Consider the following 42,462-nt stretch of genomic DNA (forward strand, 5'->3'; position numbering starts at 1 on the left):
ATGGCGCCAGCGTCAGCTTGGCGGGCCGTTGCCCGGCTCATCATCGCGCCACGCCGTGAGGCTACCCACATAGTGGCGATCACAATTGCTTGCAACACAGAGCCATGCCCTTGGATATCCACAAATTGCGCGTTATCTCGGAGGTGACGGTACAAAGGTCCATTTGCCGGACCTATTCGTCAAACGCTTTTAGACGACAAAAATTTTCGAAAGGAATGTTTTTCAATGTTCGATCCCCGTGAAAAGATCGCTCTTTTCATCGACGGCGCCAATCTCTATGCCACGTCCCGCGCGCTGGGCTTCGACATCGACTACCGCAAGCTCCTGTCGAGCTTCCAGAAGCGCGGCTATCTGCTGCGCGCCTATTATTACACCGCGCTGGTCGAGGATCAGGAATATTCGTCGATCCGGCCGCTGATCGACTGGCTCGACTATAACGGCTTCAAGGTGGTGACGAAGCCCGCCAAGGAATTCACCGACTCGACCGGCCGCCGCAAGATCAAGGGCAACATGGACATCGAGTTGACCGTCGATGCGTTGGAGCTCGCCGATGTCGTCGACCATTATGTCATCTTCTCCGGCGACGGCGACTTCCGCACGCTGGTCGAAGCGCTGCAGCGGCGCGGGCGCAAGGTGTCGATCATTTCGACCATGGCCTCGCAGCCGCCGATGATCTCCGACGATCTGCGCCGCCAGGCCGACCATTTCATCGACCTGATGACGCTGAAGAGCGAGGTCGGCCGCGATCCGTCCGAGCGGCCGGCGCGCCGGCCGGAACCCGCCGAAGTCGACGAGGACGATTATTGACGGGCCGCGGCCTTGACCGCCGCGCCCTCCCCCGAACCCAGCCGTGACTGCCCGCTCTGCCCGCGGCTGCATGATTTCATCGCCGCCTGGCGCGAGCGCGAGCCGAGCTGGTTCAACGCGCCAGTGCCGACCTTCCTGCCGCCGGAGGGTGAAGATTCAGTCCGCTTCTTGATCGTCGGGCTGGCGCCCGGCCTGCGCGGCGCCAACCGCACGGGGCGCCCCTTCACCGGCGACTATGCCGGCGACTTGCTCTATGGCACGCTGATTGCGCACGGTTTTGCGCGCGGCGAATTCAAGGCCAGGCCCGATGACGGCTTGCAACTCGTCGGCACGGCCATCACCAATGCGGTGCGCTGCGTGCCGCCGGAGAACAAGCCGGTGGGTGTCGAGATCGCCACTTGCAGGACTTTTCTCAAGCCGACTATCGCGCGCTTTCCCAAACTGCGCGCCATCCTGACGCTGGGTTCGATCGCGCATCAGTCGACTGTGCGGGCGCTGGGTGAGCGCGTCGCGGCCTTTCCGTTCCGCCATGGCGGGAGGCAGCAAGCCGGCGGCATCGCCTTGTTTTCCAGCTACCATTGCTCACGCTACAACACCAATACGGGCGTGCTGACCGAAGAGATGTTTGTCAGCGTGTTCAAGGAGATTGCGGCGTTCCTGAAGAGCTAGATTCAGGCGGCTTCTTGTCGGTCTGACACCCGCTCATACCGGCAGCGGCGCATCCGGCTTCACGTCGCCGATGGAGGTATAAGTGTGCGTTTCCTTCACTCCCGGCAGCGCGAGAATGACCCGCGTCAGAAAATCCTGATAGGCGGACATTTCCGCGATGCGCGCCTTGACCAGATAGTCGAAGCCGCCGACCACCATGTGGCACTCGAGAACCTCAGGCGCCTTGTTCACCGCATCGGCGAAGCGCTCGAAAATATGCGGCGCCGTGTGATCGAGACGCACCTCGATGAAGACGAGCGTGCCGCGTCCGATCTTTGCCGGATTGAGCACGGTCCTGACCGCGGTGATGTAGCCTTCCCGAAACAGCCGCTTCACCCGTAGGCTGGTGCCGGTCGGCGAGAGGCCGACACGCGCCGCCAGATCAAGTGTGGTGCGACGCCCATCTTCCTGCAGCAATCGCAGGAGATTGCGGTCGACGCCGTCGAGGTCGCTTGCTTCAGCATTCACGCCAAACCTGCCTCTAATCTGCGAGTTTCACTCGAATTTCGGGAAAAGAGCGTATTTTGTCACGGGCTTTTCGGCAATAGCCTGCGCTTCCATCGCTTTCTGCGGAGATGATCTTCGGTGGCGATGTCACGACGGCGGCGGAACATGGCGGACGCGCGAGACTCAGGAAACTCCAGGCTGGCGATCGTCGCGGGCCTGACCATGATCGGCATCTACGCAATCCAATTCGTCGCCGCCCGCTTCAGCCTCCGGGAGCACCTGACGGCAACGGATCTGGCCGCCTTGCGCTTTGGCGGCGCGGGGGCGATCTTTCTGCCGATCGTCTGGCGCGGCGGCCTCGCAGGCATGAGGGCGCTTGGCTGGCGACGGGCCCTGGCATTGGCGGCGCTGGCCGGATTGCCTTATCCGCTGATCATCAATTGGGGCCTGACCTATGCCCCTGCCGCCCATGCGGCAGCGCTTTGTCCAGCGTCGATTGTCTTTTTTTCGTTCCTGCTGTCACGCATCATCTTCAATGACGGCGCTTTGCGGCAACGGACCATCGGTGTCCTCGCGATTGTCGCCGGCCTGTCGCTGTTCATCGCGCCGGCGCGCGACGGCAGCGGCGCCGTTCTCTTCGGCGATATGCTTTTCATCGGATCGGGTCTGATGTTTTCGGCCTATGCCGTTCTTGTCAGGCGCTGGCGTGCCGATCCCGTCACGGCGACGGCCGCGGTGGTGCTCCTGTCGTGCCTGCCGCTGCCGGCCCTCTATCTCGTCGCGCCGAGCCATATCCATGCCGCGGCCGCCGCGGAGATCATCAGTCAGATCGTGATCCAGGGGATTCTGGCCGGCGCGGCAGCCATGTTCCTCTATACCTATGTCGTCGGGCAGTTGGGGCCGCAGACGGCATCGCTGTTCCTGCCCGGCATACCCATCGCCACCGTGGCTGTCGGCATGGCGGTACTCGGCGAAACGCCGATGACGATCCAGTTCGCAGCCATTGCCATCATGGCCGCCGGGATGGGCTTGTCAGCGATCGGAGGGCGGATTGCCAGTAGACGTCTTAATTCACCGGCGCCAGGAGGATCGTGAGCCTTCAGCAGTACGGCAAGCGATTCAAGCGCCGGCAATTCAAGGCGTCGGCGCAAACAACTTCGCCAGCGTCTCGCGGCTGCCCTTCAGGACGTTGAGATCGACATCGCCTTCGATGCCGTCGATGCGGCCCATATTGTGATACTGCCAGTAGATCCAGTCGTTCTCGCGCGGCCTGATCGCCAGCGAACGCAACCAGCGCCGGCGGTTAAGGATGCTGCCGGAATAGGCGTCTGCCGCCTCGTCGGTCAGATAGAAAATCGCCTGCTTGCCGAATGCCGTCTCGACCGGGCCGAGGAAAGCGGCAAGCTCGGTGTTCAGTTGCTGCGGCGACGGGCGCTGCGGGCAATTGCCGCCGAACTCGATGTCGACCACCGGCGGCAAAAGCGGCTCGCCGCGCGGCACCGCCGAGATGAAGTTCCTCGCCTGATCGGCGCCTGGCCGGCAGAAGGTGAAGAAGTGATAGGCGCCGACCGCCAGGCCGGCCGCCCGCGCCTCGCGCAGATTGGTCGCGAACAGGGTATCGACATGGGTGCCGCCTTCGGTCGCCTTTATGATGGCGAAGGCGACATCGTCGGCGGCGACGCGGGGCCAGTCGATCTTTCCCTGATGATGCGAGACATCGATGCCGCGGATCGGAAACTCGCCGCGGCCCGGCGAAAAGCCGCGGAACCAGAAGAAGGCGCCCACCACGACGGCACTAGCGACAACCACGACGGCAAGGCCCCAGAAAACAATCCGCTTGCCCAAGACATCCCCCGTCAGAAGGCAATACGCGCCGGACCGGAGAACCGGCCGACGGCTTTTTTCAGGCGACCGGGTGCGGCCGGCCCGGGAACTTAGCCGCGCTCCTTCAGCAGCCGGCCCTTCTCGCGCGACCAGTCGCGCTGCTTCTCGGTCTCGCGCTTGTCGTGCAGCTTCTTGCCTCGCGCAACGGCGAGCAGCAGCTTGGCGCGGCCGCGATCGTTGAAATAGATTTTCAGCGGCACCAGCGTCATGCCTTCACGCTCGACGCTTTGCGAGAGTTTCGCCATCTCGCGCTTCGAGACCAGCAATTTGCGGCGGCGGCGCGGCTCGTGATTGAAGCGGTTGGCCTGCAGATATTCCGGCAGATAGGAATTGATCAGCCAGATCTCGCCGCCCTCGGTCGAGGCGTAGCTTTCCTGGATGTTGGCCTGGCCCTGGCGCAGCGACTTAACCTCGGTGCCGGTCAGCACCAAGCCGGTCTCGATCGTGTCGAGCACCTCATAGGAAAAGCGCGCCTTGCGGTTTTCCGCAACGGTCTTGTTGTTGGGATCGGCTTTCTTGACTTGATTCATAATGCGGAGAGGTGGCGCCTCATCCCTAATTTATCAAGCCGGCGTGCTTCAGCGCCGCGTCCAGCTTCTCGGCGGTCGAAGCCTCGACGGTCACCAGCGGCGAACGCACCACGTTCTCGACCTTGCCCAGCTTCGACAGCGCGTATTTGGCGCCGGATACGCCGGGCTCAATGAAGATCGCCTTGTGCAGCGGCAGGAGCCGGTCCTGCAGCTCGAGCGCCTTGGCGCTGTCGCCGGAGAGCGTCGCTTCCTGGAATTCGGCGCAGAGCCGCGGCGCGACGTTGGACGTCACCGAGATGCAGCCGACACCGCCATGGGCGTTGAAGCCGAGCGCGGAGGCATCCTCACCGGAAAGCTGGATGAAATCCTTGCCGCAGGTCATGCGCTGCTCGGAGACGCGCTCGACCTTGCCGGTCGCGTCCTTGACGCCGGCAATGTTCTTGAAATCGTGACGCAGCCTGCCCATCGTCTCCGGCGTCATGTCGATCACCGAGCGCGGCGGGATGTTGTAGATGATGATCGGCAGCTTGGTCGCCCTGGCGACGGCCGCGAAATGCTCATAGAGGCCGCGCTGCGTCGGCTTGTTGTAGTAAGGCGTGACCACAAGGGCGGCATCGGCGCCGGCCTGTTCGGCATACTTCACCAGGCCGACAGCTTCCTCGGTGTTGTTGGAGCCTGCGCCGGCCACGACCGGCACCCTGCCCTTGGCCACCTCGATGGCGACCTTGACGACATGGCGGTGCTCCTCATGCGACAGCGTCGGCGACTCGCCGGTGGTGCCGACGGGAACGAGGCCCTTGGTGCCCTCGGCGATCTGCCATTCGACGAATGAGCGAAAGGCTTTCTCGTCGAAGCGCCCGCTCTTTTCGAACGGTGTCACGAGCGCAGTCAGCGAGCCTCTCAGCATGTCGTCCAAACTCCTTGGAACTTTGTCGGTTTATGCATGTCGTCGTCCCAAAACCGGTTTCCGCTTCTGGGCGACATGCATCGGCGTTTCATCAGATCGGTCAGTTGCGCGCCTTCTACCCGAAAGCGAAGCCGCGCACCATAGTCTCGACATTGTTCAGCGGCAAGCATCGGCGTAGTGCCAGCAAGCGCAATTCGAACGGCCTCGATAACCTTTTGTTTACGAGCCCTTCACGACCTAAGTCTAGGCTTCGCATCGGGTTCTCAATGCCCGCGCCTGCTGACGATGTGCTAGGATCGTAAAATGCCGACGAGGCGGCCCCATCTTTTCGCGCTTTTGGGCGCGATCGTCGCGCTGACGCCTACCATGGCGATCGGTGGCAGCGTCGATGCGCGCGCGACGGCCTCGATTCCGGCGCCAGATGCGCCGCAGGCGCCTAGCCAGACGCCGATTGCCCCCGACATAGCGCAACTGAAGAGCGGGCTCGATGCGCTTGCCGCCAACAACATCGTCGGTGCGCGCAATGCGCGCGACACGCTGCCCGCCACCTCGCTCGACAGGCATATCCTCGCCTGGGCGATCGCGCTTTACGGCGGCGACCAGGTGCCGAGCGGCGAGATTGCCGACGCGGCCAAGATGCTGCCCGGATGGCCGGGCACGATCGCGCTGCGCAAGAACAGCGAGCGTGCGCTCTATCGCGAGAATCCGCCGCCGCAGGTGGTCGTGCAGGCCTTCGGCCGCAGCCAGCCGCTGACGCCGGAGGGCGTCATCATCCTCGCCCGCTCGCAAGTGGCGCTTGGCAATCAGGCCGCGGCGCGGTCGGTGCTAGTACCCTTTTGGCGCACGGAGAAACTGGAAGCGAAGGATGAGGCGACCGTCATCAAGGAGTTCGGCACGCTGATCCCGGCGGCCGACCATCGCTACCGCATGGAGCGCATGTTCTATGCCGACCGGCCGTCGTCGGCGCTGCGGGTCGCCGGCCTCGCCGGCGCACAGCCGCTGGCGGATGCCTGGGCGGCGGCCGACAAGGGCGACAAGGACGCGGCCAAGCTGTTGAAAGCAGTGCCCGCGGCGCAGCGCTCCGCCGGCTATTTCTTCGCCGAGGCGGAATATCTGCGCAAACAGCAGAAATTCGCCGAAGCCGCTGCTGCTGTGATGAAAGCGCCGACGAACCGCGATTCGCTGATCGACCCCGATGCGTGGTGGGTCGAACGCCGCGTGCTCTCGCGCGAGCTGGTCGACCGGGGCGACATGGAGACCGCCTACAAAATCGTCTCCATGCATGCTGCCGAGAGCCCGCCGAACGCCGCCGAGGCCGAGTTCCATGCCGGCTGGTACGCGTTGCGCGGCCTCAACGACCCGGCGACCGCCGCAAGGCATTTCACGCGCATCACCGAGCTCGCCCAGGGACCGGTGTCGCTGTCGCGCGCCTATTACTGGCTCGGCCGGGCGGCGGAAGTCGGCGGCCCGGGCAGCGCCAAGGATTATTTCACGCGCGCGGCCAGCTACGGCACGACCTTCTACGGCCAGCTCGCCGGCGAGCGCGTGGGCTTGAGGACCCTCAACCTCGCCTATCCGAAGCCGAGCGCGGCCGACCGCCAGAGCTTTGACGGCCGCGAGGCGGTGAGCGCGATCAAACGGCTGCAGGAGGCGGGCTATGACCGCTACGCCGAGACGCTCTACCGCGACCTTGCCGGGCAGCTGACCAGCCCGGGCGAGCTGGCACTGCTAGCGGTGCTGGCCGAAAAGCAGGGCAACCATTTCATGGCGCTGAAAGTCGGCAAGATCGCCGCCCAGCGCGGCATCGATGTCGGCGCGCTGTCGCATCCGCTGGGCGTCATTCCCGACTCGGCCAACATTTCCGGATCCGGCAAGGCGCTCGCCTATGCCATCGCCCGCCAGGAAAGCGAGTTCAATATCGGCGCCGTTTCCAACGCCGGCGCGCGCGGCCTGCTGCAGTTGATGCCGGGCACCGCCAAGCAGTTGGCGAAAAAGGCCGGCATGAATTTCTCGCAGGCGCGGCTGACGACGGATGCCGGCTACAACGCGACGCTGGGCTCGGCCTTTCTCGGCGAGCAGCTCGACCGTTTCGGCGGCTCCTATGTGCTGACCTTCGCCGGCTACAATGCCGGCCCGAACCGCGCCGCCCAGTGGGTTGCGAAATACGGCGACCCGCGCGGCAAGGACGTGGACGCCGTCGTCGATTGGATCGAGCGGATTCCCTACACGGAAACAAGAAGTTACGTGCAGCGTGTGATGGAGAATTACGAGGTCTACAAGATGCGTATTTCAGGCAAATACGACATCGTGGGGGATCTCGTGAACGGACGAAGCTGAGGGCGCAAGGATATCGAAGCGCATCGCGTCAAAACAAATTCAAGCGGTGCGTTTTAAATCCGTGTTTGGCATCTGGTTCTCTCAAAACTGCGGCGCACTCGCGAACGACGTGTTAGTCCCGGCAGAAGGGTCGCGTCGCTACAATCGAATCTCTGGACCGCTGGTTGAACTGCCCATGGGCAGCGCCCCGGCACTGCTTGACAAGGACGTGCTTCTGTCGTTCCTTTAGTGAATACGAATATCCCGGGTGGGCGGATGTTGTTCGCGAGTGAGCTGGTCGTTCCTGCGCAGCGGCAGTACGACTATACTGTGCATAGCCTGTCCTCGGGGAAATACAGCCCGCCTCTACCAATATCGGAAGACGTCACTTCTCCGTTGGGAATGCCAGGGAGCTTGCCAGGTCGACATCTTATTGTCGAACTCCACGATGCCGTAAACCTCGACGACGCTTCTTTTATAGACCAGATCCTGCGGCACGCAGCCGAGGCCGCCAAAGCGAAAGTGCTCGCGCTCCACCATCACGTTTTCACGCCCGATGGCGGCGTTACTGCATTTGCGATGTTGGCTGAGAGCCATATTTCCATCCATACCTGGCCAGTGGAATGTTACGCTGCGGTGAATATATTCATGTGCGGTACTTGCAATCCCCTCGCTTGCCTGCTCGCCTTTGCAACGGCGTTTCGACCAAAACGCATGAGTGTACTGAATCTCAGCCGTGGTTCGCACGCGCTGGACTAAAGCGGCCACAAGGCGGCGCCTACGCGTATCTTCTCGGAAGAACGACACGCGTGAAGACAAAAAGGGCTTGAAGCGCGTTACTCAAATTTGTTTCGACGCGACGCGCTTTAAGTCCCTGGATCGAGGATAGAATGCCAGTCCGCGACGATATAGATCGTACGCCAAGCGACCTTGAGACGCCACAGCGGACGTATCCCCTGCCGCCTTTGCCGCCAGGTTATTTCTACGTAGAGATTGAGAAGCCGCAAGGATCCGTTGGCGCGTTCGTGCGGGAGGATGCCGATCCCTTCGATGAGTACAACTACCGCATCAAGAGCATCGTATATTCCGGACGGACGCAATTCCAGGATGTCATCATAGCTGACACCTGCAACTTTGGACGCGCATTGTTCTTGGACGGCGCGATTCAAAGTTCGGCCGAAGACGAGGGTCTCTATCACGAGATCCTCGTGCAACCAGCGCTTCTGATGCACGACGATCCACGCGAAGTTCTCATTATCGGCGGGGGAGAAGGCGCAACCCTGAGGGAGGTGTTGGCGCACCGGTCAGTAAGCCGCGCCGTGATGATCGATATCGATCGGGAGCTTGTCGATATCTGCCGCGACCAGTTGCCGACTTGGCACCGGGGTGCTTTCGACGATCCGCGAGCTACGCTGCTCTACATGGATGGTCGAGCTTACCTGGATAGCGCCGATGAGATGTTCGATGTCATCATCGTCGACGTCGTCGACATGCTGGAAAACGGACCGGCGCAGCGACTTTATACGCGGCAATTCTATGAACTTGCGCATAGTCATCTGCGCCCGAATGGTATCCTCATAGTGCAAGCACTCGAATTTTCCTTTGCGGATCATAAAGCCCATTGCGCCCTGCGGCGCACGCTCCGGACGGTCTTCGCGGAAGTACACAGTTACAAGACATGCGTTCCGTCCTTTCTGGGCAGTTGGGGATTTTTGATCGCCTCGAACTGCGTGTCACCGGACAGCTTCAGCGCGGAGGTGCTCGATCGGGCAATTTTGGCGCGCCTTGGCCCGGAATGGCTCGACCATCTGACGGGACCCTTCATCCAGGCCAGTTTCACCCACTGCAAGGAAACGCAGTTTCTGCTCGATCTCCCCGGGCCGATCCTCGAGGATGACGTGGCTTTTGTCGAACCTCCCGATATCGCGGAGGAAGAGCCATCCGGTTCGCTTTTGCCGGCCTTGCGCGATTGACCGCAATGACTCCACAGGAGGTTCGCAGTCCTACGATTTGGCGGCTCCGCCAAACTACGCCGGACGATAGCAACATCTGGCTTGCTCTTGAGCATCCCACCTCGCTTAAACTCGTTCGGGAATTGCTGACTGATTTGCCGGCGGACGCGGACGGATTGCTGACATTTGTCCACCTGCTTCCAGGAATTGAGACGCCTTTCGACGTTCAAAAGAAGTTCGAAGCCTGGGTAGCGGAATGCGATAGCGCCGAACCATATCTGGATGTGGTGAGCCGAAATGTCCGGCTTGTCTGGCGCGACCGGCGCTGCCTGGCTTTCGCACCCGCGCAAAGCGTCGACGACTGCCTTGCGGCGGCGGCGGCCTTCTCGCACACTTATAGCGCCCTATCGTCAGAAGAGGCGCGGCTGGAGGAGGCATGGCCGGCGATGATGGCAGATGTCGCTCTCACACATGACGTCCCCCGCGCTGCATTGCGTGAACAATCTCGCGTCAACAACATGACCCGGCGCTTTCAATCCGCGCGTATTTTGGTGACGCGCATCGACATGGCACTGCAACGAAGGGAGCCGACGCTCCTTCCTGCGGCGAAGCGGCTTTTTAGCGACCTTGCGCTGCAGTCCGACTTGGCGTCGCGCGTCCGCTTGCTGGACGATGGGATCGAGGTCGGCGAAGACCTTTACGAACGGGCCAACGATCGGCTGATCGAATATCGCAACTTCCTGACCGAGCTATGGGTGGAGATAGCCATTCTTTGCGCAATTTTGGCCGAGTTTGCGGTGCTGTTGGTGGATCTCTTTGAAAGATGAATCGGGCGAGGATCGACTTTTCGGTCTGACGGCGGACCAGCTGACGACAGATGGAGGGAAGCCTTTCTTAGCGGCGCTCAGTTGACCTTGGACCACCAAAAAGCCATAGCGCGTTCGAAAGCCGGTCCCACATGCATGCCTTCTTGTTTGACGATCCCTGTCCTCGCCTGTAGCTCTTGCCGATCCGGCAAGGGATAGCATCCAAAATGGCCAGCGACGGCTTCTCCGATTTCTTCTACACCGCGCCCGATGGTTTAAGACTCCATGCTCGTATCTACGGCGAGGCGAACGCCGGCAGTTGGCCGGTCGTCTGCCTTCCCGGACTCACCCGCAACGCCCGCGACTTCCATGAACTGGCGCTTTACCTTTCAACCAAGGCGGCAAGGCCGCGCAAGGTCGTTGCCTTCGACTATCGCGGGCGCGGGCAATCCGACCGCGATCCCGATATCGGCCACTATAATGTCGGGGTCGAAGCCGGCGATATCCTTGCCGGGCTGTCTGCACTCGGCATCGAGCAGGTCGCCTTCATCGGCACGTCGCGCGGCGGCCTGATCATCCATGTGCTCGGCGCATTGAATCCGGCCGTGCTGAGAGCCGTCGTGCTCAACGACATCGGCCCGGCGATCGAGGCAGCGGGCCTGGCCCATATCCGCTCCTATCTCGACCCTGCGCCGAGACCGAAGACATTCGCCGAGGCGGTGGATGCTCAGCGCAGCGTGCATGGCGCCGATTTCCCGGCGCTCACCGACGCCGACTGGCCGCGGATGGTCCGGGCAATCTGCCGCGAGACGGAAGCCGGCTGGGTGCCGGATTTCGATCCGGCGCTGGTCGACACGCTGGCCGGCATCGATTTCAGCAAGCCGCTGCCGGACCTGTGGTCGCAATTCGACGCGCTCGCCGCGATTCCATTGCTTGTCATTCGCGGCGCAAACTCGAAACTGCTTTCCTCGACGACGCTTAAAGAGATGCAGGAAAGGCATCCCGGCATGGAAGTCATCATTGTCGAGGGCCAGGGCCACGCGCCTTTCCTCGAGACCGGCGATGTGCCCGGGAAGATTGCCGCATTCCTCGATCGAGAAGAAAATCAAATCAAACAAAGGTAAAGCCCGAGACTATGTCGGCCTCTGGCTTTGTATAGAATTTTACCCGCCAGCAAGGCCGATCCGACCGATCTAGTGGCACTGCAAGGGATTTTGACCGATCGGCTCTGTTTGCGTTGGCAGGTTGCGTTGGAGATTGGCCGAAACGCCCATCGCGATCGTCATTCCAGGGCGGAGCAGGAGCGAAGCTCCGTCGCGAAGACCCCGGAATCCATGCCGTTACCTTCGTCAAGGAATGCAACGGAGCAGAATTCTGCACCCGTGGCGGCGCTTCCAAGTCACGGAATGGATTCTATGGTCTGCGCCGCGTCGCTCCGCTCCTTGCTCCGCCATAGAATGACGAGGTTGGGGCGGCTTCAACCCGGCGTTTGCGCTGATTTCACGGAAATGAACGGAAAATCTTGCACCAAGACAAACCGCAATCTTTCAAAATCCCTGTGTCGGGACCTAGTGCGTTTCACCGTTCCCGAAACGGTGAAACGCACTAGCTCTTTGTTTTTGCGCAATTCCGGACGGAAGGCTACGGCGAAGGCGCCCGAGTCCAACCGCTCACACTTTTCTGGAATTGCCTTTCGAGCGCTTGCTGGTCGCCTTGGCCGGTTCCGGCCCTTTCGCTTTCCGAGGAACTGAGGTTGGCGTGGTGAGAGGCGACGCGAACACGCAGTTTTCCGCCGAGCGGGACGACGCTTCGTCGCCGCGCGGTTTCTCGAGAACGACGACACAGCCATCGAGATCGTTGGTAGCCAGGTGCGCGTAACGCATGGTCATCGACAAGGTCTGGTGGCCCAGCCACATCTGGACGCGCCTTATGTCGATACCGCCCTGAACCAGGCGTGAAGCGCAGGTGTGACGCAGGATATGCGGCACCACCTGTTCGTCGGCGCCGAGACCGACTTCGGTCTTCGCTTCGTTCCAGATCGCGCGGTACTGCGCCTGGGTGAGCTTGGTGAAGGGGCCTTTCGGCCGGCGTCCTTCGGTGTTCGGCGGCAGCTTGATGACCTCCTTGACGCGTTCCGTCATCGGAATGGTGCGGCTGCGGCCGGACTTGGTGATCCAGAAGGAGACCCGGTGTTCCTGGATGTCGTTCCAGATCAGGCCGAGCGCCTCGCCGAGGCGGCAGCCGGAATCGACCAGAAAGACGGAAAGCCTGTAGGCATCCTCGCTGCGGCCGCGGATCGCCGCGAACAGCCTCGCCTCTTCGTCCCTTTCCAGGAAACGAATCCGTCCCGCCCGCTCCTTTTGGCGGCGGAACTCAGGCAGGCTGTGGATATCTCCCATCTTATGCGCCTTACGCAGCAATTTGCTGAGTGCAGCCATCTTGCGATTGATGGTTGCGTTGCTGTTGCCGCGCTGGCGCAATGTACCGATAAGATTGTCCAGGGTATTCTGGTCAAAGGTGCTGAAACGATCTCCAAGAAGGATCTCGTCTATTTCACCAATGAAAGAGCTGACATTGTATTTATGTCGCCCATCATCCCAGAGTATATCTCGATAAGCTGCAAAAAGCTCCCCGACCCTATGCGACTTTACTTCTCTGATCTTGTTGAACGTGTATCGAAAGTTCGAGTTCTGAGAAGAAAAAACCGCAAAGTGCGCAGAGGACCCCCCCTCTTGAATCGCTTCGTTCGTCATTTTTAGACCACACCCCCGAGTGGATAGGCACAGCTACCCGCTTGGAAGCGTCCTTTCAAGAGTTTTTGTCCGACAAAATGATTTCATCCGCCAGGCGGCGGATCCCGACGAAACCATTTCACAGACTTCAGCTACCAATACCCCCTTCTCGTCCTTCGTTTCCCTCACCCAGTCACGAAAACAAAACCAGCCCGGGCAAGAAAACGCCCGGGCTGGATTTCACTTGTGCAAGTCCAGCCCTTAGAAGTCGCGCTGGAAGCGGAGGACGGCGCCGATGCCGTCGTCGCTGACGTGGAAGTCACTGTCAGACGCGTTGAAGTAGTCAACTTCACCGATGACCGTGAAGCCAGGCACGACGGTGTAGGCAACATTGGCAGCCACCGCGAAGGTTTTGCCTTCGTCATAGGAAAGCTGAGCGTTGAACGACGTCTTGTCGTTGAACTTGTAGGTGGCGCCACCAAAGACGGCCCAGTTGCCATCCCAGTTCTTGAAAGAGTTCGTGTCGACGTGCTTGTCCGAGCCATAGTTCACCATGGCCCACAGCGACAGCTCGCTCGTGGCGTTCACGTCCAAGCGAGCCTTGCCTGCCCACTCTTCCCAGACGCTGTCATACGCAGCAGTAGCGCTGATCGAGCCCCAGCCCTGCGTGTACTTCACGCCGCCGACGACATGCGGAACATAGCTGTCAACCGTATTGCCACCCGCACCGTCTTCGAGCGAGATCACAGCCGAGAAGCCGTTGCCGGCATCGAAATAGTACTGGACCACGCCGGTATCGAAGTCGCCGCCGTAGCCGACGATCGAGTCGTCGATGACATTGCCGGCGTAGCCGCTGAACGTCACCCAGGCCGACTCGTCCTTACCGACGCGGAAGCCGCCGAGCTGGATCCAGGCGAAGTTCAGTGAGGGAACACCGCTTGAAGCCGAGATGAAGCCGCCGTCAAAGTCGCCGTGACCGGTATCCCAATTGAAACGGGTCTCGGTGTAGGTCTTCAACGTGCCGAGCTCGGTTTCCTGGCCGGTCCAGGTCTTCAGCGTGAAGCGGGCGTGCTTGGAGTAGGTGTCGTTCAAGCTACCGTCCGAACGATCACGGACGTTCGTGGCGCCGTTGATGTCGCCCACGCCGATGTCGTAGCGGACATAGCCGCCGATGCGCAGGCAGGTCTCGGTGCCGGGGATGTAGAAATAGCCGGCGCCGTACACGTCGCAGATCTTGACGTATTCAGCCGGTTCCGGCTCGGCGACGGTCACTGCGTCGGCGGCGCGAGCACCGGAAACTGCGACGAGGGCCGCAGCTGAGCCGAGAAGAAGGCTCTTGATGTTCATTTTCTGACCTCCAGTCAGAATCGGACGGGAAAGGCCAAAGAAAACGCATCAAGTTGAGAATTATCTTTTTATTTCAATGAGATAATTCCTTGATCAGTCGCTACAGCCCTGTCCGCCAAAACCGTTTGCTGGCGAAGGCCTTTCAGATCCGGTCTTGAAATATTGCTCGAGCTGCCGGGCGTTGCCCTCGGTTTCGACCGCGATATGGCCCTCAAGGCGACAGGCAAATAAGCCTTGGTCGAAGTCACCTGTCCTGATTGATGCGATTCGAAACGACGCCGGAGATCGTTTGTCGATCCGACATAGACATCGCCGTTATGGAGTTGCAGGAAATAGACGTACCACATGGTCCCCCTACGCTACTTCGTAGCTTCGGGCGACACTCCTACGCCCAAAATGCGGCTCCGGGTGGCCTGTCATCCGAAGCCCGCAGGGCGTAAGTGGCGGAGAGGATGGGATTCGAACCCACGAGAAGCTTTTGACCTCTACTCCCTTAGCAGGGGAGCGCCTTCGACCACTCGGCCACCTCTCCGTCGCGCCGGTGGATAAAGAAAACCGCCGGCACAATCAACAAGCCGGCGCCATAATCAGCGAAAAATCGGCGGGCCTGCGTTCTCCCGCCGCTTCAGATGGCGATTCTGCGGCAATCGCCTGGCGGCCGACTCAGCCGCCCGCCGCATTTCTGTCGGTCCTTTGCCGGATTCGGGCGGATTCAGCCTTACGCGGACCTCGATGGTTAACGAGAGCTTTCGGAGTGAGGCCAAATCGTGTCATTTGTGCAACAACCCCCGGCGATAGCGCCCGGACGGCCTTCGCTGTGGCACGATCGTGGTTGAACGGCGCCGGCTCATGGGTAATGTCAGCTTCGAAGGAGCGGCGCGGTGCGCATCTTTTTCGGTAGTGGGGATGGGGCAGGGAACGCTGTCCTTCAGCAAAAAATACCCAGACCCGTTTTTTAACTTTTGACTGGAGGTCAGAAAATGAACATCAAGAGCCTTCTTCTCGGCTCAGCTGCGGCCCTCGTCGCAGTTTCCGGTGCTCGCGCCGCGGACGCAGTGACCGTCGCCGAGCCGGAGCCGGCTGAATACGTCAAGATCTGCGACGTGTACGGCGCCGGCTATTTCTACATCCCGGGCACCGAAACCTGCCTGCGCATCGGCGGCTATGTCCGCTATGACGCCAGCATCGGCGACGTCGGCTCGTTCGATGGTGCTCTTGCCGTTGACCATCAGGATGGCAGCGTCAATCACACGTACGGCAAGAACGCTCGCTTCACGCTGAAGACCTGGACCGGCCAGGAAACCGAGCTCGGTACGTTGAAGACCTACACCGAGACCCGCTTCAACTTCGGCAACACGCGTTTCAGCAGCGAGGCCTACAACAAGGGCGCTTCGCTGAACTTCGCCTGGATCCAGCTCGGTGGTCTGCGCGTCGGTAAGGACGAATCGGCCTTCGATACGTTCATCGGCTACGCTGGCAATGTCATCCAGGACACGATCGTTCCCTATGGCGACTTCGACACCAACGTCGTGCAGTACTACTTCGACGCCGGCAACGGCTTCTCGGCGGTGGTCTCGCTCGAAGAAGGCGCAGGCGTCGTCGGCACCATCGACAGCTACGTTCCGCATGTCGTCGGCGGCGTGAAGTACACGCAGGGCTGGGGTGCCATCACGGGCGTCGTGGCTTACGACAGCAACTACGAACAGGTGACCGGCAAGGTCCGCTTGGACGTCAATGTCAACGACCAGATCTCGCTGTTCGGCATGTTCGGCTATGGCAATGATGGCGACCTGAACGACGACGCCGCCAACACTATCGACGCTCACGGTCGTGGCTTCTACAAGCAGTGGGGCGGCAACTGGGCTTGGTGGGCCGGTGGCACCTACAAGTTCAACGAGAAGACGGCGTTCAATCTCCAGGTGTCGGGTGACGACGACAAGAACTATGGCGTCGCGGCTAACGTCGCCTACACCGCAGTTCCTGGGTTCACCATCACGGCCGAAGTCGACTACGACCATCTCGGTACTTTCGACTCCACGTTCGTCAATAACAGCAATTCGTTCTACGGCAATTGGACCAAGGCCGACAAGAAGAACAGCGTCGGCGCTATCCTCCGCTTCCAGCGGGACTTCTAAGACCAGATATTTCTGGGATGCAAAAAGAAACCCGGCGGGCAACCCGCCGGGTTTTTTCTTTTCTGGTGATGCATGTCGAGGTTCCAAACCGCCGCGCAATTTGGGTGCTGCATCGGCAATGTCGAAGGCGCCGCTTGGCATTCCACACCGTTGCAATGCAGCGTCGGTAAAGAGCTTCAACACCTGCGGAACAACCCCTCCGACCCTGCGCGAATCTCTTCGCCTGGGAGCAGATCGAACACTCCCCGCTGCGTTCGCCAGTTGCCAAAGTCGAGGCATCGACCGGGAAGATGCCAGTCTCATCAATTTCGAGGAAATGCCCGGCCGGCACCGCAGCTGCTTCTAGTGGCACTGCACAGGGATTTTGACCGGCCGGCTCTGTTGCGTTGGCAGGTGGAGATTGGCCGAAACGCCCACCGCGTCGTCATTCCAGGGCGGAGCAGGAGCGAAGCTCCATCGCGAAGACCCTGGAATCCATTGCGTTACCTTCGCCAAGGCGTGCAACGGAGCAGAATTCTGCACCGTGGCGACGCTTCCAAGTCGCGGCATGGATTCTATGGTCTGCGCCGCGTCGCTTCGCTCCTTGCTCCGCCATAGAATGACGAGGTTGGGGCGGCTTCAACCAATCTCCGGCGTTTGCGCTGATTGCACGGAAATGAACGGAAAATCTTGCACCAACGGCAACCTTCAAAATCCCTGTGTCGGGGAACTAGAGAACGCAGGACGAAGCGGCGGGAGCGGATCATCACCGATCCAGCATTATGTGGCAGGTTTCTGGACCAAGTCAGACAGCATTGACCGATGCCGCCGCTGTTTCCGCATCGAGCAACCGGCTTGCCGCAGCCGTTCCAGTGGCCGAAATCAAACCTCGGAGAGGTCGCCTAGTGCTTCGATCAGCGGTTTGATCTCGCCTTCAAAATTCTTCCAGCGCTTGACAGAGGATTTGTAGATCGGCTGACGAACCTGCCAGCGGCTGGGGGTGGTTACAGCCCCTTCCCTGTCGAAGAAACGAAGGCACGCATCGTCCCAAGGCAGGCCGAGATAATCCATGAGCTGGCGCGACTGTGCCTCCTGGTCCTCGACAAGCGTCTCATAGCGATTCTCGAAGATACGGCCTGGGAAAACCTCGTTCCAGTGACGCATCAAGCGGTCGTACTCGCGATAGTATAGGCCTAGCGCCTGCAGGTCCGTGTTGTAGCTGTGTGCTGAGCTGAACGGCAGGACATAGCACGATACGCAGTTATCGATTGCGTCGCGGCGACAGTGAATGATGCGCGCCTTAGGAAAGAGCAGCGTGAGAAGGCCAATCAATTCGAAATTGTGCGGCATCTTATCCACGATGCGCTGCGCCGTCGGGGCGCGTTCCCGCAGATAGCTAAGGTGCTCTTCCGCCAACGTCCTGGACAAGCCTTCAGTGATCGTCCCGATCGGCTTGTTGAAATCCGAGACAGAGGGTTGCAGGCCGATTGCATTCGCAACCCGCCTGAGTTTGCTAAGCTCTCCGGCGCCATGAACCTCAGGATGGCTGGCGCAGATCTGTTCGGTAAGCGTCGTTCCCGAGCGCGGCATGCCCACCACGAATACGGGCGCTTCGGAAGGATTGCCGTAACCAGACCTTGCGGCAAACAGCTGCGGCGTGAAGGTTTCAATCGTCAGGTCTACGAAGCGACGGTACCGACCGATGTCGAATTTGTAACCTTCCGCTTGCTTCGCCTTCTTGAAGTGGTCGAAGGCTTCCGCATAGCGCTTGAGGTCGTTCTCCACCTTACCCGCGGCGTAGTTGAGGCTGGCTCTGGCCTCCGGCTTAAGCCCCGGACTGTTTAGCTCCCGAAGGATCGCCTGGAGTTCGGCTGGCTCCTCAGTGAACTTTCGGGTTTGCACAAGGTCGTAGTAGGCGGCCGCCGCGTCGATGCGGCGTTCGATCGCCTCCTTGAGATAGGAAGCGGCCTCATCCATGCGCCCAAGGCCGGTGAGCGCGGCCGCTATTCCGATCCGCGCCTTGGGATGGTCGCGGTTGATCTTCAGCGCCTTCTCATACAGCGGCAAAGCCAGGTCGGGTTTGTCGAACTGGGTGTAGACGCGCCCCAGGGCGCAAAGCGCCTCTACGAGGTCGGGCTGCACTTCCAAGGCATACTGGATATGGTCGATCGCTGCCGAATATTCACTCAGCTTGCCATAGGCCTCGCCGAGGCTGAGATGGTAATAAGGGTTCTTAGGCTCTTCAATGATCGCACGTCCGAAATAGCGCAGCGCCGCCTCGTCGTCGTAGCCGAGGCAAACGGTGCCCATGATGTAGAGCGCCAGCGGATGGTTTGGCGTTCGAGCCAGTACCTGGAAGCATAGATCCTGTGCTTCATCGAGTCGTTTGGCTTTTTGATGCTCGTAGGCTTTCTTCAGCAACGCGTCATCAGCTTGCGCGCGGGCAAGCGAATCCGATTTCTGGACGCTCGGCTGTGGCGGACTTGCCTGTGGCCATCTAGGTTTCGGCTTAGCGCCGGATTTGAGGTGTTTGGCCCAGGCAGGCGGCAGACGATTATTCATCGCGTCTGCTAGCAAAAAGAACTCTCGGAATCCAGCCCGGGCCGCGGCTCAAACATCCGACTCCGCGATTGGACATCGCCACCGGCGCTCAAACATAGGCCAAGTCGCCCAAGGCTTCGATTAGCGGCTGCAGATTGCCCTGATAATTCCTCCAGCGCTTAACGGAGGAGGAGTATATGGGCTGGCGGACCTGCCAACTGCTGAGCGTTTGGACAGATCCCCTCTTGGCAAAGAAACGAAGACAGGCATCATCCCACGCTAGTCCGAGGTGGTCGATCAAACGGCGAGACTGCTCTTCCTGATCGGCAATGAGGTCTTCGTAGCTAATCTCAAAAATTCGCCCAGGCAGAATTGACTTCCAATGACGCATAAGACGATCATACTCACGATAATACAGGCCCAGGCTCCTGAGATCATCTGTATAGTTGTGAGTTCCTGTGAGATTCGAGACAAAGCAGGACAAACAACTATCAATCGGATCGCGCCTGCAATGAATAATACGCGCATTGGGGAACAGAATCCCAATAAGGCCTATGAGCTCGAAATTATGGGGCATCTTGTCAACAATTCGCGATGCTACTGGCGAATGGAGACACAAGTTGGAGAGGTATTCACCGGCCAATATCTGAGATCGGTCGACCGTCATCGATCTAACCAATTGCCCGAAGGTTGGTCCCCCATTCTTTTTCAAATGGCTGGAAACAGCTAATCGACTGAGTTTGGTGAGTTCTCCGGCCCCATGAACATCGGGGTGGCTCGAGCAAATCTGCTCCGTTAGCGTTGTGCCGGAGCGTGGCATCCCCAGAACAAATACGGGTACCTCGGATGGATCCCCGAAACCGGCCTTGGCCGCCAGCAGCTCTGCATCAAACAGGCTGATCATTGAATCGACCCAACCACGGTAGGACTCGATGTCAAAACTGGACGTCCGGAACGACTTAGCCTTCAGGAAATGCTCCATCGCTTCGTCATAACGCCCAAGATCGTTCAGAACCTTGCCTGCAGCCTGGTGAAGGTCGTGCGCTTGGTCCCCGGAGACGGCCGGGTTGCTGAGTTCGCCTAGGATGGATTTGAGTTGTGGAGGCTCGGTGGAAAAAGTTCGGCTGTTTACGAGAGATACGTAAGCTGCTGACAGGTTCTCACGCCTGGCGATAATCTCTTCCAAATAGATTGTCGCCTCGTCTATTTGCCCAGTGCTCATGAGCATCCGCGCCAGACCCAGTCGGACGAGGGGATGGTCTCGGTCTATCGCAAGCGCCTTTTCATACATTGTCAAGGCCATCTCGGTTTTGTCATAGAGGGCATAGGTTTGCCCCAGCGCACAAAGCGCCTCGACCAGATCAGGCTTCAGCTCATACGCGCGCTGCAAATGTTCAATCGCCAGCGAATACTCACCGACTTTCAAATAGGCTTCACCCAATGTGAATTGAAAATACGAGTTGTCGGGCATCAGAGAGCACGCTTGGCTCAGGTATTCGATAGCCAGCTCGTCATCAAAATCGAGCCCTATTGCGCCGAGCACATAGAGGGCAAGTGGATTATTGGGCGTAAGCTCCAATACCCGGTGACAAAGTTCTTCCGCTTCAGGCAAACGCTTAGCATGATGCAGTTGGAGGGCTTGCTTCAAAAGCTGGTCAACGGCTTGCGTGCGACCCGGCGGCTCGGCCTTCGGCCGCTTGAGCGCAGGTTGTTTCACTTGCGGTTTCGATGTAGGTCCGCTCTTGAGGTGCTTGGCCCAAGCGGGCGGCAATCGGCTGCTCATGCTGTCTCGCTACCAAAAGCGGTTCGGAGAATCCAGCCCGCGCCGAACAAAGGCGTCGGCGCTTTCGCACATCAGCCGCCGATGGTCGACCGAAGCTGGCGACTGGCCTCTTTGGCGGCGAAGCAGCGTTTATCCCGATCGTACGTTCTAGCCATCTCCGCTTCCAGACAACTTGCACCCACTCCTCGCTCACGCTAGCAAGAACGCCATTTCCACGCGAGCCTGTGCCATGCTTCGTCGCCCCTCCCTCACGCCGGTCATCGGCGCGCTTCCCACCACGGTGCCGTTCGTCGGCCCGGAGGCCCAGGAGCGCGAGCGCGGGCGGCCGTTCCGCGCCCGCATCGGCGCCAATGAAAGCAGCTTCGGGCCTTCGCCGCGCGTCATCGCCCGCATGGAGAGTGTTGCCCGCGACCAGTGGATGTATTGCGATCCCGACAATTACGAATTGAAGGTGGCGGCCGCCGCGCATCACGGCGTGGCGATCGAAAACGTGGTCGTGGGCGAAGGCATCGACGGCTTGCTCGGCCTGGTGGCGCGCATGTATGTCGGCCCTGGCGATGCGGTAGTCACCTCGCTCGGCGCTTACCCCACCTTCAATTTCCATATCGCCGGCGTCGGCGGCCGCCTGGTGACGGTGCCCTATGCCAATGACAAGGAGGACCTGGACGGTCTTCTCGCCAAGGTCGCGAGCGAAAAGGCGCCGCTGGTCTATCTTTCGAACCCCGACAATCCGATGGGAAGCTGGTGGGAGGCGCCGGATGTCGTGCGCTTCATCGAAGCGCTGCCGGAAACCACCATGCTGGTGCTCGACGAGGCCTATGGCGAGCTGGGACCGGCCTCGGCGCTGCCGGCGATCGATGTCGCGCGGCCGAACGTCATCCGCATGCGCACCTTCTCCAAGGCTTACGGCCTGGCCGGCATACGCTGCGGCTACGCCGTGGCGGAGGCGGAGGTGATCCGCGATTTCGAGAAGATCCGCAACCATTACGGCGTCAGCCGCATGGCGCAGATCGCCGGCCTCGAGGCGCTTGCCGACCAGGATTATCTGCGCTCGGTGGTGGCGCGCGTTGCGGCGGGCCGCGAGCGCATTTCGGCCGTCGCCAGGCAGAACGATCTCAAGCCACTGCCGTCGGCAACCAATTTCGTCACCATCGACTGCGGCCGCGACGGCGCCTTCGCGCTGCAGGTGATGCAGAACCTTTTGTCGCGCGACGTGTTCATCCGCAAGCCGATGGCGCCACGGCTCGACCGCTGCATCAGGGTCAGCGTCGGGCTCGACCATGAGCTCGACATCTTCGCCGAGGAGTTGCCGGGCGCGCTGGCGGCGGCGCGGGGGAACTAGGATGTGTTGATATTCAGGTGATGCCAGCCTGCAAATGCTGGTTTTCTGCGCTTCCGGTGCTCACGGACCCGAATGTCTGCTCCGCTCCGGTTCTCGAAAGCCACCATTTTCGGCTTGGCCTGACCTGAATATCAACACACCCTAGCCCAAGCCCCTGTTGCCTTTGCCCTTTGCTGTGCCAGATTCCGGCAGGCGCAACGCGGAGCACAGGCAATGCAAGGCGAGCATAGAATTGTTCGGGCGCGCGTTTCCGGCACGGTGCAAGGTGTAAGCTACCGCGTCTGGGCGCGCGCAGAAGCGATGCGTCTTGGGCTGACGGGGTGGGTGCGCAACGAGCGTGACGGCTCGGTCAGCGCACTGATCGCCGGCGACGATGCCGCTGTCACGGCGATGATCGAACGCCTGTGGCAAGGGCCGCGGGGCGCGCTCGTCTCGAATGTCGAGGTCGAGGAGGCGGCCGAAGAGGCGCCCTTGGATTTCAAGATCATCGTCTAGCGTCACTGCACAGGGATTTTGACCGGCCGGCTCTGTTTGCGTTGGCAGATGGCATGCCTTGGAGATTGGCCGAAACGCCCATCGCGAATCGTCATTCCGGGGCGGAGCAGGAGCGAAGCTCCGTCGCGGAGACCCTGGAAATCCATGCCGTTACCTTCGCCAAGGAATGCAACGGAACAGAATTCTGCACCGTGGCGGCACTTCCAAGTCACGGAATGATTCTATGGTCTGCGCCGCGTCGCTTCGCTCCTTGCTCCGCCATAGAATGACGAGGTTGGGGCGGCTCCAACCAATTCCCCGCGTTTGCGCTGATTTCACGGACATGAACGGAAAAATCTTGCACCAAGACAAACCGCAACCTTTCAGAATCGCTTGTCGGGGAACTAATCTCATTTCACCTCCGCAAACCAGGGCGAGGAGCGAATGTATTGTCCATCTTGAATTAATTGAACGTTCGTTTTATTATTCCTGCCAGAGGCAAACATGGCACGCACCACAGGTTCCGACGGGGAGAAAACCGAAGCGGCCGTTCGCGAGGCGGCGGTCAGCCTGATCGCGCGCCTCGGGTACGAGGCGATGTCGATGCGGCAGCTGGCGGCCGAGGTCGGCGTGCAGGCGGCAGCGCTCTATCGGTATTTCCCGACCAAGGAAGATCTGCTTTTCACCTTGATGCGGGAGCATATGGAAGGTCTGCTCGAGGCTTGGGAAGCGGCGCGGCCGGCCGCGGCCGATCCGGTCACCCGGCTTGCCGCCTATGTCGAGAACCACATCGCTTTCCACATCGGGCGGCGCCACGCCACCCATGTCTCCAACATGGAATTGCGCAGCCTTTCGCATGAAAGGCTGACGCAGATCCTCAAGATGCGCACGGCCTATGAAAAGGAGCTGCGCACGATCCTGCGCGACGGCGCCGAGGCCGGTGTCTTTCAGGTCGACGACACCGGGCTCACCGCCATGGCGCTGATCCAGATGATGACCGGCGTCATCGTCTGGTTCCGGCCGGGCGAGCGGCTGTCGATCGCCGAAGTCACGGCATCATATCTTTCGATGACAATGCGCCTGGTCGGCGCGACAATCAGCCATGGCACCGCGCGTCCCTCGGGGCGTGCCAGGGACGCCGTGGCACTCTGATACGGCGCGATCTCCGCGAAGACCGGCGCAGGGAGGAACGGCATGTACACGAATACGCTGAACTTCGGATTGGATCCCGACATCGAGGCGCTGCGCGACACGGTGAGGCGCTTCGCTCAGGACCGGATCGCGCCGATCGCGGCCGAGATCGACCGTTGCAACGAATTTCCCGCGCATCTTTGGGGCGAGCTCGGCGCGCTCGGCCTGCTCGGCATCACCGCCGATCCGGACTTCGGTGGCAGCGGCATGGGCTATCTCGCGCATGTCGTGGCGATGGAGGAGATTTCGCGTGCGTCCGCCTCGGTCGGCCTCTCCTACGGCGCGCATTCGAACCTCTGCGTCAACCAGATCAACCGCTGGGCCACCCCCGCGCAGAAGGAGAAGTACCTGCCTGCCCTCTGCTCGGGCGAGACGGTCGGCGCGCTGGCGATGTCGGAACCAGGCGCCGGCTCGGACGTGGTGTCGCTCCGGCTGCGCGCCGAAAAGCGCAACGACCGCTACGTGCTCAACGGCTCGAAAATGTGGATCACCAATGGCCCGGACGCCGGGACGATGGTGGTCTATGCCAAGACCGATCCGGAACGCCATGCGCGCGGCATCACCGCCTTCATCGTGGAAAAGGCGATGGCCGGCTTTTCGGTGGCGCAAAAACTCGACAAGCTCGGCATGCGCGGCTCCAACACCGGCGAGTTGGTGTTCGAGGATGTCGAGGTGCCGTTCCAGAACGTGCTGCATGAGGAAGGGCGCGGCGTCGAGGTGCTGATGTCGGGGCTCGACTATGAACGCGCGGTGCTGTCCGGGGGCCCGATCGGGCTGATGGCGGCCTGTCTCGACATCGCTGTGCCTTATGTCCATGAGCGCAAGCAGTTCGGCCAGCCGATCGGCACCTTTCAGCTGGTGCAGGGCAAGCTCGCCGACATGTACTCGACGATGAACGCCGCGCGGGCCTACGTCTACGCGGTGGCGGCCGCCTGCGACCGCGGCGAGACGTCACGCAAGGACGCCGCCGGCTGTGTGTTGTTCGCCGCCGAGAAGGCGACGCAGATGGCGCTCGACGCCATCCAGCTGCTCGGCGGCAACGGCTACATCAACGACTATCCGACGGGCCGGCTGCTGCGCGACGCCAAGCTCTACGAGATCGGCGCCGGCACCAGCGAGATCCGCCGCTGGCTGATCGGGCGCGAGATCATGGCGGAGGGGGTCTAGTGCGCTCGGCTCGTCACTTTCGTCGAGCCTTCGTCGACCCGCTTACGAGCCGCTTCGGCGAGAGTGTCCGAAACCCATTGATTAATGGATTTGCCGTCGCTGGAAGCCGCCCGGCTGACAAGACGGTGGACTTCCGGCGTGGTGCGCAGGGCGAGTTTGCCAGAAAAAGGTTTTTCCGGCTCCTTGTTCTGTTCCGCGCAAAATTCGAGGTAGTCGTCGACACATTCATGAAAAGCCTTCAGCAATTCTTCCGCCGAATCGGCTTCGTATGTGAAGATGTCGCGAATACCCACGATACGACCGTGAAACACGACGTCGTTTTCGTCGAACTCGATGGTTCCCAGATATCCTTTGTATGGCCTCATAGCTCAACACCCGAATCTAGTAGGAAAGTCCTGATCTCCCGGACCACATATGCTTTCGTATCAGGCGAGGGATGCGGTCGATGGACTCGAAGCGTTATACCGTTCAATGTGAAGCGGACCCGCGATCCGCGTCCTTGCGAAACTTGCGCGCCGAGCGCAACCAGCAAAGCCTCAACATCTCGCCACTTGATCGAAGCGCTGACCGGGTTTGCAAATATCCTGTCCAGCGTCTGTCGATGTGCTGTCTTCATGACTTTTCGCCCTCCCGAGATCGAAGACTTGGTCGACTCCTCTCGGGTCAGGGCGAGAGCCAAGTGATACTAAAATATGATATCATCTGAGGTCCGTCAATGCCCGCGCTTACGTCCCAGATCTCCCCCTCCTCCGACACCTTCCGCGCCAATGCGGAGCGCATGCGCGCGCTGGTCGCCGACATCGCCGAGAAGGCGGCAAGCGTCGAGCGCGGCGGCTCGGACGAAGCCCGCGAACGCCACGTCTCCCGCGGCAAGCTGTTGCCGCGCGAGCGGCTGGCGCAACTGCTCGACACCGGCTCGCCCTTCCTCGAGGTCGGGCAGTTCGCGGCATGGTCGATGTATGGCGAGGACATCGCGTCGGCCGGCATCATCACAGGCGTCGGGCGCGTCGAGGGCACCGAAGTCATGGTCGTCGTCAACGACGCCACGGTGAAGGGCGGTACCTATTACCCGCTGACGGTGAAGAAGCATCTCAGGGCGCAGGAGATCGCGCTGCAGAACAACTTGCCTTGCGTCTACCTGGTCGACAGCGGCGGCGCCAACCTGCCCAACCAGGACGAGGTCTTCCCGGACCGCGAGCATTTCGGCCGCATCTTCTACAACCAGGCCAACATGTCGGCCGCCGGCATCCCGCAGATCGCCTGCGTCATGGGTTCCTGCACGGCGGGCGGCGCCTATGTGCCGGCGATGTCGGACGAGACGATCATGGTGCGCAACCAGGCGACCATTTTTCTCGGCGGCCCGCCGCTGGTGAAGGCCGCCACCGGAGAGGATGTCAGCGCCGAGGAACTCGGCGGCGCCGATGTCCACACCAGGCTTTCCGGCGTCGCCGACCACTATGCCATGGATGACGAGCACGCCTTGGCTATTTGCCGGCGCATCGTCAAGAACCTGAATCGGAACAAGGCTCTAAACCTCAATCTGCAGAAATCGGTGCCGCCGCTTTACGATCCGGCCGAACTCTACGGCATTGTGCCGACGGATTTGCGCCAGCCCTATGACGTGCGCGAGGTGATTGCCCGGCTCGTCGACGGTTCGGAGTTCGACGAGTTCAAGCAGAATTACGGCACCACTCTGGTCACCGGCTTTGCCCATCTGCACGGCATGCCGATCGGCATCATCGGCAACAACGGCGTGCTGTTTTCCGAAAGCGCGCTGAAGGGCGCTCATTTCATCGAGCTCTGCTGCCAGCGCGGCATTCCTTTGGTCTTCCTGCAGAACATCACCGGCTTCATGGTCGGGCGAAAATACGAGGCCGGCGGCATCGCCAAGGACGGCGCCAAGCTGGTGATGGCGGTCGCCACGGCACGCGTGCCCAAGCTCACGGTGATCATCGGCGGCTCGTTCGGCGCCGGCAATTACGGCATGTGCGGCCGCGCCTATTCGCCCCGCTTCCTGTGGATGTGGCCCAACGCGCGCATCTCGGTGATGGGTGGCGAGCAGGCGGCCACTGTGCTTGCCATGGTCAAGCGCGAGGGCATCGAGCGCAAGGGCGGTGAGTGGAGCGCCGAAGACGAGGCGAAGTTCAGGAAGCCGATCCTGATGAAATACGAGCATGAGGGCCATCCGCTCTATTCCTCGGCCAGGCTCTGGGACGATGGCATCATCGATCCGGCCAGGACCCCCGACGTGCTGGCGCTCAGCCTTTCGGCGGTGCTCAATGCCGGGATCGAGGCGACGAAATTCGGCGTGTTCAGGATGTGACGATGAGCGCTCTCGGCGACAGGATCCGTATCCACACCGGCGACATCACCAAGCTCGCGGTCGACGCCATCGTCAATGCCGCCAATTCCTCGCTGCTGGGCGGCGGCGGCGTCGACGGCGCCATCCATCGCGCGGCCGGGCCGGAGCTGCTCGCCGAGTGCCGCACGCTGCATGGCTGCAAGACCGGCGACGCCAAGCTGACCAAAGGCTATCGCCTGCCGGCGCGTTACGTCATCCACACGGTAGGCCCGGTCTGGCAAGGCGGCGGCAAGGGCGAAGCCGAGCTGCTCACCTCCTGCTACCGGCGCTCGCTCGAAATCGCGCTCGGCCATGATTGTCGAACCATCGCTTTCCCGGCGATCTCGACCGGCATCTATCGCTTTCCGAAGGAGCAAGCGACCAGCATTGCCGTTGTCACCGTCAGCAACTTCATCGCGCAGAATGTGCTGCCGGGAACCGTGACTTTCTGCTGCTTCGACGAGCCGACCGCAGAACTATACCGGCGAGCCATTGCTGACCTCGGGAAGAGCTGACCTCGATGATCAAGCAGACTGCTCAAGAGACGACTTCGGCAAAGCACTCTCTTGATAAGGGAGTGCTCCACTATGTTGGACGAACGCTGGCCTGGAGAGGCCGGCGGTACAGCGCCCCCCTCTGTCCTGCCGGACATCTCCCCCACAAGGGGGGAGATTGGCAGCTTCGGCGCTGCCGCTCTCCCTACAATGTTGACGATTGGCGAAATCGGCGGCGACGTCCGATCTCCCCCCTCGTGGGGGAGATGTCCGGCAGGACAGAGGGGGGCGCGAAGGAATGCCTCCTCAACGCGAAGCAAGCTCTACTCGCGGAGGCTCCATGTTCGGCAAGATCCTGATTGCCAATCGCGGCGAGATCGCCTGTCGCGTCATCCGAACCGCCCGCAGGCTCGGTGTGCGCACCGTCGCCGTCTATTCGGACGCGGATGCCCGCGCGCTCCATGTCGAGATGGCCGACGAGGCCGTGCATATCGGCCCCTCGCCCGTCGGCGAAAGCTATCTGCGCGGCGACAGGATCGTGGCGGCGGCGCTCGCCACCGGCGTCGAGGCCATCCATCCCGGCTACGGCTTCCTGTCGGAAAACCCCGATTTCGTCGACCAGGCGACGGCGGCAGGCCTTGTCTTCATCGGTCCTTCCGCCGCCTCGATCCGCGCCATGGGATTAAAGGACGCCGCCAAGCGGCTGATGGAAAAGGCCGGCGTGCCGGTGGTGCCGGGTTATCACGGCGAAGCGCAGGAAATCGTGCTGCTTGCGTCCAAGGCGCGCGAGATCGGCTACCCGGTGCTGATCAAGGCGCGCGCCGGCGGCGGCGGCAAGGGCATGCGGCGCGTCGACCACCCCGACGATTTCTCGGAGGCGCTTTCCAGCGCGCGTCGCGAGGCAAAGGCGGCGTTCGGCGACGATCGCGTGCTGGTGGAAAAATATGTCGACAAGCCGCGTCACATCGAAGTGCAGGTATTCGGCGACAATTTCGGCAACGCCGTGCATCTTTACGAACGCGACTGCTCGGCGCAGCGCCGCCACCAGAAGGTGATCGAGGAGGCGCCCGCCCCCGGCATGACGCCGGCGCTGCGCAAGGCGATGACGGAGGCGGCCGTGAAGGCCGCCAAGGCGATCAATTATTCGGGCGCCGGCACGATCGAGTTCATCGTCGACGCCTCTCAGGGACTGAAGGCCGACCGCTTCTGGTTCATGGAGATGAACACCCGACTGCAGGTCGAGCATCCCGTCACCGAGATGGTCACCGGCGTCGATCTCGTCGAATGGCAGCTTCGCGTCGCGTCCGGCGAAACGCTGCCGAAGATGCAGAACGAGATCGCTTTGTCCGGCCACGCTTTCGAGGCCCGCCTCTATGCCGAGGACGCCGCGAGAGGGTTCCTGCCGGCGACCGGCACGCTGCATCATCTCAAATTCCCCGACGCGGCGCCGGAAGGTGCCGCGATACGCATCGAGACCGGCGTGCGCGCCGGCGATGCGATCTCCCCCTTCTATGATCCGATGATCGCGAAGCTCGTGGCGCACGGCAAGGATCGGGCTTCGGCGCTCGGCACGCTGCGCGAGATGCTGGCGCGGACGGAAGTGGCCGGCTCGACCGTCAACACCGCTTTCCTGGCGGCGCTCGCTGCCGACGCCGATTTCGCTGCCGGCGATGTCGATACCGGGCTGATCGGCCGGCACCAGGCGACGCTCACCGCCATTCCCCCGCCGAGCGACGAGACGATCGCGGCCGCGGCGCTGGCGGCGACGGATACCGCTGTGCCGGGTCCCGCCGCCGACCCCTGGTCCACGCTTTCCAGCTATGCCCATTTCCACCCGCTCTCGCGCCGCACCCGCTTGCGCTATGGCGAGGAGAACATCCTGGCGCGGGTTTCGGCACGCTCGGACGGCCGCTTCCAGGTGGCGCTGGAGGCACCGCATGATGCGGTGAACACGCATGATTTGAGGACCATGCTGCATGCCGCCCGCTGGCCCGGCCATGTCACCGTCTTCGAGAGCGCGGTCGGCTATACGTTCACGGTCCCCGATCCGCTCGCCAAGGCCGACGAGGCGGGAGCCGCCTCAAGCAGCCTGCGCGCGCCGATGCCGGGGCTGGTCAAGCTGGTGCGCGCCGCGGCGGGCGATGTCGTGATCAAGGGCCAGCCGCTTTTGATCCTCGAAGCGATGAAGATGGAGCACATGATCGCCGCCCCGCATGACGGCGTGATCGCCGAGATTGCGGCCGAGGGCGCGCAGGTCAGCGACGGCACGGTGCTGGTGCGGTTTGCGGAGGATGGGCAGGGCTGAAGTGGCTGTTCGATTGTCTCGTTAACGAGACAAAATAACTAGGTATGGCGGGACAGCGCCAGCCTGCCCTGCACGTCAATGCCGCAGCACAAACGGAAATGGCCGGGCTCGTCCCGGCCATTCCCTTGATTCTTGCAGAACCGACTTACGGCTTGATCGGCGCGTATTTGCCGTCGTGCCACTGGTTGATGTCGTAGCTGGCGTTCTTCAGGTCGCCCTTCTCGTCGAAGATGACGTCGCCGACCACGGTGCTGATCGGCTTGCCGTCCTTGAGCGCCTCGGCGACCTTGGCCGGATCGTCGGTGCCGGCGCGCTTGACGCCTTCGGCCACAGCCTGGACCACGGCATAGGAGAACAGCGTGAAGCCTTCGGGCGTGAAGCCGCCGGCCTTGATCTTGGCGACCGCGTCCTTCGCTTCGGGCTTGGCCTGCGGGTCCGACGGGAAGACGAACATGGTGCCTTCACCGGCCGGGCCGGCAACCTGCCAGAATTCCGGCGAAGCGATCGAGTCCGGCATGATCAGCTGGAACTTGACGTTCTGCTCGGCCGCCTGACGCAGGATCAGACCCGCCTCGGGGTGATAGCCGCCGAAATAGACGACGTCGGCCTTCAGTTCCTTCAGCTTGGTGACGAGGGCCGAATAATCCTTCTCGCCGGCATTGATGCCTTCATAGTCGACCTCCTTGAGACCGCCGGCATTCATCGTCGCCTTCACGGCGTCGGCAACGCCCTGGCCGTAGGCGCTCTTGTCGTGCAGGACGACGACGTTCTTGCCGGCGTATTTCTTGGCAATCCATGGGCCGATGAAGGCGCCCTGCGCGTCGTCACGCGTGTAGAGGCGCATGATGGTCGGCCAGCCGGCCTTGGCGGCGGCGTCGGTCAGCACCGGGTTGGACGAGGCGGGGCTCATCATCAGCGTGCCGGCTTCGGCATAGACGGCCGAGGCCGGAATGCTGGAGCCAGAGCAGGCATGGCCATCGACGAATTTGACGCCGTTGGCGACGATGCGGTTGGCGACCGAGACCGCCTGCTTCGGATCGCACTGGTCGTCCTCGATGTCGAGCTTGATCTGGGAGCCGTTGACGCCGCCAGCCGCATTGATCGCGTCGGCGGCGGCCTGCGCGCCCTGCTTGAACTGGTCACCGATGGTGGCGAGCTGGCCGGTCATGGGGCCGACCACCGAAATGGTGATGTCGTCGGCAAAGGCAACCGGGGCGCTCATCATCAGGCCAAAAGCGGCCGCGCTCAAAATACCCAATTTTTTCATGACTATAAGAACTCCTCCACTTGCGCGTGCCGATCCGGCCGCGCTTCTTCCACAGAGCCGGGACAATTTCACCCTTCGCCGAAACTGTCGAGAGGACAGTGAGGCCGGCTTTGGTTCATTCCGACGAGGATTTCTTGGGCCACGCCTGATTGCCAGGCGTAATGCAAAAAGCCGCGCCGACCTTGTTTCGGTCGGTCGCGGCTTTGCAGTCGAGCTCCCCAGACGCCCCCGCGCCTGAAACCCGCTCGCTTCCCTGTTTTTTCGCGTGGCTTCGGTTGTCTCAACCCGCCACGTTCTCGTTCTTCTTGACCGGCCGTCTTTCCGCGGCCTTGTCCCAATGAGCTGAGCGCTACGCGCTGAGGATCAGTGCATCGTCATCCATTCGCGGGCTTCGCGCAGCGCCGTGGCGATCTCGACTTTCGACATGGTGGCCGACAGTTCCGAGCGCAGCTCGGCGGCGCGGGCCGAGCCCTTGATCGCGGCGATGTTGAACCATTTGTGGGCGGCAACGACATCGGTCTCGCAATCGCGACCGGTCGCATACATCATGCCCAGTTCGAAAAGAATGTCGGCCTGGGTAGTTGCCCCCATGGCGCCGAAGCCGTCCTCAAGCATTTCAAAGCGTGCCATTTCAATCCCCTGTCTGGCTCCCGAGAGCTGCCTCCTTTCCCTTGGTATCCCTCGGGGCGAGCCGCTCTTTCGATGCTTTCGAGGATGACGGCTGGCCTTGAATCCGTCGTTAAATGGCTTGCTTAATTTGAGGAAAACAAAGCTAAAACAAGAGGTAAACGCGGAAAACTGTTAAGCATGGGAATCCAGCGTTTCAGCCATTTTGCGTCAAATTCGATGAAAATTGCCGACGGCGGAATCAAGACTTCGCTAACCACGGAAACCGAAGCGTTTTTCGGTCACGTTTATTTTCAGTCGGTCGCGCGGCGAAAATCCTTGCAACCTTCCGTCGCGGCACCGCTTTTGTTTTGGCGGCGGCTGGATTAGCTTTACCTTTGCGTAAGGGGCAGGAAGGCGGAACTGGAGCCCGCCGCAACCCCATAGGGAGGTGGACAAGATGTTTCGAAAGCTGACTCTGGCCCTGGCGGCCACCTTGATCATGGCGGGCGCCGCATGCGCCGACCCGATCGAAGGCAACTGGAAGACGCAGGCCGGCGACACCGCGGCGATCGGCGGGAGCGGTTCTTTCTCGATCACGCTCAAAACCGGCAAATACGCCGGCAAGACGATCGGCTCGCTGAAGGCGGCCGGCGACAACAAATATGCCGGCAGCATCACCGATCCGGCAAACGACAAGACCTATTCCGGCAAGGCGACGCTCTCGGGCACCGCGCTCAAGATGAGCGGCTGCGTGTTCGGCGGCCTGATCTGCAAGAGCCAGACCTGGACTAGACAGTAACTCTGCAGACTGATACCCCGGCGTCTCCAAGGCACAAAACCGGAGACGCCAACCATGCTTCACCCCCACAATCTCAAGGGACGCCAAGCGATCTCTTATGCTCGCTGGTCCTCCGGTAAGCAGTCCCAGGGCGACAGCCTTGCCCGACAGACCAGCAATGCCAAGGCGTTCTGCTCCCAGTATGGCCTAGACCTAGACCTTGACCGCCAGTTGGTGGACGATGGCGTGTCTGCCTTCAAAGGCGCGAACCTGGAGGCTTCTCTTGGTGCCTTCGTGGCTGATGTCCGGTCTGGCAAGATACCGAATGATGTAGTCCTCATAGTCGAGAACATCGACCGCATCACTCGCGTTAAGCCAGCCAAGGCAATCCGTTATTTCCTCGATCTCTTGGACACCGGTCTTGCCCTGGTGACTTTGACGGACCAGCGCGTCCACACCAGCGAGGGATATGACGACAACTTCGCCGGTCTCATGATGTCCCTCATGGCCATGCAAGCCGCCCATGAGTACAGCGCCAAGCTGTCTTACCGTGTCCAAGAGGCCTGGAAGCGCAAGGCTGAGAAGGCGCGCGCGGGACGCATCAAGCTCGCCAAGGTTCCCTTTTGGATTGATCGCGACACCCAAGAGCTTAACGCCAGGGCCTCAGACGCTCGCCTGTTGTTCGATCTCGCAAAGCAGGGTCTCGGCCAGCTGACAATCACACGGACGCTGAACGCCAAGGGCATCTTAAGCCCAGCAGGTGGCACGTGGTCTCAGATGGTCGTGGGCGAGACGCTGCGTAACCCTGCGGCCTATGGGACGCTTGTCCTTCGAGGCGAGCAGGTGCCGGGCTACTTTCCTGCCCTGATCACTGAGAGCGAATGGCTGGCCTCACGCCAGAGGACCAAGGCCCGACAGCACAGTCGACAGGTGGGCAACACAACGAACCTGTTCAGCCGCATGGTCTATTGCTCGGAGTGCGGCTCCTCAATGGCCGTCACCTCTGTTAAGCGTGGTGGTCGATCCTTCGGCTATCTCACATGCACCGGCAAGATGTCCAAGCGTACCGACTGCCGGGCGCCTAATTGGAACTATGGGGACTTCGAACGGGAGATAGTCAGCCGCATTGGCTTCTTGGCCGTTCCTATACCGCAGGAACCGGAGGCCGTTGACGGTCCCGTGAAGGCCATAGAGACCACCTTGGCCGCCCTCGAAGCCAAGAGGGCGAACGTCCTTGACGGTGTTGCCAATGCCTCCTCAGCCGATGTCATCCGCCTGTTGACGACACAGGCTGATGCTATCTCGCGTGAGATCGCATTGAAGCGCCAAGAACTCGGAAAGCTACGTGAGAACAACGCGAGGTTTCGTGAGGCTGAGGCGGCCGTAGACGATTTTATGGCGGACCAAGAAGAGATTGAGCGGCTGGCCCGCGAGGACCGCAAGGCGGCGCAAGGGCTCCTTGGTGACCTGATAGAACGCATCGACCTTGACAGCGACAGCAAGACCCTCAGGCGAGCCCTTGTGACCATGCGCAGCGGCCAAACCCACGCGATTGTTTTCGATGCGAGTGGCGCGCCGGGCTGATTGGTTGCCGTACAGGGAAGAGCAAGGTCAACATTACCGACTTCTAATTAGGGGCCCATAGAGAGATAAGAAAAGTTCTCGGCAGCCCCCGCGTTCGGCAACGAGATTAGAGCCTCATATTGAGAATAGTAAGGCTTGTGTTAGAGTATTCGAATATTAGCGATTCGCTTTATATCGTCGTAGAGAGAACAGCGAAAGCTCCTCCCGGCGCGCGTTACCCACTCATACAGATACACAGGCGAAGCTCCATGTTGGGCTCGCCTCTGCTTCCTCCCCTGTCTTCTTGAGAAAACTCTTGGTGGTCTCCTTTGATCACCAAGCCTCGCCACCACATCTTGGCGCCCACACCCAAGACCATCACAACATGTAGGATCAATGCCCCATACCGCCCCTGCGGATGCGGCGGGCGATACTGAATTGCTCGCCCTCCGTGAAGCCCTGCGCACCCCGACGACCACCCCAAGCCTCGCCAAGACCTTTCCGTCCCCCAGGAAACGCCCTTGGAGCCGTGAGTTTCCCCTGCCCGTCCGCATCACCCGCGCCACCCGCCGCCTCGCCCACGTTGGCGGAATGGTGCCGGAAGGCTGCAGCTTGAAGGACATGGAAAGGGTCCGATGCAACCACCGCGTCCACGTTGATGTCATCAAAGAAATTCTTAGGACACTCTGGTCCTTCCGGCTCCTCGGTTGGCTTCCATCCGACACGGTCTATCTGGAACATGAGCAGATAGCCGAGATCGTAGCCGCTGGCACCAAACGCCCAGCGGACACTCAAGATTTTATGCCCGACTGGTTCACCCAGCGTCATTCTGTCGATGAACTCAAGGCCTTCCGGCACGGAAAGGCTGCTTAGAACTGGGCATATTGCCCATGTAGCGTTGCCCACCCTGCACCAACGAAAGGTTCCAAATGACGGAACAAATCTCCACCCCTGAGGCCCTCCAGGTTATCCGGCAGGCCCTCGAAACGAATGGCTCCACGCCACCCGCTCCGCTGCCAACCCACCTAAACCTCAAGGGACCCATCGGCCCCTCGCGCGTCACGTCAATGACGGGTGTCTTCCAGCCGCGCGAACTCGAAGGGCGCAAGCTCGAAGGCGAGCGCCACATTGAAACCCTTATGGCCGCTATCGGCTCCCCGTCCAATCCTACCTATCTGGACCCCCTGGTTGTCTGGTGGGGGGGAGACCGATGGTATGTGGTCGATGGTCACCACCGCCGACACGCTTACCTCCGGGCTGGCGTTCACACCGCCGTGCCCGTCGAGGTCTTCGAGGGGACCCTTGAGGAGGCCCTGGCGTTCGCCGTCGAGGCCAATTCAAAGGACCGCCTGCCCATGACCCTTGTCGAGAAACTGGACCGCGCGTGGTTCCTGACGGTCACCACAGACCTATCCCGTGACAGGATACGCCGCTGCTGTTCCGTAGCGGATGGCACCGTGAAGAACATGCGCAAGGTTCGCGAAGGCCTTGCCGCGACGGGAGCAACCCAGGAGCATCTCATGTCCCTCACATGGCAGGATGCCCGAGACGAGTTGCAGGGACACGCGCCAAAGGCTCCTGTGCCGGACTGGCGTTCCAAACTGGTATCCGACTATGAGCGCCGCCTGCGCAAGACCTTCGGCTCCCAGTTGTTCAAGAATGCGGACATCTTCGCTGAGGCCCTTGTGGTTCTCGATAAGCGCTTCCCTGCATGGCTCCTTGAGGCACCCGCCTTCAGTGAGCATGTCGCGGCTAACCTGGATCGCATGATCGAGGAGCGGGACAACCCCGACTACTAGGGGCCGACTGGGCATATTGCCCATGTAGCGTTGCCCAGTTGGGCATACCGCTAGGCCCCTTCCGCCCCCTTGGGGCAGGTTCAACATATCCCAACCATAGGAGGTCGCCGTGTGCGATTTCGGATTAGTCCTCGGCCTTGCTGCCGGGGCCGCTCAAGCTGCCGGTGAGGCATCCATAGCGGGCGACAAACAAAAGGCTGCTGTGAGCAACTACAATTTGCAGCAAGCCGCCAATGAACGCGAGTTCATCGTGAACACCAATGCCGCCCTCAAGGATGGCTATCAGGCCCAGTTGGAGGGGGACCGTGCCAAATCGGCGGCTGTCGCCTCAGGCGCTGGCATGACCGGCTCGACCGCTGGTCTCCGCCTTGCCGAACAGTCCCGCCAGACTGCCCTATCCATCGCCAACGCCAAGGACCAGATGGACGGCGCCAGGGCCAACTACATCATGACTGGCAAGTCCCAACAGATACAGGCCCAGAGCACTGTCAACGCGCTGAAGCCGAACCCCATGTCCACCTTCACGGACATCGCAACCTCTGGCCACAAGAACTACGGCCAGTTCCAGTAAACCCAAGGAAACCTCATGGCATCTCCCGTCACTCGGGGTCACCCGCGCGACTGGCGTGTGGGTGTCCAAGCCCCTGATAATGGCGCCCAGTTGCGCCGCCGACAGATCATCAACGAACGCAAATCTTGCTCTTGCCCCGGCTGTGATCGGACGCGCTCGGGTGTCTCCCGCTACTGTGGCCACCATCGGGACGCCTCAAGCTCCCGAGGGGACCCCCTGGCCCGCCTTCCGTCCCGCAACGAACTGGCCATCTTTCGCCACGCCATTGCCGTCTACCTACAGACGGACGCTAAGCTGGCCCAGCGTATCGCAGGGGATCTCAGGGGCCTTGAACGCCGCATGGCCCAGCCTCCTGCCTTCTGCCTCAGCCCTTCCGACATCCACAAGGGACTGCCGCAGATTGCCAAGGCCAAGGGTCTCCTCGCTAACTGGCAGCACCGCGACAAGCGAACCTATACCGAGGCGGTCACCAACGCCCTGGTGCTCATCGGGTGGATAGAGGTCTACTACGACACAGGCCACGCCGGGGGCCTCTGGGAGAACCGCAAGGCCTTCCTGACCACTCGAGCCGGTGCCCTTCTGGGCGACTTCCGCAAGACCATCGGTCGGACGACGCTGCGCAAGGAGGCCTCAGGGGCAACCCACCGGCTCCTTGGCCGCGACTTCGTACACCACGCCAAAACGATCTACGGCCAGGACTTCTGGTCCTCGCCTGTCTCCACCAATGACGGTCAATCCCTGACCCTCCGCGATTACACCCGCATGGCCCTCAAGGCCGCTTGTCTTCTCTAACCCCAAGGAAACAACCTCATGTCCGATGACGGAATGATGCGCATGCCCAACCCGATGGACCACAGGTCCGGTTGGTCCCCCAACAGCAACCCGAACTATGCCTCGGGCTCTGCCTCTGGCCCTGCCCCCGAGGGCAAGGTCTTCGTTGCCGGTCTCAACACCTATGTGGATGCTGACATCGCCGCCGAGCTTGGTCTCACTGGTGGTGCCCAAGCGTCTCAAGCGCACCCCGAGGCCGCTCCCGCTGCCTCGCCTGCTGCCCTCAATCCCGAGGCCATCCCTGCCGGTCATGACCCTCTCGAACATATCGACGTGGACGAGATGACCGACGAGGAACTTGAGGCCCTTCAGGAGCAACTTGAGATCAAGGACGAGGACGCGGCGCCGTCACCCTCCGAGACACTTGACGCCATTGCGGAATGCTTCACCCCCGAGGCCTTCGTGGATGGCGTGGAAACCCTGGTCGAAACCGGCGACTTCAATGACACGCTCGCCCGCCTCTCCGAGGCCACTGGGGTGGACGCCGCCACCGCGTCGGTCCTGGTCGAGACAGCCGTGATGGAGGCCTCGCCCGTTGCATCCGAGCATATCGGAGACGAACGTTGGGCCTCTCTGGTCTATGCCGCCTCGCGCACAGATGACACATTCGCCCGCCGCATCGTTTCCGATGTGGTCACGGGACGCTTGGACCCTTCCCGCCTAGCCCAGGCCTATGACTGGTGGTGGCAGTCTCTGCCCGACGCGGACGAGTTCTGATCCATGGCTTTTCTCATGAAACACCTCGCCACCCTCTATCTGGTCCTCGCGACCGCAGCCACCCTCGCAGCCCTGCTGCCCCACTAACCACACGACATATCCCCCTCATCAGTCGAGGGGAGTAGAAGGAAAAACAATGGCCAAGAAGCCCATGACACGCGAGGAACTCCTCGCCCAACTCGACGCGCTCGACAACTCCACCGAGATCGGCAAGCTGAACGCCGAGATCACACGTCTCACCAATGAAAACTCGACCCTTGTGGGTCAGCGCCAGGAACTTGAGCGCCAGCTTAAGCAGGAACGCGAGGCGCTGCAGCTGGTCCGTGACGCCATCCGCAAGGTCGACGTTCGGACGCGCTCTCACGGTGCCGACAGGCCCGGTCACGCTGAGGGCGCCGCCGCCGCAGATCGTGCCGACCGGATGGCCGTGGCTGAGGTCCGCGCGGGAATCGTGCGGGGCACCCATGACCCTGCCACGGGTCTGCCCTACACTGCCGAGACCAAACCTCAGCGCGACTTGGCGGCAGGAGCGCCCAGGATGACCCAGAAGGAACTCACGACCTTTTTCCCGGCCTTGAGCGGCCCTGAGGTGGACGATACCGACAATGCGGACGCGATGCTGGACGCTGAGTTGGCCGAAGCTAACGCCGCATTGGCGCAAGGCGCCTTGGCGATTGCCTCGGGCGAATAAATGACACTCTGCCCTTCCGCCCCCAGCTGCTCCCCCGTTCGTTGTCTCTCACCTTGTTCAGGTGGCGTGTGGGTGGAGGGGTAGAGCAAACTCAGGGGCACCTTGCGTTTCGTTACGGTCGCGCACGGTGCCCTAAGTACCCGTCAGGGTAGTTTGATCATTCCTGCTCGCTTCCGGAGAATGTGGAAGGCCGCGCTGATGGTCGCGTCCTCCTTGCGAAGCTGCCCCTCTGGATCATGGTCAAGGTCCGCTTCTTCGATGTGGAAGTCATCCGCCCGAGAAGGTTTATGTTTCCACGCCCATTCGCAGGCCTCCCAGTGCCCTTCGCAGGGTACCTGTCGCCGACTCACAAGGCGTCCTTGTTTCCCAAAAAAAATGACTCTGTAGTTGATCATGATGTCGGCTCTCCCTTTTTGAAGCATGGCGTTGTTGCCGACACGCCATGAATCACATGCTGTCAGACGAAAAAAGTCGGACGAACGTGGAGTCTTCGCTAACGAAGGCAATCTGTGGAAAACGACGAAACTCGTCTTCGCCATTGCTGAGACAAACTATGGCGTCCGATTGAGTAGTCCAGCCGTCGACAAATCAAACATGACGCCTCGCTAATGTAGAGACCCGTTTGGACCAGAGCTGGCATGTCCAGGGGACAGTCTCAGATGGGCACTTGAGCGACCAGCTGTCTTATGCCTGTATGCGCCCGAAGTACAAAGGGGGCTAACATGAAGAAATTGATCGCGGGCTTTGCCGCATGTCTGCTGCTAGGCGGATGCGCGATGACGCTTCCTGTTCGGGGGCAGGCCGGGGACGGCTCAGAGACTTTCACCGGAAGCGCCACGGGCTACGCTGACGGCGCCGGAAATCTGACTATCACGAGCAACAAAGGTCGGAAGTGCCAAGGCGACTTTGTGTACGTGAACAATAGGCAGGGTAGCGGAACCTTTACCTGCAGTGATGGATCGAGTGGTCCATTCAACTTCGTCTCCACAGGAATGAGGGGTACCGGCACGGGCACCTTAGGTGGCAAGCCGTTCACCTTCTCATTTGGATGAGCGGCCAACAACCGAATGAAAAGCCATTGAGCGTTCCTTTGGCCCCTCCGAGTGACAGCCCGGCATCTAAACCATGCGCGATGTGCTGTACCCCTATTCCAGCACAGGCACGAAAATGCGCTGCCTGCGGAGAATTTCAAGACTGGCGGCGACTTGTGCCGTGGGGCAACTCTAGCCTAGCGCTCCTGACAGCCCTGATCTCAGTTGCCACGGTAGCAGTCTTACCTATCGTCAATGTGGTTGCCGGATGGTCTCTTCGTTTCGATGACTCAAGGATCATTGGAGTTATGACCGACCTCACAATCAATGGCGCAACCGTTGTATTCAAAACCAGCGGGGCGCGCCGCTTATTTGTTGGGACCGAGCTTACCTGCAGGATGCTAGTGCGTAAGCAACTCCCGCAATCTGGATTCGACGATCTAGTGTTTCGAGATGCTGACATTTCTCACATCGCGGTCATCACGTACCGTCGCAATACCGATAACACCGGTGGGCTAGTCGAACCCGGCAAACTCACAGCTTTCAATTACCAAAGGATAAGCGTTGCCCGACTTAGCTACAAACCAGAGTTCAGAGACGTTTCAACCAGTTGCAACTACCAGGATGTCAGCGAGGATGGTCGTCGACAAGAGAACGGGATGCTTACCCCCACTGTCGCCGGTATGTCCCAAATTTATTACTCTGGGATAGACGAGAACACCCCGCTTCCGAAAAAATGACGAGGACGAGAGAACCTTAAGGCCTTTGAAGCAGAGCCATAAGTATTTAGCGCGCCTCCCCGTATTCACTCCATGTCCGGCACATCTCCGCCGATAAAAAGTGTCTTTGGTTCACCATACTCGCCAATCGACGGGTTGGCCTCACGGGACCAGGCAATGGCACCCGCATGTTTCCCCGCGAGAGCCTTGGCGGTCCTTATCGCCCGCTCCTCGGACTGCTGCTCGGCAGGCCCATAGACAGCTTGGAGACTCCCCTCCTCGTCGCGGTCGAATGCGGCGACCACTATGAGCTTTGGAGTTTGCCGCTGCGGAAGAATGCTCTCGGCCATATCGCGTCACGCCACTGTCGGGTGGGTGTCATCAAAGCTAATGGAGACCAGCCCCGGATATCGATGCGCGATGGCGAGTATTTGGGTCTCAAGCTCGCAGTTGTAGGCCATGAGTGCCTCAACGGCATCCACCGGGCTCTCGTATTTGGCAATGAGCTTTTGAGCTTCTGAGTGCAGTTCCGCTCTGGTGGCGGGGTCTAGATTGTAAGTTCCCATAGTCCACTCCTCAGCCGACCAAACGGCTGGAACGCGAGGACGGCCCGGTGGCGATATCGAGCCTCTCTTGGAGGTGGCCGTTGAGTATGATCATTTCCTTGAGGGCCTTCATCACGTCGCCCTTGTGGGCGGCAACGAACTTATGCGCGATAGCTTGGAGAGCAGCCTCTTGGCGGGGGTCGAGCCTGACAATGTGCTCCATTTCATTGACTCCCAACGGTCCATGCCCTTAGTGAACAAAAGCGGAACATATTTGTCAAGATCGAATTGACTCTACGAGGAATGTGTTCCTATTTGCGGAAATGCCCGACACAGGTGGAAGACGAAAGCGCGGCGGCGCATGGAAGCTCAGCAACGCCCATGAGACCGGGCAGCTTGTGCTTGTGCTTGTGCTTGTCCGTTGTGGGCTCTGCAACGTCAAGCGGTGGTATCAGCCGAGCGATCTGGAGGTGATCTTCGGGGACATTGAGGCGGAGCTGGTAGGGAGCAAAATGAGCTGCGAACGATGCGGTAAGAACGACTTCATGCACGCCGAGACGCAGAACCCCACAGCAGCGGAGCGGCAGAGAACAAGGATTAGGCGGCTTGCGGAAATCGGGTTGGTGCGCCGGGTCGTCTGGAGGGATGAGCCGTGAAAGTCGCTTGCCTTACGCCCTTGAGCGAAGGGAACTGTCGACTCAGCGCATACGGCGCTATGATGCACCAGGGCACCTCGAAGGACTTGCCGCAACCAAACAACCTTTGGCGTGAAGACGATGGATAAATTCAAGAGCTTATCCGACATCGCCATGGGCCAAGGTGATGGGCCGGTCGATCGATTGAGTCGCGGGCTGGACGTATCTCCGCTCTCGAAGGCCACCAGCAAGCTGGAGGTGTCGTCTTTCTCCAATGCCATCAGCGAGATGGAAGTGTCTCCGTTCTCGAAGGCTATCAGCGAATTGGACGCATCGCCCTTCTCGCAGACTATCGCGGAGCTGCAGGCGAAGGCATCGCCCTTCTCGCAGACCATCGCGGAGCTGCAGGCGAAGACATCGCCATTGTCGCAGACCATCGCCGAGCTGCAGGCGAAGGCATCGCCCTTCTCGCAGACCATCGCGGAGCTGCAGGCGAAGACATCGCCATTGTCGCAGAC

Annotated in this window: 44 protein-coding genes and 1 tRNA gene; 27 read left to right on the forward strand and 18 right to left on the reverse strand. The window is 60.9% G+C overall.

Annotated elements, in window-relative coordinates; genetic code table 11:
- The first annotated feature begins 225 nt into the window (after positions 1-225).
- Together FJ419_RS25805 and FJ419_RS25810 are read left to right on the forward strand one after the other, a co-directional pair.
- Positions 226-807, forward strand: a complete 582-nt coding sequence (locus FJ419_RS25805; RefSeq protein WP_042637844.1) for an NYN domain-containing protein — start codon at positions 226-228, stop codon at positions 805-807.
- Positions 808-819: 12 nt separating this feature from the next.
- Positions 820-1,476: a uracil-DNA glycosylase gene (locus FJ419_RS25810; RefSeq protein WP_140699858.1), complete on the forward strand. Its 657-nt coding sequence runs from the start codon at positions 820-822 to the stop codon at positions 1,474-1,476.
- A 33-nt stretch (positions 1,477-1,509) separates the two neighbouring features.
- Here the strand turns inward: FJ419_RS25810 and FJ419_RS25815 are convergent, their stop codons facing one another.
- Positions 1,510-1,983: an Lrp/AsnC ligand binding domain-containing protein gene (locus FJ419_RS25815; protein ID WP_140699861.1), complete on the reverse strand. Its 474-nt coding sequence runs from the start codon at positions 1,981-1,983 to the stop codon at positions 1,510-1,512.
- A gap of 144 nt (positions 1,984-2,127) precedes the next feature.
- Between FJ419_RS25815 and FJ419_RS25820 the strand changes: the two genes are divergently transcribed.
- Positions 2,128-3,057 carry a DMT family transporter gene (locus FJ419_RS25820; RefSeq protein WP_140699864.1) on the forward strand — a complete coding sequence of 310 codons (930 nt, stop codon included), beginning with the start codon at positions 2,128-2,130 and terminating at the stop codon, positions 3,055-3,057.
- 39 nt (positions 3,058-3,096) lie between these two features.
- On the opposite strand, the gene FJ419_RS25825 is transcribed toward FJ419_RS25820, so the two are convergent.
- The 3 genes from FJ419_RS25825 to dapA all read right to left on the reverse strand — a co-directional run bounded on the left by FJ419_RS25825 (position 3,097) and on the right by dapA (position 5,283).
- The gene (locus FJ419_RS25825; protein WP_140699867.1) at positions 3,097-3,807 is read right to left on the reverse strand and encodes a GH25 family lysozyme; all 711 of its coding nucleotides are present in this window, start codon (positions 3,805-3,807) and stop codon (positions 3,097-3,099) included.
- 89 nt (positions 3,808-3,896) lie between these two features.
- Entirely contained in the window at positions 3,897-4,376 is a 480-nt protein-coding gene (gene smpB, locus FJ419_RS25830) for an SsrA-binding protein SmpB (RefSeq protein WP_140545806.1), read from the reverse strand.
- A gap of 25 nt (positions 4,377-4,401) precedes the next feature.
- A complete protein-coding gene (dapA, locus tag FJ419_RS25835) occupies positions 4,402-5,283 on the reverse strand; it encodes a 4-hydroxy-tetrahydrodipicolinate synthase (protein ID WP_140545807.1) in 882 nt (293 codons plus the stop codon).
- Positions 5,284-5,586: 303 nt separating this feature from the next.
- On the opposite strand from dapA, the gene FJ419_RS25840 reads away from it, so the two are divergent.
- Positions 5,587-7,620 carry a lytic transglycosylase domain-containing protein gene (locus tag FJ419_RS25840; protein WP_140699870.1) on the forward strand — a complete coding sequence of 678 codons (2,034 nt, stop codon included), beginning with the start codon at positions 5,587-5,589 and terminating at the stop codon, positions 7,618-7,620.
- Positions 7,621-7,965: 345 nt separating this feature from the next.
- On the opposite strand, the gene FJ419_RS31300 is transcribed toward FJ419_RS25840, so the two are convergent.
- Positions 7,966-8,367, reverse strand: coding sequence for a hypothetical protein (locus FJ419_RS31300; RefSeq protein WP_246679384.1), 402 nt, complete (start codon positions 8,365-8,367; stop codon positions 7,966-7,968).
- 122 nt (positions 8,368-8,489) lie between these two features.
- Here FJ419_RS31300 and FJ419_RS25850 point away from each other — a divergent pair, with 122 nt between their 5' ends.
- From FJ419_RS25850 to FJ419_RS25860, 3 genes are all read left to right on the forward strand, one after another.
- Entirely contained in the window at positions 8,490-9,572 is a 1,083-nt protein-coding gene (locus FJ419_RS25850; RefSeq protein WP_140699874.1) for a fused MFS/spermidine synthase, read from the forward strand.
- Between the two features lie 155 nt (positions 9,573-9,727).
- Complete coding sequence (locus tag FJ419_RS25855; protein WP_140699877.1) at positions 9,728-10,378, forward strand: hypothetical protein; 651 nt, start codon at positions 9,728-9,730, stop codon at positions 10,376-10,378.
- A gap of 206 nt (positions 10,379-10,584) precedes the next feature.
- On the forward strand, positions 10,585-11,481 hold the full coding sequence (locus FJ419_RS25860) for an alpha/beta hydrolase (RefSeq protein WP_140699880.1): 897 nt from the start codon (positions 10,585-10,587) through the stop codon (positions 11,479-11,481).
- Between the two features lie 546 nt (positions 11,482-12,027).
- Here FJ419_RS25860 and FJ419_RS25865 read toward each other — a convergent pair.
- The 3 genes from FJ419_RS25865 to FJ419_RS25880 all read right to left on the reverse strand — a co-directional run bounded on the left by FJ419_RS25865 (position 12,028) and on the right by FJ419_RS25880 (position 14,968).
- Positions 12,028-13,110, reverse strand: coding sequence for a site-specific integrase (locus FJ419_RS25865; protein WP_140699883.1), 1,083 nt, complete (start codon positions 13,108-13,110; stop codon positions 12,028-12,030).
- A 240-nt stretch (positions 13,111-13,350) separates the two neighbouring features.
- Complete coding sequence (locus FJ419_RS25870; protein WP_140699886.1) at positions 13,351-14,436, reverse strand: porin; 1,086 nt, start codon at positions 14,434-14,436, stop codon at positions 13,351-13,353.
- A 441-nt stretch (positions 14,437-14,877) separates the two neighbouring features.
- A tRNA-Ser gene (locus tag FJ419_RS25880) sits at positions 14,878-14,968 on the reverse strand.
- Positions 14,969-15,416: 448 nt separating this feature from the next.
- Between FJ419_RS25880 and FJ419_RS25885 the strand changes: the two genes are divergently transcribed.
- The gene (locus FJ419_RS25885) at positions 15,417-16,571 is read left to right on the forward strand and encodes a porin (RefSeq protein WP_140699889.1); all 1,155 of its coding nucleotides are present in this window, start codon (positions 15,417-15,419) and stop codon (positions 16,569-16,571) included.
- A gap of 861 nt (positions 16,572-17,432) precedes the next feature.
- Here FJ419_RS25885 and FJ419_RS25890 read toward each other — a convergent pair.
- On the reverse strand, positions 17,433-19,112 hold the full coding sequence (locus tag FJ419_RS25890; protein ID WP_140699892.1) for a sulfotransferase: 1,680 nt from the start codon (positions 19,110-19,112) through the stop codon (positions 17,433-17,435).
- Between the two features lie 88 nt (positions 19,113-19,200).
- On the reverse strand, positions 19,201-20,874 hold the full coding sequence (locus FJ419_RS25895) for a sulfotransferase (RefSeq protein ID WP_140699895.1): 1,674 nt from the start codon (positions 20,872-20,874) through the stop codon (positions 19,201-19,203).
- Positions 20,875-21,103: 229 nt separating this feature from the next.
- Between FJ419_RS25895 and FJ419_RS25900 the strand changes: the two genes are divergently transcribed.
- The 4 genes from FJ419_RS25900 (at position 21,104) to FJ419_RS25915 (ending at position 25,048) form a co-directional block, all read left to right on the forward strand.
- Entirely contained in the window at positions 21,104-22,216 is a 1,113-nt protein-coding gene (locus FJ419_RS25900) for a pyridoxal phosphate-dependent aminotransferase (protein ID WP_140699898.1), read from the forward strand.
- A 213-nt stretch (positions 22,217-22,429) separates the two neighbouring features.
- Entirely contained in the window at positions 22,430-22,711 is a 282-nt protein-coding gene (locus tag FJ419_RS25905) for an acylphosphatase (protein WP_140699901.1), read from the forward strand.
- 483 nt (positions 22,712-23,194) lie between these two features.
- Positions 23,195-23,842 (forward strand): TetR/AcrR family transcriptional regulator, encoded by a 648-nt coding sequence (locus FJ419_RS25910; protein ID WP_140699904.1) that lies wholly within the window; start codon positions 23,195-23,197, stop codon positions 23,840-23,842.
- 42 nt (positions 23,843-23,884) lie between these two features.
- Positions 23,885-25,048, forward strand: a complete 1,164-nt coding sequence (locus tag FJ419_RS25915; RefSeq protein WP_140699907.1) for an isovaleryl-CoA dehydrogenase — start codon at positions 23,885-23,887, stop codon at positions 25,046-25,048.
- Here FJ419_RS25915 and FJ419_RS25920 read toward each other — a convergent pair.
- Together FJ419_RS25920 and FJ419_RS25925 are read right to left on the reverse strand one after the other, a co-directional pair.
- On the reverse strand, positions 25,045-25,413 hold the full coding sequence (locus FJ419_RS25920; protein WP_140636484.1) for a type II toxin-antitoxin system HicB family antitoxin: 369 nt from the start codon (positions 25,411-25,413) through the stop codon (positions 25,045-25,047). The genes FJ419_RS25915 and FJ419_RS25920 overlap by 4 nt on opposite strands.
- Positions 25,410-25,664 (reverse strand): type II toxin-antitoxin system HicA family toxin, encoded by a 255-nt coding sequence (locus tag FJ419_RS25925; protein WP_140699910.1) that lies wholly within the window; start codon positions 25,662-25,664, stop codon positions 25,410-25,412. The genes FJ419_RS25920 and FJ419_RS25925 overlap by 4 nt, the downstream gene beginning before the upstream one ends.
- A gap of 99 nt (positions 25,665-25,763) precedes the next feature.
- On the opposite strand from FJ419_RS25925, the gene FJ419_RS25930 reads away from it, so the two are divergent.
- The 3 genes from FJ419_RS25930 (at position 25,764) to FJ419_RS25945 (ending at position 30,188) form a co-directional block, all read left to right on the forward strand.
- Positions 25,764-27,371 carry a carboxyl transferase domain-containing protein gene (locus FJ419_RS25930; protein ID WP_140699913.1) on the forward strand — a complete coding sequence of 536 codons (1,608 nt, stop codon included), beginning with the start codon at positions 25,764-25,766 and terminating at the stop codon, positions 27,369-27,371.
- 2 nt (positions 27,372-27,373) lie between these two features.
- Positions 27,374-27,904 carry an O-acetyl-ADP-ribose deacetylase gene (locus tag FJ419_RS25935; protein ID WP_140699916.1) on the forward strand — a complete coding sequence of 177 codons (531 nt, stop codon included), beginning with the start codon at positions 27,374-27,376 and terminating at the stop codon, positions 27,902-27,904.
- A 319-nt stretch (positions 27,905-28,223) separates the two neighbouring features.
- Positions 28,224-30,188 (forward strand): acetyl/propionyl/methylcrotonyl-CoA carboxylase subunit alpha, encoded by a 1,965-nt coding sequence (locus FJ419_RS25945; protein WP_140699920.1) that lies wholly within the window; start codon positions 28,224-28,226, stop codon positions 30,186-30,188.
- Between the two features lie 145 nt (positions 30,189-30,333).
- On the opposite strand, the gene FJ419_RS25950 is transcribed toward FJ419_RS25945, so the two are convergent.
- Both FJ419_RS25950 and FJ419_RS25955 read right to left on the reverse strand, forming a co-directional pair.
- Complete coding sequence (locus FJ419_RS25950; RefSeq protein WP_140699924.1) at positions 30,334-31,455, reverse strand: ABC transporter substrate-binding protein; 1,122 nt, start codon at positions 31,453-31,455, stop codon at positions 30,334-30,336.
- Positions 31,456-31,818: 363 nt separating this feature from the next.
- On the reverse strand, positions 31,819-32,085 hold the full coding sequence (locus tag FJ419_RS25955) for a sel1 repeat family protein (protein ID WP_140699927.1): 267 nt from the start codon (positions 32,083-32,085) through the stop codon (positions 31,819-31,821).
- 177 nt (positions 32,086-32,262) lie between these two features.
- On the opposite strand from FJ419_RS25955, the gene FJ419_RS25960 reads away from it, so the two are divergent.
- The 9 genes from FJ419_RS25960 to FJ419_RS26000 all read left to right on the forward strand — a co-directional run bounded on the left by FJ419_RS25960 (position 32,263) and on the right by FJ419_RS26000 (position 39,014).
- Complete coding sequence (locus FJ419_RS25960; RefSeq protein WP_140699930.1) at positions 32,263-32,451, forward strand: hypothetical protein; 189 nt, start codon at positions 32,263-32,265, stop codon at positions 32,449-32,451.
- Between the two features lie 70 nt (positions 32,452-32,521).
- On the forward strand, positions 32,522-32,863 hold the full coding sequence (locus tag FJ419_RS25965) for a DUF2147 domain-containing protein (protein ID WP_140699933.1): 342 nt from the start codon (positions 32,522-32,524) through the stop codon (positions 32,861-32,863).
- Positions 32,864-32,917: 54 nt separating this feature from the next.
- Positions 32,918-34,426, forward strand: a complete 1,509-nt coding sequence (locus tag FJ419_RS25970; RefSeq protein WP_140699936.1) for a recombinase family protein — start codon at positions 32,918-32,920, stop codon at positions 34,424-34,426.
- 375 nt (positions 34,427-34,801) lie between these two features.
- Entirely contained in the window at positions 34,802-35,278 is a 477-nt protein-coding gene (locus FJ419_RS25975) for a hypothetical protein (protein ID WP_140699939.1), read from the forward strand.
- Between the two features lie 56 nt (positions 35,279-35,334).
- A complete protein-coding gene (locus FJ419_RS25980; RefSeq protein ID WP_140699950.1) occupies positions 35,335-36,204 on the forward strand; it encodes a ParB/RepB/Spo0J family partition protein in 870 nt (289 codons plus the stop codon).
- A 109-nt stretch (positions 36,205-36,313) separates the two neighbouring features.
- Positions 36,314-36,775 (forward strand): hypothetical protein, encoded by a 462-nt coding sequence (locus FJ419_RS25985; RefSeq protein ID WP_140699953.1) that lies wholly within the window; start codon positions 36,314-36,316, stop codon positions 36,773-36,775.
- Positions 36,776-37,114: 339 nt separating this feature from the next.
- Positions 37,115-37,567: a hypothetical protein gene (locus FJ419_RS25990; RefSeq protein ID WP_140699956.1), complete on the forward strand. Its 453-nt coding sequence runs from the start codon at positions 37,115-37,117 to the stop codon at positions 37,565-37,567.
- 18 nt (positions 37,568-37,585) lie between these two features.
- A complete protein-coding gene (locus tag FJ419_RS25995; RefSeq protein WP_140699959.1) occupies positions 37,586-38,323 on the forward strand; it encodes a hypothetical protein in 738 nt (245 codons plus the stop codon).
- Between the two features lie 136 nt (positions 38,324-38,459).
- The gene (locus tag FJ419_RS26000; RefSeq protein WP_140699962.1) at positions 38,460-39,014 is read left to right on the forward strand and encodes a hypothetical protein; all 555 of its coding nucleotides are present in this window, start codon (positions 38,460-38,462) and stop codon (positions 39,012-39,014) included.
- 143 nt (positions 39,015-39,157) lie between these two features.
- Here FJ419_RS26000 and FJ419_RS26005 read toward each other — a convergent pair whose 3' ends face one another.
- Positions 39,158-39,409, reverse strand: a complete 252-nt coding sequence (locus tag FJ419_RS26005) for a hypothetical protein (protein ID WP_140699965.1) — start codon at positions 39,407-39,409, stop codon at positions 39,158-39,160.
- 327 nt (positions 39,410-39,736) lie between these two features.
- Between FJ419_RS26005 and FJ419_RS30915 the strand changes: the two genes are divergently transcribed.
- Entirely contained in the window at positions 39,737-40,066 is a 330-nt protein-coding gene (locus tag FJ419_RS30915; protein WP_181170811.1) for a hypothetical protein, read from the forward strand.
- A 287-nt stretch (positions 40,067-40,353) separates the two neighbouring features.
- On the forward strand, positions 40,354-40,785 hold the full coding sequence (locus FJ419_RS26010) for a hypothetical protein (protein WP_140699968.1): 432 nt from the start codon (positions 40,354-40,356) through the stop codon (positions 40,783-40,785).
- Positions 40,786-40,850: 65 nt separating this feature from the next.
- Here FJ419_RS26010 and FJ419_RS26015 read toward each other — a convergent pair whose 3' ends face one another.
- Genes FJ419_RS26015 through FJ419_RS26025 form a run of 3 tightly spaced genes read right to left on the reverse strand, consistent with a single transcriptional unit; the run spans position 40,851 to position 41,532 of the window.
- A complete protein-coding gene (locus FJ419_RS26015) occupies positions 40,851-41,114 on the reverse strand; it encodes a hypothetical protein (RefSeq protein ID WP_140699971.1) in 264 nt (87 codons plus the stop codon).
- Between the two features lie 6 nt (positions 41,115-41,120).
- Positions 41,121-41,330 (reverse strand): hypothetical protein, encoded by a 210-nt coding sequence (locus FJ419_RS26020; protein WP_140699974.1) that lies wholly within the window; start codon positions 41,328-41,330, stop codon positions 41,121-41,123.
- 10 nt (positions 41,331-41,340) lie between these two features.
- Positions 41,341-41,532, reverse strand: coding sequence for a hypothetical protein (locus FJ419_RS26025; protein WP_140699977.1), 192 nt, complete (start codon positions 41,530-41,532; stop codon positions 41,341-41,343).
- A gap of 553 nt (positions 41,533-42,085) precedes the next feature.
- Between FJ419_RS26025 and FJ419_RS26035 the strand changes: the two genes are divergently transcribed.
- On the forward strand, positions 42,086-42,462 hold a 377-nt coding region (locus tag FJ419_RS26035; protein ID WP_210241676.1), incomplete at its 3' end, for a hypothetical protein.

This window comes from Mesorhizobium sp. B2-6-2 (assembly GCF_006440615.1).
Taxonomy (GTDB): Bacteria; Pseudomonadota; Alphaproteobacteria; order Rhizobiales; family Rhizobiaceae; genus Mesorhizobium.

Bases quoted from the DNA above. Each gene is read 5' to 3' on its own strand.
- FJ419_RS25890 (WP_140699892.1), bottom strand. From the start codon at position 19,112: ATGAATAATCGTCTGCCGCCTGCCTGGGCCAAACACCTCAAATCCGGC.
- FJ419_RS25995 (WP_140699959.1), top strand. From the start codon at position 37,586: ATGTCCGATGACGGAATGATGCGCATGCCCAACCCGATGGACCACAGG.
- FJ419_RS25970 (WP_140699936.1), top strand. From the start codon at position 32,918: ATGCTTCACCCCCACAATCTCAAGGGACGCCAAGCGATCTCTTATGCT.
- FJ419_RS30915 (WP_181170811.1), top strand. From the start codon at position 39,737: ATGAAGAAATTGATCGCGGGCTTTGCCGCATGTCTGCTGCTAGGCGGA.
- FJ419_RS25930 (WP_140699913.1), top strand. From the start codon at position 25,764: ATGCCCGCGCTTACGTCCCAGATCTCCCCCTCCTCCGACACCTTCCGC.
- FJ419_RS25820 (WP_140699864.1), top strand. From the start codon at position 2,128: ATGGCGGACGCGCGAGACTCAGGAAACTCCAGGCTGGCGATCGTCGCG.
- FJ419_RS26025 (WP_140699977.1), bottom strand. From the start codon at position 41,532: ATGGAGCACATTGTCAGGCTCGACCCCCGCCAAGAGGCTGCTCTCCAA.
- FJ419_RS25915 (WP_140699907.1), top strand. From the start codon at position 23,885: ATGTACACGAATACGCTGAACTTCGGATTGGATCCCGACATCGAGGCG.
- FJ419_RS25955 (WP_140699927.1), bottom strand. From the start codon at position 32,085: ATGGCACGCTTTGAAATGCTTGAGGACGGCTTCGGCGCCATGGGGGCA.
- FJ419_RS25900 (WP_140699898.1), top strand. From the start codon at position 21,104: ATGCTTCGTCGCCCCTCCCTCACGCCGGTCATCGGCGCGCTTCCCACC.
- FJ419_RS25975 (WP_140699939.1), top strand. From the start codon at position 34,802: ATGCCCCATACCGCCCCTGCGGATGCGGCGGGCGATACTGAATTGCTC.
- FJ419_RS25980 (WP_140699950.1), top strand. From the start codon at position 35,335: ATGACGGAACAAATCTCCACCCCTGAGGCCCTCCAGGTTATCCGGCAG.
- FJ419_RS25860 (WP_140699880.1), top strand. From the start codon at position 10,585: ATGGCCAGCGACGGCTTCTCCGATTTCTTCTACACCGCGCCCGATGGT.
- FJ419_RS25935 (WP_140699916.1), top strand. From the start codon at position 27,374: ATGAGCGCTCTCGGCGACAGGATCCGTATCCACACCGGCGACATCACC.
- FJ419_RS26005 (WP_140699965.1), bottom strand. From the start codon at position 39,409: ATGATCAACTACAGAGTCATTTTTTTTGGGAAACAAGGACGCCTTGTG.
- smpB (WP_140545806.1), bottom strand. From the start codon at position 4,376: ATGAATCAAGTCAAGAAAGCCGATCCCAACAACAAGACCGTTGCGGAA.
- FJ419_RS25840 (WP_140699870.1), top strand. From the start codon at position 5,587: ATGCCGACGAGGCGGCCCCATCTTTTCGCGCTTTTGGGCGCGATCGTC.
- FJ419_RS26000 (WP_140699962.1), top strand. From the start codon at position 38,460: ATGGCCAAGAAGCCCATGACACGCGAGGAACTCCTCGCCCAACTCGAC.
- FJ419_RS25910 (WP_140699904.1), top strand. From the start codon at position 23,195: ATGGCACGCACCACAGGTTCCGACGGGGAGAAAACCGAAGCGGCCGTT.
- FJ419_RS25920 (WP_140636484.1), bottom strand. From the start codon at position 25,413: ATGAGGCCATACAAAGGATATCTGGGAACCATCGAGTTCGACGAAAAC.
- FJ419_RS25865 (WP_140699883.1), bottom strand. From the start codon at position 13,110: ATGACGAACGAAGCGATTCAAGAGGGGGGGTCCTCTGCGCACTTTGCG.
- FJ419_RS25960 (WP_140699930.1), top strand. From the start codon at position 32,263: ATGGGAATCCAGCGTTTCAGCCATTTTGCGTCAAATTCGATGAAAATT.
- FJ419_RS26020 (WP_140699974.1), bottom strand. From the start codon at position 41,330: ATGGGAACTTACAATCTAGACCCCGCCACCAGAGCGGAACTGCACTCA.
- FJ419_RS25965 (WP_140699933.1), top strand. From the start codon at position 32,522: ATGTTTCGAAAGCTGACTCTGGCCCTGGCGGCCACCTTGATCATGGCG.
- FJ419_RS26010 (WP_140699968.1), top strand. From the start codon at position 40,354: ATGACCGACCTCACAATCAATGGCGCAACCGTTGTATTCAAAACCAGC.
- FJ419_RS25805 (WP_042637844.1), top strand. From the start codon at position 226: ATGTTCGATCCCCGTGAAAAGATCGCTCTTTTCATCGACGGCGCCAAT.
- FJ419_RS25945 (WP_140699920.1), top strand. From the start codon at position 28,224: ATGTTCGGCAAGATCCTGATTGCCAATCGCGGCGAGATCGCCTGTCGC.
- FJ419_RS25905 (WP_140699901.1), top strand. From the start codon at position 22,430: ATGCAAGGCGAGCATAGAATTGTTCGGGCGCGCGTTTCCGGCACGGTG.
- FJ419_RS25925 (WP_140699910.1), bottom strand. From the start codon at position 25,664: ATGAAGACAGCACATCGACAGACGCTGGACAGGATATTTGCAAACCCG.
- FJ419_RS25895 (WP_140699895.1), bottom strand. From the start codon at position 20,874: ATGAGCAGCCGATTGCCGCCCGCTTGGGCCAAGCACCTCAAGAGCGGA.
- FJ419_RS25990 (WP_140699956.1), top strand. From the start codon at position 37,115: ATGGCCCAGCCTCCTGCCTTCTGCCTCAGCCCTTCCGACATCCACAAG.
- FJ419_RS25850 (WP_140699874.1), top strand. From the start codon at position 8,490: ATGCCAGTCCGCGACGATATAGATCGTACGCCAAGCGACCTTGAGACG.
- FJ419_RS26015 (WP_140699971.1), bottom strand. From the start codon at position 41,114: ATGGCCGAGAGCATTCTTCCGCAGCGGCAAACTCCAAAGCTCATAGTG.
- FJ419_RS25950 (WP_140699924.1), bottom strand. From the start codon at position 31,455: ATGAAAAAATTGGGTATTTTGAGCGCGGCCGCTTTTGGCCTGATGATG.
- dapA (WP_140545807.1), bottom strand. From the start codon at position 5,283: ATGCTGAGAGGCTCGCTGACTGCGCTCGTGACACCGTTCGAAAAGAGC.
- FJ419_RS25885 (WP_140699889.1), top strand. From the start codon at position 15,417: ATGAACATCAAGAGCCTTCTTCTCGGCTCAGCTGCGGCCCTCGTCGCA.
- FJ419_RS25870 (WP_140699886.1), bottom strand. From the start codon at position 14,436: ATGAACATCAAGAGCCTTCTTCTCGGCTCAGCTGCGGCCCTCGTCGCA.